This is a genomic window from Actinotignum stranguriae (assembly GCF_051265215.1).
Taxonomy (GTDB): Bacteria; Actinomycetota; Actinomycetes; order Actinomycetales; family Actinomycetaceae; genus Actinotignum; species Actinotignum schaalii_C.
The window spans coordinates 1-47265 of the sequence record NZ_JBOZCJ010000018.1 but is presented as its reverse complement, the minus strand read 5'-3'; the positions used below and the strand labels follow the sequence as shown (position 1 = coordinate 47265).

Here is a 47265-nt window from a genome sequence, read left to right as displayed (position 1 = left end):
GTTGGCCACGTTCGGGAGGGATAACCGCTGAAAGCATCTAAGCGGGAAGCCTGCTTCGAGATTAGTTCTCGTTCCACCTTTTGGGGTGGGTGAGGTCCCCGGTTGATGATCGGGTTGATAGGCCAGGGATGTAAGCATTGTGAGGTGTTTAGTTGACTGGTACTAATGGACCGATAACCAAAATCAACATTGACAGGTTGCTTTTGTTTGTTTTGCGTGAGATTATGTGTGTTTGCGTTCACTGTGCGATGACTGGCCACCATGTGGTTGGTTGGTGTTTGTTTGGTTGTGGCGGTGGTTATAGCGGCAAGGGTATACGCCCGGTCTCCTTTTCGAACCCGGTAGCTAAGGTTGTTTGCGCTGATGGTACTGCACTCGGTGGGGTGTGGGAGAGTAGGTCACTGCCGCCATATTTTCTTATGTGTGTGGGGTGTTAGTCCTGTTGTGGGGCTGGCACCCCACACACCCATTTAACCCGAAGAGCCGGCGAAGGGAATAGGTGAAACCTGACTTGGCTCATTTAGTGCGACTTTGGCAGTGACTCGATAAGCACGGCCACGTCCGCCGGCAGCGGGGTGCGAGCATGAACGACCTGCCCGCCGACCTCAAGCGTGAACGAGCGGTACTTCTTCAACGTCCGCACCAACCGTTTCAACGACACACCCGTGGACTGCTCAAGAACATGCCCGCACGCCATCGCTACCATCACAATCGTTAAATGCGCCTGGATCGAGTCTTCTTTACGGTGAAAGATCGGACGCGCCCGTAAATCCGACTTCGCCATCCGGAAAGCCTTCTCGATACGGAATAACTGGCGATAAAACCCGATCACCGCACCAGCATCCAAATCCAACCGATTCGTCTCATATCCCTTAATCCCAGCCAACGCAAGATGCTTATCCGCTAATGCCTGGTTCACGCGCTTATTGGGAGCTTGCAAGTCAACATACCGGTTACGCTTGACCGGTATTTTCCCTTCCACCGCACGCCTGGCCTTGTCTAACTGTTCTTTCACACCCCGCCGCGTGCGCCGAGCCCGATCCTTCGAGTACTGATAATAAACAACCGACTCCACCACACCCACACCCTGGCCAGCGGCTTTGCTAGCATGGTTTTCTTGGCGCCAGACCTGACCATCCACATAGTCTTTACCCGGATTCTCTTCACGCCACTTTGCGATAGGGACAGGGATATCACGTTCTTTCGTGCCCAGAATATAGCCCAGACCAGCCCCGATAATCTCTTGCTTGTTAGAAGCTGAGAACATTCCCGCATCAGCCACAACCGTGATATCGGTAAGCCGGTAGACACGCCTGAGGCGTTCAATCATGGGTAGCATCGTGTGGGTCTTGGCCCGGTTTCCTTCAAACCCACCAATCGCCAACGGCAACCCGCAGGCGTCGGTGAGCATCCCGACCGTGATCTGCGGGTCAATACGGCGTTCTTTCGAATAGCCAGGTTTACGTAACTCGTCTTCTTTATCCGTCTCGAAATATAAGGTTGTTACATCGTAAAGGACGAGAACGCCTGGCCCGATACCCGCATGCCTTGCTAGCGTGGCCGTGATTCTGTCACGGAATTCTTCTTCCGCGTAACGGGGCAGGTGGCGTTTAATCGTGGAATACGAAGCCGAGCCTGCCCCGACTTCGGCGAGAGTTTCGATGGAATCAAACTTGGAGCCCGGGTGGATAATCCTGGCGGCCACCAGATCGTAGAACACCGGGTCATGATTGGTTGGCGGGCCTAGTTCCAGGAAATCAAAAGCCCCACGGATCGCGTCGAGGAGGTAGCCGGCACGCGAGCTGGCCACGGTCAAGGGATTATCCACCGAACCACTAGCCACGCGCGTCGGCGCTGTCTCAACGCCCGTCTCCAGGTCTAAAGAGAGCTGGTCCCCGTCGATCAAGCGCTGGGCCTGGGCTTTTAAGAGCGCGAGTTCACCGGGCGTGTGGGCTGAACCAATGTGCTCGAGTACGGGCTTGCGATCCACGTAACGCCACACGACTTGTACCGCGGTAGCGCCCGACTTGGTTATCACGGTACGAATCCGGGGTCGTGGCATACCACATAGCCTACCCCCAACCCGTTAGTACGACATTTCACCCACGAACGAGACAAAACCCCAGGCCACAACGTCAATATGAAACCTATCACGCCAAAATGAGCCAAGTCAGGAAAAATAATGTGTGAGAGATTCTTTGCGTGAGATAGGTATGTTTGCGTTCACTGTGCGATGACTGGCCACCGCGGGTTGGTTGGTGTTTGTTTGGTTGTGGCGGTGGTTATAGCGGCAAGGGTATACGCCCGGTCTCCTTTTCGAACCCGGTAGCTAAGGTTGTTTGCGCTGATGGTACTGCACTCGGTGGGGTGTGGGAGAGTAGGTCACTGCCGCCATGTTTCTTGTGTGTGGGGTGTTAGTCCTGTTTGGGGCTGGCACCCCACACACCCATTTAACCCGAAGAGCCGGCGAAGGGAATAGGTGAAATGGTCTCAGCAAAGAAGCTGATCCAAAGCGTCACCAGCCGGAAAGGTGTGTACCCGGATCCGCTCACATAGCGACAGTTGGGCGGATGCGTCGCCAGGGCTCAACCTTGTCGTAAGGGTGTGGTACCGTCCGATACATGATCGGCGCGCCGCCTTCGGATAGCGACATGCACGCGGGTTGCTCGCGGGGGCTAGCTGCGCCGTCGTACCTTAGGTACACGCGAAATGGAGGTAAGAATGAAACGTTGGGGAGCGCTGTGCGCGGTGCTCGCACTCGCCCTGGGCGCCTGCGGAACCACCGGGAAAACCGAAGGGAATTCCCCGAAAGAAGGCGCCGCATCCGCACCGGCTGCTGAAGCGCAAGCATCCGCGCCCACCACCACCGCGGTAGCCGTGCCCGATCCGCGCAGCCTCACCGGAATGGTGAGCGTCGATCCACTCCCCGAACCGCATCCGGCGCAGCCCGCCGCCGTCAACCTCCCCGTCACCATCACGGACGCCAGTGGCGCGAAAGTGACCGTGACCGATGCGTCGCGCGTGGTGACCCTCGATATGTCCGCCGCGATTTCGCAAACGCTCCTCGCCCTCGGGCTGGGCACCACCATCGCGGGCCGCACCGTATCCGATACGGAGCCGAGCCTCGCGGACGTTCCGGTCGTCACCGAGAGCGGGCACAGCGTGAACGCCGAGGCAGTACTGCGCCTCGCCCCAACCCTGATCCTCACCGACGGCACGATCCGCGGGGCCGAAGGTGCCCTCGCGCAACTCGAAGCCTCCGGTATTCCGGTGGTGCGGCTTACGCGCGCAACAAAGTTCGACGACGCGCCCGCCCGCGCGGCGGAAGTCGCCCGCGCCGTGGGAGCCGGGCAGGCGGGCGAAGAACTGGCCGCCCAGATTTCCCAATCCATCGCGCAGGCGCGGATCGACGTCGCCCAGCTGGCCCCGGCCGACCCGCTGCGCATGGTCTTCCTCAATATTCGCCCCCAGGCCGGGCTGTTTATGCTGCTCGGGAGCGAATCGGGTGCCAGCGACGTGATTGACGCGGTGGGCGGGCGCGATATGGCCGGGGAAGCGGGAGTCACCAAGGCCCGGCCAGCCAGCCAGGAAGCGCTGCTCGTGGCCAACCCCGAAGTTATTATCGTGATGACCAATGGGCTGGGCGCACTCGGCGGGATCGAGGCGCTCGAAGGCCAACCCGGGATCTCGCAAACCGACGCCGGGAAGAAGCGGCGCGTGCTCGCCATCCCCGATAACCTTTCCCTCGGATTCGGTCCGCAAAGTGGCGATCTTATTCGCGCGATGGGCCAGGCGCTTTACACTGCCCAGTAGCGGCACAACGCCGGCAGCGGTGGGAACGCATAGCCGGCACGTAGTGGGAACACGCCACGCGGCGTGGGAAACGCGGGCGGGCAGGGTGCCCGCGGTAGCGCACCGCGAAGGGATAATACGAAAGGATAGTGAGAGGATGACCGTGGCCCAGCGCCCCAGCTCGCGCGAGGGACATCCGCATTCTTCGCCGGCCGGGCATGCCGCCCGGTCGACACAAGGCCCGAGCTCACGGCAGCGCCCTCGCTCACGCGGGGCGGATCCGATTTCCGCCCCCGGGCGCCGCGCCGCGCTCATCGCGGCCTGCCTGCGCCTGGCCACCATCGCGGCGATTATTGCCGGGTACGTGACGGCGGCTCACACCAGCGCGGCACCGCTGAGTACCGGCCACCTCTGGCTCGCGGCCGGCTTCTTCGCCCTGGCCGCCGCCTGCGCGCTAGCCGAACGAGTGGGCAGCACCGGGGCAGCCCGCGCGGAGGAACGCCGGCTGCGCGGCCGGCTCCTCGAACGCACCTTCGCGCTCGCCCGCACCGGCACCCCCACGCCCTATACTGCTGGGCGCCTCCTCCCGCTCCTCACCGATAGCGTCGAGCGCATCACCAATTACCGGCAGGGTTACGTGGGCACCACCATTGGTGCGTTGCTCGCCCCGTTCCTCACTCTCGCCTTTATCGGGATCGCCATTGACCCGGTGATCGGCTTCGGCGTGATGGCGGCCCTCCCGCTTATCCCCGCCGGCATCGGCCTCTTCTTCCGTTTCTTTCGCCGCGCGTCTACCGAATCGCGCCGCGCGCGCGACACCCTCGTGGATAGCTATCTCGACGCCATCCGCAATATGACCACCATCCGCCTCTTTAACGCCGGGGAACGCACCGAAGCCGACCTGGCCCGCCGCGGCGAAGCGAACCGCCGCGCCATTATGCGGATGCTGGCCGGCAACCAAATCGTCATTATCGTGATGGACGGCCTGGTCGGGCTCCTCCTCATCTGCCTGACCGCCGGGCTCACCACCGCCCGCGCCGCGCACCTCGCCCCGTGGGAAGCCCTCGCCGTGGCCCTCCTCGCGGTGGTTCTCCTTGAACCGCTCTCGCAGGTAGCGGGCTTCTTCTACATCGGGATGGGCGGGCGCGCCGCCCAAAAAGCCATCACCCGGTACCTCGCCATCGCTCCGCGTATAGTGCACGACGGCGCAGCTGCGGCTCCCAGCACCGTTGAGGATTCAGGTGCGGCTGAGAGTGACGGCGCCACCCCGCCCGCCAGCGCCGCCCCGCTGATCACCGTGACTAACGCGGCGGTGAATTACGGGCGTGAAGAGGTGCTGACCTCGGTGAATCTGCGCGTGGCGCGCGGGGAACGCCTCGCGATTGTGGGAGTGAGCGGAGCCGGGAAATCCACCCTGCTCGCGCTGCTGCGCGGAGCCCTGCGCCCGCAAGCCGGGAGTGTGCAGATTGGCGAGGTCCACGTGGATGCTGAGAGTGGTGACCTGGCGCAGTTGCGCGCGCGCAGCGCCGTCGTCGCCCAAACAACGTGGATGTTTACCGGAACTATTGCAGATAACCTGCGCCTGGCGCGCCCGGATGCCACCGCGGAACAGATGTGGGAGGCACTGCGGCGCGCGCAGGTGGACGAGGACGTGGCGCGGATGCCGGAGGGGCTCGATACCTACCTCGGGGAGGATTCCGCTTTGATTTCCGGCGGGCAGGCGCAGCGTATTTCGCTGGCGCGGGCGTTTTTGGCCGGGCGCACCCTGCTGCTGCTCGACGAGCCCACCGCGCAGGTAGACCTCGAATCCGAAGACCGGATTTGTGCGGCGCTGGCGGGGCTGGGGCCCGAGTATACGCTCGTCATGGTCACGCACCGTCCCGCCTTGGCGGCGCTGGCGGACCGGGTGGTGCGGGTCCGCGACGGAATTCTCGAGGAGGTCAGTGATGTCCACGCCGAGTAATAAAGCCGCGCTGCGCGGGAATGATGCGCGTGAGAATAACGGCGCCGTGCAGCGCAGGAATGGTGCGCGCGAGGATAACGGCGCCGTGCTGCGCGGGAATGGTGCGCGCGAGAATAACGGCGCCGTCCGCGTAACAAGCGGCGCCGCGCCGGGGTTGCGCACCGTGCTGCGCTGGTTGCTTTCCCTCACCCGCCCCGTCCACGGCCCGCTCGCCCTGTCCACCCTGTGCCGGGCCGCCGGCCAGGTGGCCGATATTGGGCTGTTCGCGGTGGCGACCTACGGGATGGTGGCGGCCGTGAGCAGCGGCGGGGGAGCGGGCTTCCTCTGGTTCGTGGCTCTCCTCGCGCTCCTCAAAGCCGCCCTGCGCTACCTCGAACAATTCACCGGGCACTACGTGGCCTTCCGGGCCCTCGAACTGCTGCGCACCCGCGTTTTTGCCGGCCTGTGGCCCAAGGCCCCCGGGATTATGGCGCGCTCGCGTTCGGGGGATATCGTTGCCTCCCTCACTCGCGATATTGACCGCATTGAAGTGGTCTACGCCCATACTGTGGCGCCGGTGGTCTGCGCCTACGTGCTCACCCCCGCGGCGCTGCTGGTGGGCGGCGCGCTACTCGGGTGGCACGCGATGGCGCTGCCGGCCGTGGCCGCGGCTCTAGCACTTGCGGTTATCCCTTACGTGGGTACCCGGCGCGCGATTGATGCGACGACGGCGCAACTCGCCGCCCGCGCCGATCTGGCCGCGCATGTGACCGATTCGCTCTACGGCCTCGAAGACGTGCTCGTCTTCGGCCGCACCGCCGACCGGATGGACGAAACAGCGGCCCTGGGTGCGAAAGTCGCCACCGGTGGATCTTTCCCGGCCTGGGTGGCCGGGCTGCGCCGCGGGGCCAATATTATTGCCGCCGGTATGAGCGCGGCGTGGATTATCGCGGTGGGAGTGAGTGACCCGAGTATCTCGTTGCCGCTCGCGGCGGCCGGCGCGGTGGCGGCGCTGCGGGTATGGGAAGGCCCCCAGGCTCTCGAAGATGCGGCGTCGTCCCTCGATGCCTCGCTCGCGGCCGCGCGGCGTATCTATGCCCTCGCGCACGCGCCCCAGCCGTGCCCGGACGGCCCCGGGATCCTCATGCCCGAACGCGGCCTCTCCGTGGAATTCGACGACGTCCACTACGCCTACCCGGAGCGCGAGCGCGAGGTGCTGCGCGGAGTGAGCCTGCGTATTCCCGCCGGTTCCCATACAGTGCTGGCCGGGCGTTCCGGCTCGGGTAAATCCACCCTGGTGCATCTGGTGGAACGCTACGATGACCCGACATCCGGGATGGTGCGCATCGGCGGGATTCCCACCACGGACCTCAAGGTCGCTTCGTTGCATGCCTGCGTGGTGGGGGTGTCTCAAAAAAGCCAGATTGTGGCCGGGACCATCGCCGATAATCTGCGGCTCGGGGTACCGAAGGCCACCGAAACTGAGCTGTGGCGCGCCCTCGGCGTGGCCGGGCTGGATAGCGATGTGCGGGCCATGCCGGACGGCTTGAATACCCGGGTGGGAGGCGGTACCTCGCACGGGCGGCCCACCGGATATGCGCTTTCGGGCGGGCAGGTGCAGCGCCTGTGCCTGGCCCGCGCGGTTCTCATGCACCCGGCCGTCCTCATCCTTGATGAATTCGCCGCGGCCCTCAATAGCGAACTTGAAGCGCGCATCCGCGCCAATCTGCGCGCCGCCCTGCCCGAGGCCACCATTATTGAAGTGAGCCACCGCCTCGATGCGGTGCGCGAAGCCGATACCGTGGCGGTGCTCTCCGGCGGGCGCCTGGTGCTGGCCGGCCCGCCCGCCGAGATCACCGAAGCGCGGGTGCGGGAAGCCGTGCGGGAGAACGGCGCAGCGGTGGAAGGGGCGGCGCACCGCGAGACGGCGGAGGATACTGCCGCGCAGCCGGAGACTACGGCAGAAAACGCGCCCCGGGCGCCGCGCCATTAGCGCTCCGTACAACATTAAGGCAAGATAGACAGGATGAGTGGACAGCGCGGCAACCAGGGGCACGCGGCCACCGCGCTCTCCGCGGTGCCCGGCGCGCCAGCTATGCCCGCGGAGCCGGGCACGCCGGGAGCACCCGGAGCGTCAGCCATGCCAGCGCTCCCCGCGGTGCCCGCCGGCATAAAAGCACGCCGCCACCGGCGCTTCTGGACGTTCCTCATCCTCACCGTGCTCCTCGCTTTGGGTATGCTCCTCTCCGCACACCTGGGCCAATTCCCCGTCACCGTGGGAGATGTAGGGCGCGGTATCGCCGCCCGCTTCGGGCTGGCCGCGCCCCCGGAAGATCCCCTCGTCATGGCGGCGCTCTGGAATATTCGCTTCCCCCGCATCTGCTTAGGCGTTTTGGTGGGCGGGGCGCTCGCGGTGGCCGGCGCCGTTATGCAGGCGGTCTTCTCCAACCCGTTGGCCGAACCGGGAATTATCGGGGTGTCCTCCGGATGTGCTTTCGGGGCCGCCCTCACCATGGTCTTTGTTCCCGGAGCCTTGGGCGGTTTCTCGGTACCGCTAGGAGCCTTCGCTGCCGGGCTCGTCACCTCCGCCACCGTCTACCTGCTGGCGCGCTCGCACGGGCGCGCTGAAACTCTCACCCTGGTGCTCACCGGCATCGCCGTGACCGCGGTGGCCTCCGCCCTCACCTCCATCGCCACCTACCTGGCCGATACCAATGCCCGCGAACAAATCGTGTTCTGGCAGATGGGATCGCTGGCTGGAGCCTCCTGGTTCCAGGTCGCCGTGGTGGGCGCGGTGGTTGGCATCGGTATCCTTGGCGCCCTCGCGCTGGCCGGCCGCCTCGACCTGCTCAGCCTGGGGGAGCGCGAAGCCGGGCACGTGGGCGTGAACGTCGCCGCCCTGCGCGCTTCCGCCATCGTGCTCACCGCCATCCTCACCGCCGCCGCCGTGTGCTTCGCCGGCGTGATCGGCTTCGTGGGCCTCATTGTCCCGCACGTGCTGCGCCTCCTCATGGGCCCCATGAATCGGATGCTCATCCCCGCCGCGCTCCTGGGCGGAGCGGTGCTCCTCACCTACGCCGACCTCGCGGCCCGCACCCTCGTGCCCTTCGCGGAACTCCCCATCGGAATCTTCACCGCGCTGGTGGGCGGCCCCACCTTCTTCATCCTGCTGCGCAAGAACCTGCGAGGTGCCCGTGGTTGATCTTTTCTCCGCGGTGGGTGGGCCGGCCGGGGAGCTTCGCGCCGAGCACCTCAATTTCGCCTACGGTACCCACCGGGTTCTCCACGACGTCAGCATTACCGCGCGCCCCGGGCGGGTCCTCGGGGTGCTCGGCCCCAATGGCACCGGAAAATCCACCCTGCTTTCCCTGCTCGCCGGCGACCTCAGCCCCACTTCCGGGCAGGTCCGTATCGGCACCACCGCGGTTACCTCTCTCTCTTGGCGGGAGCTGGCGCGCCTGCGCGCCGTCATGCCGCAAAACTCCACCTTCCCCTTCGCCTACCTGGTGCGCGACCTGGTGGCCATGGGCCTCGGATCCGGAAACGGCGCGGCACGGGGGAACGGGGCCGGGCGAGGCGGCGGCGCGGCACGGGGCAACGGCGCCGGGCGTGGAAACGGCGCGGCAGGTGCAAGCACCAGTACCCAGAACGGGGCCGGCACCGGCAGAGCCGCGGACGCCGCCATTATCGACGCCGCCCTGCGCGCCGCCGACGTCACCCACCTCCAGGACCGCGATGTCACCCGCCTCTCGGGCGGCGAACAGGCCCGCGTTACTTTCGCGCGGGTGCTCGCCCAGCGCGCCGGGGTGGTGCTCCTCGATGAGCCGACCGCCGCCCTCGATATTTCCCACCAGCAGCGCCTCCTCGAGCTGTGCCGGCGCCTGGCTGCAGGCGGGCACACCGTCGTCGCCGTGCTGCACGATATTCAACTGGCCGGCGCGCTCTGCGATGACGTGGTCCTCTTGCGCCACGGCCGGGTGGAAGCGGCCGGCACCCCGCGCCAGGTACTCACTTCTGAGCTACTCACCCGGGTATACGAATGGCCGATCCGAGTGGAGACGCTGCGGGATGGGACCATCGTCGTCGTTCCTACCACCGCGACCACCACCGCAACCACGTCCGAAAAGTGAGAAAGCAATTCTCACTACGTGGACACGGCTAGACTAAGGACCACGGCGGCACCGCCCGCCACCACAACACACGATACGAAGGGGAATAATGGCGCAGCTGCGATCGGCAACCTCAACAACAGGCCGGAATATGGCCGGGGCGCGGGCGCTCTGGCGCGCCACCGGGATGGGCTCGGAAGATTTCGGAAAACCGATTATTGCTATCGCTAATTCCTTCACCCAATTCGTTCCCGGGCACGTGCACCTGCGCAACGTCGGGAAAATCGTGGCGGACGTGATCCAGGCGAACGGCGGGGTGGCGCGCGAATTTAATACCATTGCCGTGGACGACGGCATCGCCATGGGCCACGAGGGCATGCTCTACTCGCTGCCCAGCCGCGAAATTATTGCCGACTCCATCGAATATATGTGCAATGCGCATACCGTGGACGCCCTCGTTTGCATTTCGAATTGCGATAAAATCACGCCCGGCATGCTCATCGCCGCCATGCGCCTGAATATTCCCACTATTTTTGTGTCCGGTGGGCCCATGGAGGCGGGCAAGCCGGTGGAAGGCGTCGTCGATCATAATATTGACCTCATCGACGCTATGGCCCTGGCCGTGGACGATTCCATCACGGACGATGAACTCGCGCGCGTGGAGGAAAACGCCTGTCCCACCTGCGGTTCCTGCTCGGGAATGTTCACCGCGAATTCCATGAATTGCCTAACCGAAGCGCTGGGCATGTCCCTGCCCGGCAACGGTTCCACCCTTGCCACCGCCACCCGGCGCCGCCGGCTTTTCGAAGAGGCCGGGAAACGTATCGTTGCGCTCACGAAACGTTTTTATAACGACGACGACGCCAGCGTGCTACCGCGCAATATTATGACGAAGGCGGCTTTTACCAATGCCATGTCCATGGATGTGGCCATGGGGGGCTCCACCAATACCGTGCTTCATATTTTGGCCATTGCCCAGGAAGGCCATGTGGATTTCACGCTTGCGGATATTGATGCGCTCTCGCGGCGAGTGCCCTGCATGGTTAAGCTTGCCCCAAATTCCACCGAATTCCATATTCAGGACTTCCACCGCGCCGGCGGGATTCCGGCGCTGCTCGGGGAAATGTACCGGGCGGGGATGCTCGATGATTCGGTGCACTCGGTGCATTCCGATGATCTGAAATCCTGGCTGGAAACCTGGGATATTCGCGGGGTGGCGCCCTCGGAGCAGGCCCGTGATCTTTTCAGCGCCGCGCCGGGGAATGTGCGCACTACCCGCGCATTTTCGCAGGACTCCACCTGGGAAAGCCCGGATGTGGACGGGGAACACGGGTGTATTCGCAGCGCAGATCACGCCTATACCGAGGATGGCGGGCTGTGCGTCCTGCGCGGGAACCTCGCGGAAGACGGTGCGGTTATTAAGACGGCCGGAATTAGCGAAGAGCTTTTCCATTTTGAAGGACGGGCCCGAGTGGTCGATTCCCAAGAGGCCGCCGTCGAACTTATTTTGTCCAAGGCGGTGGAACCGGGCGATATTGTGGTGATCCGCTACGAGGGCCCCAAGGGTGGGCCGGGAATGCAAGAAATGCTCTATCCCACCTCCTACCTCAAGGGCCTGGGGCTCGGGAAGGTCTGCGGGTTGATTACCGATGGGCGTTTTTCCGGGGGAACGTCAGGGCTGTCCATCGGGCACGTTTCCCCCGAGGCTGCCGCGGGCGGCAATATTGCGCTACTGCGCGAAGGGGATCGTATTATTATCGACGTTCCTACCCGGCTGCTCGCCATGGATGTATCCGAAGAAGAATTGGCTGAGCGGCGCGCCCAGATGGGGGAGCTGCCCTGGCGTCCCGAGAAGCGGGACCGGCATGTTTCCAAGGCGCTGCGGGCCTACGCCATGATGACCACCTCGGCGGATCGCGGGGCGGTGCGGGTGGTGGACGGCCGCGTGGACTAAGGCGCCACGGTGCGCGCCGGGCTGCGGGCCGGGCTGCGGCCGGTGGTCACGGCCCGGCACCTCCACGGTGCCGCGTTCACACGAGCCTCGGCGCGGTGTTCGTTACTATTCGTTACTCGTCGAAGGCCGGGCTGAGCTCGTGGGGCGGCTCCATAAGCCAGTGCCGGTCCGTGATCATGCGCGCGGCGGCCACCCCGGCACCCACCGCGCAAATCACCAGAACCACATTCGTGAGCGCGCCGGCGGCCTGGGCAATCTGCCCGGCATTAATGGCGTGCAGGCCGCGGAAAAATACCACTCCGGGAATCATGACGACGACAGCCGGGACGCTCAGCGAGACCCGGGAAAATCGGGTGCGGCGAGTGAGCAGATGGGCGAGTACCCCGGCGCCCAGGGCCGCGAGGAAAACCGCGGCCACATTATAGAAGCCGGCATCCTGGGCGCTGAGGCGCGCGGCGTTGACAATCGCGCCGATAGCGCCGGCCAGCAGCGCCGCGCCCTGCTCCGCGGTAAAGAGCATGGCGAAACCGTAGGAGGCCACGAAGGTTGCGGCGCCGCGCGCCAAGGCCAACCACGGTTCGGGGATCACGTAAGCGGCGTGCGGGGCAATATCGGTATCGAAGAGGACAGTGACCACCCACACCGCCATCCCGGCGGCCAGCATGAGCATGGTGACATAGGCTCCGCGGGTCAGGCCGGCGGAAAAATCAGCGCGAATAGTATCGAGCATTGCGGTGACCAGCGGGAAACCGGGAATAAGAAAAAGGAGTGCAGACACCACCCCGGCTTCGTGCACCACCGCGATATGCCACGCCGCTTCGGCCACCCCAACCGTGGCCAGATACAGTACCGCGGCTAGCGCTCCTACCAGGAACCAAATCCCGAAGTGGTTAACGAGGCGGCGGGCTAACCAGCCGCGCACCGCCTGCCCCGCGCTCGCCGCGAAGAAGACCGCGGAGCATTCCACCACCCCGCCCCGGTTGAGGAAACAGAAACAGGCGCAGGCCACCCCGGATACCAGGGCGAGCAACCATGCCGGGTAGGTGCGCGCTCGCGTGATCGCATCGTCGAGCGTGTTTGTCACCTGCGTGGGAGTCGAGCCATCCGGAAGGGTAGCAATGGCAGCAATAAGCGCGTCAATACGGGCGGCGTTCACCCCGAGGGCGCGCTGCTCTCCGGTGAGAGTGCACACATCCCCGTAGCCGTAGCAGGTGACTGTGATTTCGGTGAAGGATACCTGGGCGTGGGTGGTACGAATTCCCAGGGCGTGGGCGGTGCGTTCCATGGAATGTTTCACTCGGTAGGCGGAGGCGCCGCTGGCGAGCAGCAGGAGGCCGGCGCGCAGCACCGCGCGCGCGGCGTAGCGCAGGTGGCTAGGGTGCTGCGGCGCAGGAGGCCGGTGCGAAAACGTCACGCGTCCAGGGTACGCTTCCCGAAACACTCCGGAAAACTGTCCGAACAATGAAACCAAAATCCACGATGTGAGACAGATTGATCTTTTTAGTGTTTGTGGAGCCCGCTCCGGTAGTCTGAAGGGCATGGCTCAGATTCTTCTTATTATCGTAGTGAGGTAGCGCGCACCACCGGTTGCGCGCTCCCCTCACGTGAGGGGATTTTTTATGCGCCAACCGCCACAGCTTGCCACCCCGCTTGTTATTTGAGGAGAACAGGCCCGAAGAACCAGGTGAATCAGGTTGAAGGAGGAACCATGGCCGCATCCGAGATGAATGCATCCGCGATGGGCGCGTCGGCCGCGTCCCATCGGGACCATCCCGGTGAGATCCGCGAAAAAATGGACGGCGCCCGCGCCATCGTCCGCACCCTAGCGGAACTCGGTGTTGATATTGTCTTCGGGCTGCCCGGCGGAGCCATTTTGCCCACCTATGACCCGATGTACGATAGCAAGTCACCCCGTCATATCCTGGTGCGTCACGAACAGGGTGGGGGCCATGCGGCTGAAGGCTATGCGCTGGCCACGGGGCGCGTAGGTGTTGTTATGGCGACCTCCGGGCCGGGGGCAACGAACCTCGTCACCCCGCTGCTCGATGCCAATATGGATTCCGTCCCGCTGGTGGCGATCACCGGGCAGGTGGGGGCCGCGGCCATCGGAACCGATGCCTTCCAGGAAGCCGATATCGTGGGTGCCACCATGCCCATGGTCAAGCATTCTTTCCTTGTAACCGACGCCGATGATATTCCGGCACGCCTGGCCGAAGCCTTTTACCTCGCGGCGAGCGGACGCCCCGGCCCCGTCCTCGTGGACATCGCGAAATCCGCGCAGAACCAAGAAACAGAATTCGTGTGGCCCCCGCGCTTGGACCTGCCCGGATACCGCCCGGCCGGCGAGCCGGATCCCGCGGCGGTACGCGAGGCCGCCCAACTTATTGCCACTGCCAGCCGGCCCGTGCTCTACGTTGGGGGTGGGGCGGTGCGTGCCCGGGTTTCCCGCGAGGTCACGGAGCTGAGCGAGCTCACCGGTGCCCCGGTGGTCACCACCCTGCCCGCCCGCGGCACCGTACCTGATTCCCACCCCCACAACCTGGGGATGCCGGGTATGCACGGTACCGTTCCCGCGGTGGGGGCGCTCCAACGCAGCGATCTCATCGTGGCGCTGGGCGCGCGTTTCGATGATCGCGTAACCGGGGCGCTTGACGGTTTCGCGCCGCAGGCGAAAGTTATCCACCTTGATATCGACCCGGCGGAAGTGTCCAAGAATCGCACCGCGGACGTGGCGATTATCGGGGATTTGGCTCAATCTGTTCCCGCCCTCCTCGCGCAGGTGCGTGCAGCTCGCGAGCAGTACGGGGAAGCGAATCTGGAACCGTGGTGGGGCTACCTCAACCGCCTGCGGGAAACCTATCCGGCTGGCTACACCCCCACGGATGATGGCCTCGTCTCCCCGCAGTACGTCATCGAACGCCTGGGCGCGGTGGCGGGAAGTGAGGACACTATCTGGGTGACCGGGGTGGGGCAGCACCAAATGTGGGCCTCGCAATTCCTGCGTTTCGAGCATCCGCACCGCTGGCTTTCCTCCGGGGGCGCGGGCACCATGGGCTACGGCATTCCGGCAGGTATGGGCGCGAAAGTCGGCCAGCCCGAGCGCACCGTGTGGGTGATTGACGGCGACGGCTCCTTCCAGATGACCAATCAGGAATTGGCTACCTGCCGTCTCAATAACATCAATATCAAAGTGGCCGTTATTAATAACTCCTCGCTGGGGATGGTGCGCCAGTGGCAAACTCTGTTCTACGAAGGTCGCTATTCCTTCACCGATCTGGAAACCGGGAATAACACCCGTCGCGTTCCCGATTTCGTCAAACTTGCCGAGGCCTATGATTGCGCGGCCTGGCGCGTGGAGAAGAAGGACGACGTCGATACCGCCATTCGGCGCGCTATGGAGATAAATGACAGGCCCGTCGTTATCGACTTCATTACCTCTCCGGATGCGGAAGTGTGGCCGATGGTCGCCGCCGGGGTATCCAATGATGAGATTATGTACGCCAAGGGGCTGCGCCCCGAAGTGGATGAGAACTTCGCGTGAGTAGCGGATTACAGCCGCTCGAGCCGCCACGAAAGGAAGGATAACAATGCCGCAGCGCCACACGCTCTCCGTACTGGTGGAGAATAAACCCGGAGTGCTCACGCGGGTGGCCGGGCTCTTCGCCCGCCGCGCCTTTAATATTCATTCGCTTGCCGTGGGAGAAACGGAAAACCCGGCGCTCTCGCGTATTACCGTGGTGGTCGACGCCGCGGTACAACCCCTCGAACAGGTGGCCAAACAGCTCAATAAGCTGGTCAATGTCATCAAAATCGTGGAATTGGACAGTGAGGAAGCGGTACTGCGCCGCCTCGTCCTCATTAAAGTCGGCGCTGATGATACGACCCGCGCTCACGTGGTGCAGGCGGTGGACCTTTTCCGCGCCCATGTGGTGGACGTGGTGCCGGATGCTGTCACCATTGAAGCTACCGGGTCCGACCGCAAGATCGGAGCCCTGCTTGCCGCCCTGGAACCCTATGGGATTCGGGAAATTGTGCAGTCGGGAACCGTGGCGCTCGGGCGCGGGGCGCATTCGCTCTCCGAACGGGTTACCGCCGATATGGCGGGTGACCCGGGGGACTTCCCGGAAGCGCTCGCCCGCGGGCGCATCTAAGCCAGAGCGGCGCGCGGCCAGCTGGCGGCGTCGTCGTACTTAATACGGCCCTGCCCGCAACGCGGTGCCGTCACCGCAACGAAACCGAAACCGAAAAACCGTAACCGCGGGGCCTGACCCCGACCCAACAAAAAGGAGAAAAACATGGCAGAAATCTTCCATGATGCCGATGCCGATCTGTCCCTCATCCAATCGAAGAAGGTTGCCATTATTGGCTACGGTTCGCAGGGGCACGCCCACGCGCTCAACCTGCGCGACTCCGGTGTGGACGTGGTGGTGGGTCTGCGTGAAGGCTCGAGTTCCGTGGCGAAAGCGCAGGAGCAGGGCCTGACGGTGCGTTCCGTGGCCGATGCCACCAAGGATGCCGACGTCGTTATGATTCTGGTGCCGGACCAGACCCAGCGCGGGCTGTGGGCCGCGGAAATCGAACCGAATCTCAAGCCCGACGCCGCGGTGTTCTTCGCCCACGGTTTCAATATTCACTACGGTTATATCAAGCCGGCTGCCGGCCACGATGTGTGCATGGTGGCGCCGAAGGGCCCGGGGCATACGGTGCGCCGCCAGTACGAAGACGGTCGCGGGGTTCCGGTGCTCGTTTGCGTGGAACAGGATGCCTCCGGGCAGGCCTGGGATGTGGCGCTGTCCTACGCCGCGGCGATTGGCGGTACCCGCGCCGGCGCCATTAAGACCACGTTCAAGGAAGAGACCGAAACGGACCTCTTCGGTGAGCAGACCGTGCTGTGCGGCGGGGTTTCCCAACTCATCACCTACGGTTTCGAGACCCTGGTGGAAGCGGGATACCAGCCGGAAATGGCCTACTTCGAGGTGTGTCACGAACTCAAGCTCATCGTGGATCTCATTAACGAAGGCGGGTTGACCAAGCAGCGCTGGTCCTGCTCGGATACGGCCGAATACGGTGATTATGTATCCGGACCGCGCGTTATCACCCCGGACGTCAAGGAGCATATGAAGGAAGTGCTGGCCGATATCCAGAACGGTTCCTTCGCCAAGCGCTTCATCGACGACCAGGATGCCGGCGCCCCCGAATTCAAGAAGCTGCGCGCCGAACATGAAAGCCACCCGCTGGAGGCCACCGGGCGTGAGGTGCGGTCCATGTTCGCGTGGAATACCGATGTGGATGCCGATTACACCGACGGACAGACCGCCCGCTAAGCGCGGCTGTTGCCGTTCCCAGGTGGGGCGGCTAGGATGAGCGCCAGTTAACCGGCCCGCTCGCGGCAAGGTACCGCGGGTGGGCCGGTTTGTACGAGCTGAGTTCTACTGTGAGAAAGGCCGCAGATGCGTCGTCGTTCCGCTTTTGCTTTCCTCGGGGTACTGGCCTTCGGCCTTGCCGCCTGCACCGATACGTCCGATGCACCGGGGGTGAAACCTACCGTGGCCGCGACCACCGATAGTACGACGGCGCCCAGCGGGCCCACCGCCAGCGCGACTCCGAGCGCGAGTAAAGAGCCCGCTCATCTGGTTCCTATCCAACGCGGAGCCAATGTGGTCACGGAGAAAATTCCCGCGCCTCTTGATCAATGGGGTGGTATTTCTATCGGGTCTGATGGGGTGGCCGGAAGTGTCAATGAAGGCAAGCCGGTGGTGCGGGTGTATTCCGATTATTGGTGCCCCTGGTGCAATGACCTGGTACGCGACCACGGTGAAGAACTCATCCACATGGCGAAAGCCGGGAAAATCACCCTGGTCTACCACCCGAATATGCGCTTCGAAGAATCGCCCTACAGTGTCAAGGGTGAGCAGGCCGAAGTGTGGTTTGCGGTGAACGCCCCGGATAAATACCTCGATTTCCACGAGCTGCTCTACAAAGAAGGCTCGATCCCGGTGGTCAAGCACGTGGATCGGGCTGAACGCCAGCAACCTGACCCGGCTCTTATCGAAGAATTTGCTACCCGGGTGGGTCTGGATAACGCGCAGCTGGAGAGCTTGCGTGCCACGTTGGCCGGTGATGAGTACCTTCCCCTCCTCAAGCAACTGCGTGAACAATTCCTCGCTGACGGAATGAAGTACATTCCCGCCGTTGTTATTGATGAAAAGCTGGTGAGCGACCCGAATAACGGCAACTTGGACCAGTTCCTCGCGCCGCTAAAGTAGGTCGGCGATAGTGCAGGCTGCGGCGTGCGCAGGCCGAAGCGGGCGAAAAACTGTCGTAGCGGCGTGGCACAATAGAGGCCATGAAAGCCATTATGACTGTGACCGGCGTGGATCGCACCGGGATTATCGCGGCCGTCTCCGCTGAACTCGCTCGCCTCGGGGTGAATATCATCAACGTTACGCAGACCCTCATGGATGAGTACTTCACCATGATCCTCGAAGTGGCGCTCCCGGAGGGTAGCTCCATCACCCAGGTGCAGCAGGCCATGGCGGAGCTGGGTGCCGCTGAAGCACTCGAGATCCACGTGCAGGCGGATTCCATTTTCCGCGCCATGCATCGCGTATAGCCCGGTTCGGTGTATAGGCTGGCCCGGTGCGTATCACGCCGGCCGGCGCACAGGAACCGGCACGGCAACGTGCACGGGAACTACGCACAGAAGCGAGACTGCGTACAGGAACGGGAGAATACCTATGTATGCCAGCAGTGAGCCCACTGCCCAAAATATTCTGGAAACCCTCGCGATGATCCGCGAGGATCGCCTCGATATCCGTACTGTCACCATGGGGATTTCCCTGCTGGACTGTGCGGATTCGGATGGCGAGCGCGCGCGGAAACGGGCCCGCGCCCGCATTATGGAGCGGGCCGCGCGCCTGGTGCCCGTGGCGCAGGAAATTGAAGCTGAACTGGGTATCCCCATTATTAATAAGCGCATTTCCGTGACTCCGATTGCCCTGGTGGCCGCGGCAAGCGGGGAAAAGGACCTCACCCCGTGGGCGGTTATGCTCGATGAATGCGCCCGGGAAATTGGCGTGGATTTCGTGGGTGGGTTCTCCGCCCTGGTGGAAAAAGGCATGACACGCGCGGATGAGGCGCTTATCGATTCCATTCCCGCCGCGCTGGCCGCCACATCGGTGGTGTGCTCCTCCGTCAATATCGGAACCTCGCGCGCCGGAATTAATATGAGCGCGGTGGCGCGCATGGGGGAGACCATCTGTGAGCTCGCCGCCCGCACGGATAAAGGCTCCGGGGCTGCTCGGCTGGTCGTTTTTGCTAACTCGGTGGGGGATAACCCCTTTATGGCCGGGGCTTTCCACGGGGTAGAAATGCCCGATTGCGTGGTTTCCGTAGGGGTATCCGGGCCGGGTGTTATTACCCGGGCGATTACTGCCGCAGAGGGTGCATCCTTCGATGAACTCGCGGAAGAAATCAAGCGCAGCGCTTTTAAAATCACCCGTATGGGCGAATTGGTCGGTCAGCTTGCCGCGCAGCGCCTCGGGGTGCCTTTCGGGGTTGTTGATCTTTCTTTGGCTCCCACGCCGGAAGTGGGTGATTCGGTGGCACGCGCCCTGGAAGCCATGGGCCTGGAACGCGTGGGTGCCCACGGCACTACGGCGGCCCTCGCTCTTCTCAATGATGCGGTGAAGAAGGGTGGGCTCATGGCATGCTCGCACGTGGGTGGGCTCTCCGGTTCCTTCATCCCGGTCTCCGAAGACGAAGGCATGATCGAAGCCGCGCGGCTCGGCGCTATTAGCCTGGCTAAACTCGAAGCCATGACCGCCATTTGCTCGGTGGGCCTGGACATGATCGCGGTGCCCGGGGATACCCCGGCCGCCACCATCGCCGGCATGATCGCCGATGAAGCGGCTATCGGCATTATGAACTCCAAGACCACCGCTGTGCGGGTCATCCCCGCTACCGGCTTGAGCGAAGGAGATACCGTGGAATTCGGTGGTCTGCTCGGCAGCGCGCCGGTAATGCCGGTAAGCCCGTACTCCAGCGCGGCCTTCATCTCCCGCGGGGGTACCATCCCGGCGCCGGTGCACGCTTTCAAAAACTAGGCACCCGCGGTGGTACCCGGCGTAAGGGCAGGGGCCGGGCCGGGCGGGGCGGGCAGCGGTTAGCGGGCGCGAATAATCGCGGCGATGCCCTGCCCGCCGCCGATGCACAGCGTCACAAGCGAGTGCTCGATCCCGCGTTCGCGCTGATTGAGAAGGGCACGCAGAGAAATAATCGCTCCCGAAGCGCCCACCGGGTGGCCTAACGCAATCGCCCCGCCCAGCGGATTGACAATCTCCGGATCCAGCTCCGCGTCGCGAATTACCGCAATCGCCTGGGAAGCAAAAGCCTCATTGAGTTCCACCCAGCCAATATCCGCCCGGCTCAGGCCGGTGCGCTCGAGCACTTTCTCAATAGCCAAGCGCGGGGCATAACCCATATATTCCGGTTCCACCCCGACGGTCGCCACATCCACCAGCTCACCCAGAATATCTACACCCGCCGCAATCGCATCCTCTTCCCGCATGAGGACAAGCATGGCTGCGCCGTCGTTAATCCCGGAAGAATTACCGGCCGTCACGGTACCGTGCGCGGCAAAAACAGGAGAAAGGTGGCTGAGCGTTTCGACCGTCACCCCCGTGCGCGGATACTCTTCAGCAACGACGACGCGCTCAGTGGGCTCCCCGGCATCAATCGTGAAAGGAACCCGCTCCTTATCAAAAGTCCCGGCTGTGATGGCGGCCTGGGCACGGGCTTGGGACTGGGCCGCAAAAGCATCTTGCTCGGCGCGTGAAATACCGAATTTTTCCGCGACCCGCTCCGCGGTCCAGCCCATGGGCCGGCCTGAGAACGGATCAGAAATCAGTGAAAAAGTGCCGTCCACGTGCTTCGGCCCGTCGAGGTGACCGGCTCGCGAAAAATCCATCACCGGCTGGCGCGTCATATTTTCCGCACCGCCGGCCATAACGATGCGCGCGTCCCCGGAGCGCAGCGCGCTCGCCGCGCTGGCCAGAGCCTGCACCCCGGAGCCACACACCCGGTTGACGGTCAGGGCAGTGGAGGAGGCGCGTGCCCCGGCGGCCAGGGCGATACGGCGGGAAATATAGGCATCAGCACCGGTCTGGCCCACGCAGCCCACCACGAAATCATCCACATCCGCCATGGAGATACCCGCGCGCTCCGCGGCGGCGCGTGCTGCCGCCGCACCCAATTGATGCGCGGGAGTATTCGCGTAGTAGCCGCGGAACTTGCCCGTGGGAATGCGAGCACCGCCGACAATGACGATAGTGGAATCGAACGCCATAACCTTGCCTCCAGAGATTCAAGAATTCAATTCTACGAGGAGAGGAGCGCCGGCTCCAGGAGACGTACCTAACCTCCCGAAAGAGCGCATCTCCACGCTGTCACCCCACACGGGAATATCTCATATAGTGAGAGATTTGGTCTCACTAGCTGGACGACTCTCGTATACTCATCCATATGCGCGCCTCTATTAATCTTGCTGTTATTGCCGGAGATGGCATCGGTCCGGAAATCGTGCCCGAAGGACTAAAAGTGCTACGCGCTGCGCTGGTAGAAAGTGGCACGGAGCTGAGCGTGACCCCCTATAGTATCGGGGCGCAGCGCTACTTGGATACCGGGGAAACCCTGAGCGCTGCGGATCTGGAGGCGCTGGCCGGTCATGATGCCCTGCTGCTCGGCGCCATTGGGGATCCACGGGTGCCCGCCGGAATCCTCGAGAGGGAGATCCTGCTGCGGCTACGCTTCGCCTTTGACCACTACGTCAATTTACGACCCAGCGTGCTCTACCCCGGGGTTCCCACCCCGCTGGCGGAGCCGGGAAATATTGACCTAGTGGTGGTGCGCGAGGGAACCGAAGGCCTGTACTCGGGCAACGGAGGCAGTGTTCACCGCGGTATGCCCACCGAGGTGGCAACGGAAGTATCGGTAAACACCGCTCACGGAACTGAGCGTTTGGTGCGTTACGCCTTCGAGCTGGCCGCATCCCGGCCCCGCCGCCACCTCACTCTCGTCCATAAAACCAATGTGCTCGTGCACGCGGGTGGGCTGTGGCAGCGCACCGTGAACCGCCTGGCCGCGGAGTACCCGAGTGTAAACGTTGATTACTGCAATGTGGATGCTGCCACGATTTACCTGGTGACCGACCCGCAGCGTTTCGATGTCATCGTGACAGATAACCTCTTTGGCGATATTCTGACCGACGAAGCCGGGGCGGTAAGCGGGGGCGTGGGGCTTGCGGCGTCGGGAAATATTAACCCGGAAGGCGACTTCCCCTCCATGTTCGAACCGATCCACGGGTCAGCGCCGGATATTGCGGGGACCGGGAAAGCGGATCCGACGGCGACAATCGCCTCCGTGGCGCTCATGCTGCGCCACCTCGGGCTGGTGGGGCCGGCCGCGCGTATCGAGGCGGCTATCAGGGCGGATATGGAAGCGCGCGCCGCGGCCGCGGCCACCGGAGCGCCGTTGTACCGCACAACCACCCAGATCGGTGATGCTATTCTCGCCGCTATGGAAGATAACCGTTAAGGATCACCACCAAGAAAGAAGGACTCAGGTATGAGCGTTCCGAGCACTCCGGAAGAACTGGAAGCCGCCGCTACCACTCCCGCGCCCGCGGATAGCCTCGCGGGGCGGTTCGTTGTGCACCCGAATGAGCACCCGGCCAGCGAAGAAGAGGTGAGCCAGGTCCTGGCCAGCCCCGGTTTCGGCCGCTACTTCACCGATCACATGGCACGGGCAACATGGACCGCGGAAAAAGGCTGGCATAACCACGCCATCGTGCCCTACGGGCCGCTCAGCCTGGACCCAGCCGGCTCGGTGCTTCACTACGGCCAGGAAGTTTTTGAAGGCCTGAAAGCCTACCGGCACGCGGACGGATCGCTGTGGCTGTTCCGGCCCAGCTACAACGGGGCGCGTCTGAACTTCTCCGGGCATCGGCTCGCTATTCCGGAGCTGCCGGTAGATGATTTCGTGGCCTCGCTGGTGGATCTGGTGCGCCAGGATCGGCGCTGGGTTCCGGGAGCGGAGGGCGAATCTCTCTACCTGCGACCCTTCATTTTTGCTTCGGAAGCTTTCCTCGGGGTGCGGGCGGCCGCGGCCTACGAATACATCGTACTTGCTTCGCCGGCGGGGGCGTATTTCCCCAACGGTTTCCAGCCCATCAAGGTGTGGGTAGAGCCTGATTACCACCGCGCCGGCCCCGGGGGTATGGGCGCGGCGAAAACCGGCGGGAACTACGCCGCCTCGCTGCTGCCCAAGGTCACCGCGAGCGCGGCCGGCTACGATGAGGTTCTTTTCCTCGACGCCGCAACCGCCACGAACCTCGATGAGCTGGGCGGGATGAACGTCTTTGTGGTCTATGCCGACGGTAGCGTGGCCACCCCGAAACTTACCGGCAATATCCTGCCCGGTAATACCCGCTCGTGCATTATGCAGCTGCTGCGCCGCTCCGGAGTTGAGGTACGCGAAGATACTCTCGCTTTGCGCGATGTGGTGAGCGGTATTCAGGACGGGAGCGTGGCGGAAATGTTCGCCTGCGGGACTGCCGCCGTAGTGACTGCCATCGGCCAGCTCACCGGGGAAGATTTCAGCGTTGAGCTGCCTACCCACACCGTTGCCCAGCGGATTTACGAAGAGCTCACCGGCATCCACAACGGTACTCGCGAAGATCCCTTCGGGTGGATGTATCGGATCGCTTAGCGGGGTTGGGCGGCGTTACGCGCGGCGCTGGGGTGAGCGACGCCCGCGGGGTTGGGCTAGTTCGTTTTGTGCTTCTGGGCTCGATACTGGCGCGGCGGCGGGACGAGGAAACAACCGGCACCAGCGGCCACCGTCACGGTGAGCGGAGTGGGGAAGAGGTCTTCGCCATCGACCGCCGGAATAAGGTCGGGCATCTCCAGGCGAACACTGTTTACCTGGATTTGAGTGACGATATCTTGCAGTTTGGAGAAATTTCCGGTGTAGATATTGCGGAGGTTGCGAGCCGCGGTGCGGCGCGATACCGGGCCGACGACGGTAAGTGCCAGCTTGCCGTCACGCGGATCCGCGTGCGAGCACATTCGGATCCCGCCTCCGTAACTGCGGGTATTGCCAACCGCGCACAGGGTAGCTTCTAGGGTGAAGGGTTCGCCGCCGTCGATGCTCAAGGTGAGTGGGGTGGTGCGCATGGCTGCGACTTCGGCAAGAACCGCGAGGAAATAGGCGGCCGAACCTCCCGGCCACCGAATCTCCTTCGCCCGCGCGTTAATGCGGGTATCGATACCCGCGGCGAGGATTGAGGCGAAATAGCGGCGCTCGGGTTGGGAAACACCGTTTACTTCGCGGGTGGCCAGGCCAAGGTCGGTCATCAGTGTATATCCGGATGCGATGACCCGGGCCGCTGCGCGCACATCGAGGGGAATGCCCAGGCCGCGCGCAATATCGTTCCCGGTTCCGCCCGCGACTAAGCCGAGCGGCTTGCCGGTGCCGGCCTGCTCCTGCACGATGAGATTCGCCAGCCCGTCCCCGCCGCAGGCCACCAGGGCGTCAATGCCGGGATCGGCCAGTGCTGCCCTGGCGTTCTTACGAGTTTCCGCGACGGTGGTGGCGTAGTTTCCTACCACATCAACGCCATGTTTGAGCAGTTCGGCTGTGATATGGGCAGCTAGAGAAGTGGCGCGGCCCTTTCCCGCGGTCGGGTTGGTGAGGAGGACGACGCGGCGGATCTGGCGCTGCCCCTCCGGATAGCCGTTGTGCTGGTGCTGCTGCGCCGCAGAATCTGACATAGTGGCAAGCCCTCTTTCCCTCGGTGGTGGTGGCGCGCTCCGAGCCTCATGATTCCCTGCCGGGGCCGCGCCCGAAAACACCGCTCACAGGTGAGCACTGTTCCCTTATCGTAACCGAGCTACGGAACGCGCGCGCTCGGTGTCCGCTAGGCTGGCGGTATGACAATGACGTATCGCCCGGTAGGGAAGTCCGGCCTGATGGTATCCGCCGTCGGCATCGGTGGTAATAATTTTGGCCGCGCCCACACACGAACCGAAACACAAGAAGGCACGAATGCCGTCGTGCGGGCCGCCCTTGAAGAAGGAATCACCACCTTTGACCTTGCCGATGTGTACGGCAAAGAACCTGGACTTTCGGAATTAATGTTCGGGAGGGCGCTGCGGGAAGCGGGTGAGCGGGCCCGCGACGTCGTCGTGATAACAAAATTTGGTATGGATATGCGGGGGCGCAACGGCGCGGATTACGGGGCGCGCGGTTCGCGACGCTACGTGACGCGGGCTTTGGAGGCATCCTTGCGCCGGCTCGGCGTGGAGGCGATTGACCTGTATTTTTATCACACGCCGGATGGTGTGACGCCGCCCGAGGAGACGCTCGAGGCGCTGTCGGATGCGGTGCGGGCGGGAAAGATTCGGTATTACGCGACGTCGAACCACGCCGGCTGGCAGCTTGCTGACGCTTCGCACCTGGCGGCTGCTCGGGGGCTTGTGGGCCCGATTGCTACAGAGTCGCATTACAACTTGATTGATCGGCGCGCAGAACTCGAGGTGGTTCCGGCGGCGCAGCGGTTCGGCCTGGGAATTTTCCCGTATTTCCCGCTGGCAAACGGGTTGCTGACGGGTAAGTATCGGCGCGGTGCGGCTCCGGAAGGCTCGCGGATTGCGCACTCGAAGGCGGCACTGCTGGAGTCCACGGACTGGGATCAGATCGAGGCTTTTGTTGCGTTCGCGCAGGGGCGCGGCTTGACGCCGGTGCAGGTGGCGATGTCGTGGTTGGCCGCGCGTCCGTGCGTGGCCTCCGTTATTGCCGGTGCGACGACGCCGCAGCAAGTCCGCCAGAATGCAGCCTCCCTGGTGTGGGAGCCGAGCAGTGCGGACCTAACTGAGCTCGACGCGATTTTCCCGCCGCCGGAGAAAATCGCGCTCTTTTAGGGCTTGTGGGGGTGGCCGTCGGGCTTGGAAGATTGGCAGAAGTTCTCATGTGTGTTGGTTTTCCAGGTTCGCCTCCATCGACTAGGCTCGTAGCGAGCGGTTTTCCACGCCAAGGCGTGGGTATTTCAGGGTCTAGTGTCTTGCTTAGGCAGGCCGCTTTTCCCCGCGTGAGCGGGGGTAACAGTACCTCTTTTGCGTCATTGTTCTTGTGTTTAGCTTCGCATTAGCGGAAGGGTTTATTATTTGAACGGGTCAAGGGTATTGGTACTGTACTTTCTTTCTGGTAGTCTCGTTTCATCTCAACGAAAAGGGAGTGTGGGAAAGTGAGCTGACCGAGGGTTTCTTCCTTTTGAGTAGATAAGGACATCTGGATTATGCCGAAGAAATTTGATCAGGAAGCTAAGGATCGTGTTATCCGCCTTGTTGAGAAGCGGATCCTCGCCGAGAGCATATCCTTACAAGATGCTTGCAAGGCTGTGGCACCCAAATTTGATGTTTCGTGGCACACAGCCCGCCGATGGGTTCAGCAAGCCCGTAAGGACGGGCCGGTCAGGTGGGTGGAAGAAGACGTGCTCGCGGAGAACATGCGTCTACGCCGGGAGAACCAAGAACTACGCGACGTCAACGAACTCCTGAAAGCCGCTTCGGCTTTTTTCGCGTGCCAGGCAGGGCACCCGCATCAGAAATAATCACGGCCATTGGCAAGTAGGCGGTTGACGGTGTGGTTGTGAATTAATCATAGGTGTGCTGTTTGGGGAGTTTCCATGACAATCACGGCACACTGGTTAAACCTGTTTCACTCTCGAAATCCACGAGAAATTGCTTTGGAATACGCTTGCCTGAAACATGGTTATATAAGCGCTTACGCTATCAGTTTCTGACTTAGTAGTCACCAGATGCGCTTGCATCAGTCATTCCGGTTTAACGCGTTCTTGATAATTTCCCGCTTGCGCGGGGAAGGGTTACTGTCGCTTGCGTGAGGTGGCGCGGGCCACTGCATGAGCGCGGCGAGGTCATCAGCGACGCCGGGCGGGATAGGATCACTTCCGGATTCCCAGGCGCGCAGGGTGCGGGGTGAGACGTCGAGGGCCGCGGCGCATTGCTTTACTGATAGGTGCAGGCGGCGCCGGCTAGCGGCGAAAATGTCTTTATCCATGGTTCAATGCTACTTATATACGGTGATAGGGCACCGTAGCGCCCTATCAATGGAATTTCCCCCGCTCGCGCAGGGAACAGACCACGCCCAAGCGTGGCTACGTGTCATGGGTGGAATTACCCCCGCTCGCGCGGGGAAGAGATTCGGTACCCTGCCGGAGACCAATCTTTCTGGGAATTACCCCCGCTCGCGCGGGGAAGAGCGCATTGCGCCTGTAACGGTATTCTCTTATGCCAGAATTACCCCCGCTCGCGCGGGGAAGAGGGCCGCGATACTCCGAATTCCGGCAGATGCCAGGAATTACCCCCGCTCGCGCGGGGAAGAGGCCGACCAGGTGGAGCAGCGGAATCGCGAGATGGAATTACCCCCGCTCGCGCGGGGAAGAGTCGTCCATAGGTCGCTAAAGAATCCCTTAACGGGAATTACCCCCGCTCGCGCGGGGAAGAGTAAGCCTGCTCATCATGAAGTGACATCTTCACGGAATTACCCCCGCTCGCGCGGGGAAGAGCGCGCGGCGCCCGCATCGCCGTGCAAGGCGTAGGAATTACCCCCGCTCGCGCGGGGAAGAGAATTGTTGTTGCCGTAGTAGGCGTCGCCCACGGGAATTACCCCCGCTCGCGCGGGGAAGAGTGAACCGGATCCGTTCCTGTTGTGCTTCAATCGGAATTACCCCCGCTCGCGCGGGGAAGAGGGTATCGTCCCGGACGGCTTCAACGTGATCGTGGAATTACCCCCGCTCGCGCGGGGAAGAGAGATCGCCGAAGAGCTCGCCATTAACACCGACGGAATTACCCCCGCTCGCGCGGGGAAGAGCGCTTGCGCCATCCGCAGAGATAGGGCAGCGTGGAATTACCCCCGCTCGCGCGGGGAAGAGTATTCACGCTCAAATTGAACGGCGGGCATTTGGGAATTACCCCCGCTCGCGCGGGGAAGAGCTAACCCCCTCACCTGGATTACCCTTGCAATTAGAATTACCCCCGCTCGCGCGGGGAAGAGAGGCATTGCCGCGCTGCGCCATGCTCGAAACAGGAATTACCCCCGCTCGCGCGGGGAAGAGCTCGGGTGGAAATATCCGCGGCCGGAGCGGCGGGAATTACCCCCGCTCGCGCGGGGAAGAGTCCGCCTGACCTGGTTGTTTATCTGCGGCGGACCCGGAAATCGCAATGGAACAGAGTTCCAGATTTGCGGCTCGCCGGGAGATGCGCCGGTGTGCTGGGCACAGCAACCACGTCAGTTCCCACCCCTCAAATTTAGCTTATTTCGCCCTACCTATCTTTATCGGACACAGGATCGTGCTCTCGATGATCCCGTTTGACTATAGTGACCGTGCGCTTGCGAACCCGGCTTCTCCGTTCGCGATGAATCGGTGCAGCGCTAACCGAATCAGGAGAGCTGAGCGAAGCACCTGGTAGATCGACGTCAACTGCTTCCGTAGCAACTGCATCCTCCGCACCCGTCCCGATAAGTAGCATGCCGTCCAGATCAAGGACTGGGCGACTGCCGGTTCCCGTACTGCGCAGCACGAAGCCTTGCTCACGGGCGGCGTCGTTATAAATAAGAGTGAGGCTGCCGGAACCAGCGGCGGATACGGCACGTTCCCACAAATTGTCCCGCACTCGCGCGGAAACAACTCCCACGTATAATCCGGTGGTAACCTCGGAAAGAAACCTGCTCAAGTATCCGCGCAGGTGATCTGGGATGGCGACCGCATTAACAACAACGAACAACACAGCCTCCTTATCCGTACTGGATGTGGCCGGCGACTTCGACGTTATTACCGGAGATGAGTCGGTCGTCGTCACGTGCGGGGAGGAAAGGCTGGAGGATGTCCATGATGGTGGCGAGCATATCGGGAAGAATTCGGTGCTCCACGATAGCTCTGCGCACCGCTTTGCGGACCGCCGTCATGGGGTCGTCTTCGCGCGCCGCCGCGAACACCAGAGGGATCGTCACGCTCGGTTTGTACAGATCCGCGAGATCAAAAAGTAAGGAGCGCGCATCACCGCGGTGAATAATCCCCAGCGCCGGGTTGATCCCCAGCGCCGCACACACGGAAGCTGCGCACCCGTAGAGTATTGAATTCGCCAAGTTCAGGCCGGCATTGACCGGGTCGTCCGAGGAAGTATCACGTGCGAAGCTCCCGGTTCCATATTTTGCTGCCATCGTGCGGTAAGTATTGCGCATGAGCTGCCCCTCCAGCCCGCGCATCGTTGCAATAGAACTACCAGGCGCATTCTCCACCCCCAGCTGCTTTTTGTAGAGCACCAGCGCGGCTTCGCGCTGCCGGGCTTCATTACTCGCCAGCCGGGCTTGTGCAATGGCCCATCGTGCGCTCGAGGTGAGCGGCGTGGCGTGGGTATACAGGGGCACGCCTCCTCCGCCGGTGATAAGAACGGTGGTTCCCGCACGGGCACAGGAGGTCAGCGCTGCGCTAGAAATTGAGGTTCCGGGGCCCAAGGTAAGCACTGCTAACCCGGCTACCGGGAGTTGGATCGCCCGGGCACGGGTGCCTTCCAAGGATCCATTCTTCCCTTCCCGGCCGGCATCGTAGGCCACCACGCCCGTGCGCGATTGGCGGATTTGCACGTATTCGAGGTAGAGGAAGGAGACCCGGTCCTCAAGGCGCACCTGCTCGCTCGCCTTGATAGTGCGGAAGGCCAGAGCCTCATCTGAGTAAGCCATGTTTACTCCTTCCCGGTGGCGGACTGTGCCGGTGCGCCCGAGCAGTGGGGATCCGGAATGCTACCCGGCACAACGAGCCCGATGAGCGGATCGTAATGAGCTGCGCCGTCGTTTAAAACGTGGTAGCGGCAGAGTAGCGACGGCGCATTTTCAAGCGATGTCGCATCCGTAAACAGTGTTTTCGCACGACCCGTAACCGTGACCGGAACGGACGCACGCAAAGCGCTGCGTATGCCTTCACGGTCACTGCCGCGCAGCTTCCCCAAATCTTCAGGGGCACCGGTCCACGCGCCGGGGATAATATCCGGATCACCGCATACAATCAGGCGGGTGGTTTCTACTTCGATGAGTCTGGTTGAGCGCTCGTCCCCGAGGTTTTTATCACGCTGCGTCATGGCAGCGAAGGATTTCACCTGGGAACTTTCGCTCAGGCACTCCTTCATATCGTACGTAGCGTTCCGAGCGCGGATTGCCGCCAGCGATTTCTTCGCGAATTCATTGAGTTCATCGGGTTTATCTTCCTCAATATCCGCCAGCAGCAGGGTGCCAGTATCTACAAATTCCTGGCAATCCTCCGGGATTCGGATGTTGTTGTGTTCTTTGAGCCATTTCTCCACGCGCGCAAGTTCGCTGGCTAGGTACGGTAGCTGTTGCCCCTCGCTGCCATTAATAGCGACGACGGACACTCGCGGCCCGCTCAGTCCCGGCACTCGGGTGGCGCGGTTCGGATCGGCGGAACGCCACAGGCGCCCGGCACGCTGAATGAGGGATGCGGCCGGGCATAGCTCGGTGCGAAGCAGGTCGAGGTCAATATCTAGGGAGGCTTCGATTGCCTGGGTTCCGATAACCGTGAGCGCCGCGCCCGTGCTACCCGAACCGATTTCGTGTTCGAGGAGTTCAGCGTTACGACGGCGATGCTCAGCTGTCATGCGGGAATGGAGGATAACAACGTTGCCCTCGGCGGCGAGCGCTCGGGTGAGTTCCTGGGCACGCGCAACTGTATTGCACATGACTCCGATGCGGGCCTGGGGGTAACGCCGCCGCTGGTCACGCACCCAATCGCGGTGCGAACTAACGAGCTTGCAATACTTTTCGGCACTGCGGTCAATAGTGAGGGTACGGGGCGGGCCGTCGGGGCGAATACTCCGCAGCTGGGTTCCGGTGGTATCCAGGTTTTCCAGGAGGGGGAAGTGCGCTTCGCCTTGCGGGGGTTGGCCCGTATACGCCTCGAGGTAGGTGGCGCGTTGAGCGGAGGCGAGGGTGGCGGAAAGGAAGGTGACCCGGGTGTTCGTGGCGCGCAGCCAGAGCAGAAGGTTGCTGAGGAGACCGCTCTGGTACTGATCGAGGGTATGGACTTCGTCCACAACAACGTGGGCATTGGCCAGGGCGAGGAGCCGCAGGTGTGTCCATTTTGCTGGTAGGGCGCCCAGAAGTGCCTGGTCCACTGTGCCGACGCAGACGGGTGCCAGGAGGCGGGAGCTTCCGGAGCGAACGAAGTCGGTGGGGAAAAGACCGGCTGTGCTAGTGCCGTGCCCCGCGGAGGTGATGCTGGCTTTGCCCGGGGCTTCGCTGCGGTCATTCCCCATGGTGACCGGTTGATTATAAAAATCTTCGGTGGAGGCGAGGGAATGCGCGAGCGAAGCCACATTTGGTGTGCCTGCATAGTAACGCTGGATACGCCGCATGAGCGCATTCGAGGTAGCTTGGGTGGGAAGCAGGAAAATAAGGCGTTCGTTCGCGGTGGCGTGTCGGAGTAGAGCCGCTTCGGTTTTGCCGACGCCGGTGGGGGCCATGACATTCCAGAGTCCGCAGCCTACTCGGGTGGCTTCTTTCTGGAGCGGGCGCGGGGTGCGCTTTCCGAGGATTGCCCGCTGGCTTTGCTCTGTGGATTCCCAGCCGTGATACACCCCAACGGTTTCTTCGACGCGGGCACGGGCGCGGGCGCGGCATGCGGTGATCCACCCGGTTGGGTCATCAAGGGTGAGTTTCCCGGCCGCGAGGAATTCCTGCTGGGCGGCCACCCATTCGGTTCCCGAGGCAATGCGGTCGGCTAGCACGGTGAGGCCGGAGAGTAAGATTGTTGCGGTGGGCGAGAGTTCAGCCTGGGTTATGCCAATGCCTTCTTCCAAGCAGGAGATAAGATCATCGGCGAGGGCAAACCAGCCGGTTTCTTCCATGTCTTCGAAAAGGTAGTTGGTCTCTTCACTGTTCCAGGATGGGGTCTCGAAATGGCCATGATGGCCGAGTGCTGGGATGTATTTCCACGACGGTACTGCATATGCATCGGGAATGATCGCCTTCCGATGCAGTAGCAGCGCTGACATTTTCTGATGGTGGCGGATATCAGGAGCGTAATCCTCACAGAAGTTTCGAGACCACTCGGAAATGTCACCAAGTTGAGGTTCGTTAGTACGGAGCGCGGTCCGAATCTCATCCCACTGCGGCCCCTTCTGGGTTTGCTGGTATTGGAATACCGGACAGGCTTTTCCTAGGTCATGAGACCCGGCCACCCATTCCACCACTTCCCGTTTTCCCGCAGGTCCGAGAACTGTGCGCAGACCGGGCCTCAGCCAAGTTTCGTAGAGGACTCCGGCAGTAGTTGCGGTATCCAGCAAGTGGGCGAGAAGTGGGTAGGACGTTTCCGTACCGCGCTGCTTTGCCCATACGTTGGGGTGCGTGCGCATCACGATAGTGCCTGTATGGAGAGAAGCCCGCAACCGTAGCTTTTCGCACGTCCAACCCCGTTGGTTTGGGCGGTGAGTAGTGCTTCGCTATCTCCCACGGTGGCAACTCCGTTGATCGTATCGATCTGGACGGCGCGTTTGTTTTTTCCCGAACCGGTGGTGAGAATTTCGCGCCGCGCGTCAATGATCTCTGTATTCGTGAGGGCGGGGGCTAGTTTTGCGCTCAGCCATTCAGAGAGGCTTGGGACCCCAGGTTCAGATTCCTCACCGTCAAGCGGAATTGACCGAGTTCCCCCGGTTCCAATGCGTTGAATCGCATTGATTGCGATGCGGAACGAAACTGGAGTTCCAGCCGGGAGTTCCTTGAGTTCAACCTCTTTCATCGCGGCCTCGTGGGGGAGGTTGAGTTGCGGAACCGGCTCGCGGGATTGGATAAGGAAGAATGGGGCATCTCCGGGAACGTGATCCAAGCGGAAAAGAATCCCCATCTCCGCCCGGGGGTGTTCCGCGCCGGTCTGTGGGAAGAGTGCCATGATCGCGCGGTGGCGTACTTGCGGATCCTTCAGTGTCCATCCGCGCTCTGGCTTGTGCAGGGCCACGCGTGAGAGAAGGGTATGCACCGGTACTTTTGTTAAGAAGATCGGTTGAGGTTCCGATGTGTGTTGATCTGCCATATTCGTCTCCGTCGACTAGGCTCTTAGCGAGCGGTTTCCACGTCTAGCGTGGGTATTTCAGGGTCTAATGGATTGCCTAGATAGGCCGCTTTCCCCGCGTGAGCGGGGGTAACAGCGTTTTCGAGGCTGGATTTCTCCCTTATCTTGAGTTTCATATTAGCGGAGAGAACCGTAAATGTAAAGACGGGTCAAATGGATTGACAACGCCTTCTTCTCTTGTTAGTCTCGTTTCATCTCAAAGGAGAGGAAGCATGGAAAAAATCAATGCTTTGACGGACATTCCGTTACTGGTTACGCTACGCGGACGATTATCGGTTCGTGATGCGCTTCTCGATGCTCATATTCTAAAAGGGTCCTCCGACAAAAAAATGGGCCGCGAACCGGTGGTCCTGGATAAAACTGTCCCGGGCTATGTGTATGGTGCAGAGTTGCGACTGTTAGCGGCGGTCGTTGCCGTGGTTTTAAGGCAATCTAATCATGCTCATGGGGATCCATTCCGGATCGACTGGGAACGCATTCTTTCGGAGGGTCTTGAACCCGAGGCGATTGACAAAGCTATTGAAATACTCGCACCGGGGTCTTTGTTATTCGATGACCGGCAGCCGTTTATGCAACGGCCCGTTGAGCCGATGCGTAATGCGAAAGATAATGAGCGCAAACTCGGAAAAGGGGAGCTGCGGCTCAAGAAGTTGTTACCTTCCATGATCTCCGACCAAGGTGAAGAATTCTGGAGTCTGCTGACACAGCGTGACACTCTTTCCCTGGAAGATGCCGCGCTTTATCTTCTCGCCTATCACTGCTATTCGCCGGCTGGAAATAACTCTTATGCTGGTCAAAAAGCTGAAATGGGAAGTCCTGGTTTCCATTTTGTCGGCGTAGGCATGACGGCTACCGAACTGATCTGGGAAGGCTCGTCGCTTCTTCATACGCTTTTAGCGATGATCCCACGCTCGTGGGTAGAAGGCGACGGTTTACCAGCATGGGCAGATCGAACCGGATCTCGGGGTGGGACTGATCATCCACTATGGCGGGCTACCTGGTCATCCAATAGTGCTGCCTGTTACTGGGAGGATAACGAGCTCGCCGGTGTGCGCATCGGTGGCGTTCCACCGGCGTGGGTGCCCCCAGAAGCGGGAGCAACGAAAGAGAGCCGAAAAGCTTATTGGGTTGAGCGCGATCAGAGCGATCCCTTCTACCTGTATTTGCCTAATAAGTCCGGCGAGTTAAAGGCTCAGCGGATGGACGTAGGGAGGGATGCGACGGATCTTGCGGTGGAATGGGCCGCACGCGGCAGACTGGCACAAGTGGCCGAAGCACATGATCGCATTGTTTCCTCCTCTGACTGTCGGTTGATATTCATCCGCCATTACATCGAAGGGACCGCTTCTTCTCCAGTTATCCGTTCCTCGCGGGTTGATGTGGCAGATCCGCAGCTATGGGCTTTCGGGCTATCTGATCGAGCACAGGGCCAAGTACGGCGCCATGCAGAGTTCATCCAGGCTCTGCACTATTGCGTGGTCCAACCTTTCCGACGCGCACGCGGGGCAGCCTCCGTTGCCTCTAATGGAATGCCCACCGTTCTTGACTCGCTTGAAAACTATCGGGATTCGGCATCGGATATTTTCTGGCGTGCGATCACCCGCTCCTATGAAGATTTTCTTTCTCAAGTGACAACCGCTGAGCGGCGTCCTGAAGAAATCCGTGCGGCTCGCGGCGGGGCTGCTCAGGTTGCGCTCGGAGCTTTCAATGAAGCTATTGCACCCTATCGGGGGCAAGATCCGGCGCTCTTCGCGGCAGTTTATTCGAATGTTGCTCGTCATATTCGGGCTGTCACAAAACAATTTGATGTTCCCACGGCTTATGAGGAGAAATAACAATGACGCAGATAGATACCCCGCAACGGGAGCCTTGGAAAGCGTTGCTGCTTGAAGTTACAAAATGGGCTAAAGAGAAAAAGACTAATCCTAGATCTCGTGCTGCGTGCGCTGTGATTCGGCAAGGGGCAACGCCGTTCACTCAAATGCGTGCTTATCCCTATGTCCTACCCGCGGTGCCCGAAGATGCACGCCCCGAGCAACGTAATGCCTTGCTGCGGGTGGCAGCCCTGGCCGCGGAATATGACCGGGTGCCTCATTCCAGTGAGGGTAAGCGCCGCAACAGTTTGGGGCGGTGGGCATATCGCGTGGCAACCGCTGAGAACAAAAACGGACGCGCACAATCAGTTTCACCAGATAATCCAGGAATGATTGCCGCGCGCCTAGCGTACCTACATACCCAAGATATGGAAGAAGCAGCCCGATCCATCAAACGAATTTTTGATGTGGCATCAACGATTCCGGGTCCGGTTCCTCCTGTCAATTATTTCGATATTGCCGATACGTTGATGCGCTGGGGGAACGGCCTGTCACCTCAATCTCAGCACATTCGAATGCGAGTAATAGAGGAATTCTATTCCGCACCTCAACTTGCGGTTTCGGATCAACCTGAAACCGTTCCTGCCAAAGCTTCTGAAAACTAAAACCATAACCGAGAGGACCAATCATGTACCGTCACCTAACCCTGCATTTCCTTACTCCGATCAGCTACTCGAATCTCAACCGTGACGATTCAGGAACCCCCAAGCGCCTCATGGAAGGCGGCGTTCTCCGCGCCATGCATTCCTCGCAGGCCATCAAACGCGGTGCACGCGTTGCTTACGAAAAGGCCAGCCTTGACGTTTCAGTGCGTTCTGGCAAGCTTGAGGAAGTTATTCGCGACGCCGCACTCAAGCTTTCCCCCGATCTGGACCCGAAGAAAACCCTGACAAAGGCTCGCGCTCTCGTCGGTCAATTCACCAAGAAGCAGGCGAAAGCCGATGCTGATGATGGTGCGGGAGCTGCTGAAGCGGATCGTTCGATCTGGTTGAGTGGGGAAGAGATCCAGGTTGCGGCGCAGGTCGTGGCCGGCGAAGTCGATCCTGATACGGAGTTCGTGCTTAACGGATGCACCGGTTCCCTCGCCATTGCCGCTTTTGGGCGTATGTTTGCGGCGAAACCTGAGAAAGGTACAGAAGCGGCACTGAGCGTATCACCTGCGGTGACCACCCACGCTGCCACCATTGGCACTGACTATTTCTCGACTGTTGACGATATCCGTGAGCAGAATAAGTTCACCGGGGAAGAATCCCGCAGCGGGGCTACCTACCTAGGGATCAGCCAATTTACCAGCGGTATTTTCTACCGCACGGTGACCATTGATCGCGAACAGCTCCAAGCTAGCTGGACTGCTTTCGGCAAACCGGAGGCAGAGGAAAACCTACGTCAGATGATTACCGCTCTTATTTACGGTCAGCCGCGCGGTAAGGAGCATTCCACGGCACCGTACACGCAGCCCGTCGTCGTTCTTGCTGAAGAGCAGCGCTACCGCTGCGCCTACAGTTTTGAAACACCGGTGAAGGCTAACGATTCCCAGGGTGGATTCCTGGAACCGTCTGTCCGGGCTCTCGGAGACCAATTCCATGCTGCTCGTCGCTTCGATCCCGATAACTTCGGGAGTGCACTGGCCCTTAGTGGAACGTTCCCCCAGCTAGAAGAGCTGTTTGGGGTGGAACCCACGTCAAAGAACGGCCTTGTTGACACGGTCGTAGCGTGGATCTTGGGTGGCCAGAATGAGTAATCCAACATTCCTGCGTCTAGCGAGTCCCGTGCAATCTTGGGCGGGGCCGCGAGTGACGGGGAACGTGGTCAACTCGGAGCCTCGGCCTACACGGTCCGGTCTCCTTGGGCTCCTCGCGGGCGCTTTAGGTGCTCCGCGCGAACAATGGCCAGAGTGGCTGGAGGGAGCTGATTTTACGGTACGGGTTGATCGTCCCGGCTGTTTCATCAATGAATTCCAGACCATTAATCCCCGTGCTACTAAAAGCGGCCTCCGCAACGACGAGCTCGAGTTCCGAACACGCCAGTTGTGGATCCGGAAACAAAGTGATTCCGATAAAAACCTGGCTTTCACCCCGGATCAGCAAAACTCGAACGCGGTCATCCGCCGCACCTACCTGGCCGGAGCCGAGTTCCTCGTGCGAGTCACCTGCCCGGGGCATCAGGAGGAGGTGGATGCCGCGTTGCGCAGTCCTGCTTTCGTGACCTACTTGGGGAAGAAAGCCTTTGCGCCGTCGTTCCCGTTCTATCTGGGACGCGGCGAGGATGACATGCTCAACCGGATCCCGGTGTGTGACCCGTCTTTTGAGAAAGCGAAAAAACAGGTGTGGACCTATTCGCGGGCCCCACATATGCCCGATAGTGGGCCGGGGGCATTGCCCGGCACCGCGAGCATGGTGGACGTGGTGACCGAACGGAAAGAATGGCTCAATCGGGTAGCTGAGCTGCTGGAACGCTAGGTTCCGTTGCGTCACGGCGCGAAGTGGTCGCGAATGCCAGCATGTCGCGACTGTGAACCCGCCCGCGCGCCACAGTGTGACTTCGCCCCACAGAAAAGCCCCGGAAAGATCACCCATATGAGTGGTCCTTCCGGGGCGTTCTGTGCCTATCTATGCGCAGGCCAGTAGCGGGTAACTTAGGCGGTTCGCCGCGAGGATGCTACTTCGCAGCCTTCTCAATAAGCGGCGTCAGCTTATCCAAGGCCCACAGCTGCGCGGCCGGGGTGCCCAGGGAGAACGCATTGGACAGGTCACCGTCCACCACGAAGGCATGACCGGCGGCAACCGCCGGAACCTTCTGCCAGGTGGCGTCGTCGGTAATCTGCGCGGTATCAATGAAAATCGGGAACGCGGCAATCAGATCCGCGTCAATCGCATCGAGCTGCTCGGCGGAGAGCTGCACGGCAAAACCGCTATCGGCAGTGGCCAGCTCCTGAACCTTCGGGTTCTGCACGAAGCCCAGCTTCGTCATGAACTCCAGGCGAGTATCACCCTTCAGGTAGGCGCCCCAACCCTCAGAAGTCTTGGTTGCTACCGTCACCGACTTACCCTTCCAATCAGGGTGCGCGGCCGTGACCTCAGCGAACTTCTTCTCCACCGCATCCAGCTGCGCCGCGGCAGCCTTCGGCTTACCCAGCGCCGCACCAATCATGGTGACCTGGTCCTTCGTGGAGGTAAGCCAATTATCCGCGCCCTCCGGCAGCGAGACCGTCGTTGCAATCTGGGAAAGCTTATCGTGGCGTTCCTTATCGCCCGACGTCTTCACATCGAGAATAAGATCCGGCTTGAGCGCCGCGATCTTCTCATAGGAAAGCTCCATGGTGCCCAGAATCTCCGGGGCTTTCTCATAGGATTCGCTCACCCAGGGGCCAACGCCATTACCACCGAAAGCCAGCCAGTCGGCCGCGCCCACCGGCTGCACGCCCAGCGAGAGCGCCACTTCGGCATCGCCCCAGCCCAGAGCGACCACGCGCTGCGGGGCTTCCTTGACGGTAACGGGACCGAACTTCGTGTCAATCGTCGCGGGGAACACGGCCTCGGTTGCGGCGCTCCCGTCTGCTGCGGAGCTTGCCGCCGCGGAGGAGGAGGCAGGGGACGCCGAGGAATTGGCAGAATCATTACTCTTCTGAGAACCGCATCCGGCAAAAGCCAGGCAAGCCACCAGGACGGTGCCTGCCCACGCGGTCAGGGACTTCTTCATAACTTCCTTTCGTGGATGCCGCACTCGCGGCCGAACACACCTGCGGCTGCGGTGGTCGTGTGGTTGTCACTGAAACCACAGATGCCCTATTAGGATACGCTGACGTTGTTTAATTGGGGTAGCCTGTTCTCGTTATGAACAGCACTGTCCACCACCGTTTTTCGGTACGACGCCGCGCCTGTCCCGCCCCCGCGCATTCCGAAGACAACCGGAACCCGGACCGGGCCCCCGCGGCCCCCGGCCGTACCATTGCGCGCCGGCGCTCCGCGGCTCTTATCGCCGGAGTGATCGCTGTTCTTGTACTGGCAATTCTCTCCATCTGCATCGGCGCCCGCCCCATCTCCCCGGGAACACTGTTTACTATTCTTTCCGGCGCAGACCGCGATTCCATGGACGCGCAAGCAGTGCTTACTTTGCGCCCGCCGCGCACCATCGCAGCTATTGCCATCGGCGCAGCCCTCGGGGTTGCGGGCGCTCTTATCCAGGCAATTTCGCGCAATCCGCTGGCGGAGCCGGGAATCCTCGGGGTTTCGGCCGGCGCCGGTTTTGCGGTCACCCTCGCCATCGCGCTCGGGGGCATCAGCCGGCCGAGCATGTACATGTGGTGGGCGGTGGTAGGTGCACTCGCGGCTACCGCAGCGGTTCTCCTTATCGGATCGCACCGTGGGGGTCGTGCGGAACCGGTTCGTCTCATCCTGGCCGGGGTGGCGCTTTCTGCTGTGCTCAACGGCACCGTGGGGGTGCTACGCCTCGCTGACCCGCGCACCTTCAACGAAATCCTCGTCTGGACGGCCGGCACGTTGGAAAACCGCCCCTGGGAGGTGATTCTGCCGGTCCTCCCGCTTCTCGCTCTCGGGCTCATCGTGGCCGCCGCACTCACCCCGGCTCTCAATATCATCGCCCTCGGTGACGATACCGCCCGCGCCCTCGGCGCGAACGTCACCGCGATTCGCCTGGCCGGTATTGCGGCGATGACGCTCCTCACCGGCGGGGCGGTTGCTATTGCCGGCCCCATCTCTTTCATCGGGCTCATGGCACCGCACGCCATCCGTTCCTTTGCTGGCGCGGATCAACGATGGGTCGTGGGACTGTCCGCGATCTGGGCGCCAGCCCTGCTCCTGGCCTCGGATATCCTCGCGCGCATTATCCTCCCCAGCGGTGAACTTCCCGTCTCCGTGGTGAGCGCTTTCCTGGGTGCCCCGGTTCTTATCTCCCTCGTCCGCCGGCGAAAGGCTTTCGCGCTATGAGTATGTTGCCGCAGCCTGCGGCGCCCAAGTCCACAGCCGCGTATTCCGCCGCGCCGTATACGAGTGCCGCGCCCCAGTCCGCTCCCGAAGCGCCAGTAACCGCCCGGTCCAGGCGTTCTCGCTACTCCGCTATACGACGCCGCCGCCGTTCCCGCCTGGTTGCGGCTGTGGTGAGTCTCGCCCTGCTGGTCGGCGGCTTCGGCGCCCTGCTCCTCGGGGACTTACCCCTGAGCCTGGGCGAGGTGGCCGCCTGCTTCACCCCGGATTCGATACGCGCGGTTGCCGCAGGTGAGGGGAATTTTGCGGCCCAGGTGGTTCTGACGTGGCGCCTGCCACGGATCCTCGCCGCCGTGGTTTTCGGGGCAGCGCTCGGACTGTCGGGTGCACTCTTCCAAATTCTGACCCGTAACCCGCTCGGTTCGCCGGATATTATCGGCTTCAATGCTGGTGCCTATACCGGCGTTATTCTCACCCGGACATTCCTCGTGGGCGGAGCCCTTGCCGTGAGTGTGGGCGCGTTGGCAGGTGGCGTCGTCGTCGGAATAATTATTTATGTGCTGGCCTACCGGCATGGCGTGTCCGGATTCCGTCTCATTATTGTGGGGATTGGTATGACGGCGATGCTCAGCGCGGCGAATACCTGGCTGCTGTTGCGGGCTTCGGATGAGGTGGCGCTGAGCCTTGCGGTGTGGGGCGCGGGAACGCTCGGGCAGGCCTCGTGGGCGAATGTGGGGCCGGCGGTGGTGATTCTTGGGTGCCTGGTGCCGTTGGTGGTCTGTTGCGTGCGGCCGTTGCGGCAACTGGAATTGGGCGACGACGCCGCAGCTGCGCACGGCTTGCCGGTCGAGAGGGCTCGCCGGGGGATCATCGCGGTCGGTATCGCTTTGACGTGTGTGGTGACGGCGGCGGCCGGACCTATTGCTTTTGTGGCCTTGGCTGCTCCGCAGGTGGGGCGGGTGACGGCCGGGCGACGCGGAATTTCGCTCGTGCATAGCGCGTTGGCGGGTGCCTCGATTTTGTTCCTGGCTGATCTGTTTGCCCAATTTGCGCTAGCTCGGCCGGTTCCGGTGGGTGCGATTACCACGGTGGTCGGTGGCCTCTACGTGCTGGTTGTGGTGATATCGCAACGGAAGGGGCGATAAATATGCGCGAGAACGTAAATGTGTATGTCGGTGCTTCTGCCGGTGTGGCGCGGCTGCGCGGGGAGAATCTGTGTCTCGGTTACGGCGATGTGGCGGTGGCGCGGGATCTGAATGTGGTGATTCCGGATGGTTCGTTCACGGTTATTGTGGGGGCGAACGGGTGCGGGAAGTCCACGCTGCTGCGCGGTTTGGCGCGGTTGCTTTCGCCGGCGCGCGGCCGGGTGCTGCTGGATGGACGGGATATCGCGGCCTTGGGTTCGCGGGATTTCGCGCGGGAACTGGCGTTGTTGCCGCAGTCGCCGCATATTCCGGAGGGGATTACGGTTGCCGAGCTGGTGGGCCGGGGGCGTTATCCGCACCAGGGTTTGTTTGCGCGGCCTTCGGCGCGTGATGAGGAGGCGGTTGCTCGGGCTTTGGCTGCTACGGGCACTGCGGATTTCGCCGACGCGCTGCTGGGGGAGCTCTCGGGTGGGGAGCGCCAGCGAGTGTGGGTGGCGATGGTTCTGGCTCAAGATACACCGATTATTTTTTTGGATGAGCCGACGACGTATTTAGATATCGCCTACCAGATTGAGCTTCTGGACTTGTGTGCTCGCCTGAATCGGGAGGGGCGGACTTTGGTTGCGGTTCTGCATGATTTGAATCAGGCGGCGCGTTATGCCACCCATGTCATCGCGATGAAGGATGGGCGTATTGCCTTTTCGGGTTCTGCTGCTGAGGTTTTCACTCCCGAAAATATTGCGGAGATTTATGGGCTGACCGCTGTGGTTATCCCGGATCCGGTGACGGGCACCCCGATGGTTGTGCCGGTTTCGGCAGGGATTTAGGCTGCGGGCCGGGGTCCGAAGATGGCGCTGCCGACGCGGACTTGGGTGGAACCTTCAGCCACGGCGATACCCATATCGTGGGTCATGCCCATGGAGAGTTCCCGCACGGTGGGGTGCTCGCCTTGGAGCTTGTCCCGAAGATCGCGCACGAGGGCGAAAGAGTGGGCGATGTCCCGCACATCAGTGGTATTGGCTCCGATCGTCATGAGACCGTCTACCCGCAGATGGGGGAGCTGCGCAATCTGGCCCACAAGTTCTTCTACCCGCTCCGGGTCGGCCCCGTATTGGCTGGTCGCTCCGGAGGAATTGACTTGCACGTAAATAGAGAAGGGACCGCGGGCGTGGCCTTCTTCGCGCAGGCGGCCCTGGAGTCGGTTGAGGCGCTGGGCTAATTTGAGACTGTCCACCGTTTCGATGCAATCGGCCAGTTCGAGGGCCCGCCCGGCTTTATTGGATTGCACGTGGCCGATGACATGGGTCCAGTGGGGCGGGTTTCCGGCACTGGACGGGGCGGTACCGCTGCCTTCCCAGGTGCTGGCGTCGTGGATGAGGCGTGCCGATGATTCCACATCCGTTCCGGGTATTGCGAGTTGGGCTTCTACCTCCTGGAGTTGTTGGATGAAATTCTGGCCCATGAGGCGGGAGCCGGCGGCGAGTGCGGCGCGGATGGCGGTGATGGGCTGGTGTTTCACCACGATTTGGAGCCGAGCGGTGCCCAGCGGTATTCCTGCAGCTTCTTCCGCTCCACGCAGGGCGTCACGCACCAGGTTGATGCGCCCGGGGATCTCCTCCGCGGTCGGGGTAACGCCGGAAAGTTCAGCAAGGCGAGCAAGCTTGTCATGCTCCGTATATGTCATGGTTTGTGTCAACTCCACAGGTATCGGGTATCCGCCGTTGTTTATAGTAGGTCTCTGTGCCGCGAACTGGTGACATGGTCTCAGAACTGGTGGCATGGTTTCAGAACTGGCGCATTGTTCACCGAATTCGCATATATCCTCATTACCGGGGTAGCGGTGGCAGGTGCAGTAGCTGCCTCATAGTTCTCCCACGCTAATAATGTCGAGGATGGCGTGCCCGGCTTCATCGCTTGCCTCAAGGTCCACGACTGCCCAGAATCCCCAGGAGTTGTCACCTGCGCCGTCGTCAAAAACTTGACGCACTAACCAGGCGCGCAGGCGCCCGGTTGCAGAAGTCAGGTTGTCCATCACGCTATCCACGTGTTCCGCAGGGACGCCGGCGGTGATGAAGTCGGCTCGGTCGGGGTGTTCCAGCATGGTGACGAGTTGGGCGGAACGCGCTTCGGGCCCGATGCCGATTTCCTGGTAGGAATCGAAATAGGCGTCGGTAGCATCCATCCAGGTGTCGCCATCCCAGACCGGCCCGCCCACCCAGAGCGGGATGCCATCCCCGCGGGCCACTCCGGCTCCGTCATCCAGGGCCGCGCGATCAAGCCAGTCGAGATTTTCGTGCGCCACGGCTTCCACGAAGCGGAAAAGCGCATTGCGGATGGAGACCCGCAGTGCGTGTGGGCTGCGCGAGAGCGTGACCTTGCCATCCTCATCCGCCCCGAAAGCGCGCTCGCGGGCGCCACCTGCGCTGCTGTCAAGATTGGCGATCTCCGTGGCGGTGATACGGCCATCGCGCAGGGCTTCCCATTCGTCCAGCAAACTGGAATCCACCGAGCGCACCAGGCTTCCCAGCCAGTTGGTCATGTCTTCAAGATCCGGGGTGCGGGCTTCCAGGGGAACGGTTTGGCGCAGCGCTTTGTAGGTATCTGTTAGGTAACGCAGCAGGGTTCCTTCGGAACGGGCCAGGTCATAGCGGGAAATAAACTCAGAGAAGGTGATCGCGTTTTCGATCATTTCCCGCACGATGGACTTGGGGGAGAGCTGGAAATCATCCACCCAGGGGTTGGTCTGCCGGTAGATTTGAAGCGCCGCGCCAAGTTCTTCCGCGAGCGGTTGCGGCCAGGTTATTTTATCTGCTTCGGCCATGCGTTCGTCATAGCCGATGCCCGCGGCTTTCATGCGCCCGATGGCGCGCCCACGCGCTGCGCGTTCCTGCGCGTACAGAACCTGCATGGGGTTATCCTGAACCGCCTCGATAACCGAAATAACATCGAGGGCGTACTCCGGACTATCCGGATCAAGGATATCCAGCGCGGCCAGCGCGAAGGGTGCCAGCGGCTGGTTCAAGGAGAAATCATAGGGAACTTCACGCGTGTATTCGATGGGGGAGTGCCCCGGATGCTCGGCCATCCATTGCGGAGTGTGGTGGATGATCACCCCGGCGCGCTCCAGAGACATATAAATGCGGGTGGCTTGGCGAATCAATTGATTCGACGCTGTGCGCGGTTCGTGATTATCCGTGAGTAACTTGGTGACGGCCGCCACGTTATCCCCCGGGCGCTGGAACAAATTGAGCATGAGCGAGTGGGAGACCCGCATCTGGGACGTAAGAGTTTCCGGAGCGGCACCCTTGAGATACTCAAAAGTTTTTTCCGACCACAGCACCGTATTTTCCGGGGGTTTCTTCTTTTGAATGCGACGCTGCTTGACCGGATCATCCCCGGCGCGGGCCACCAGCCGCGCATTTTCAATTTCAAATTCGGGTGCTTGCACGATCACATCACCCTTAGTATCGAATCCGGCCCGCCCGGCCCGTCCCGCGATCTGGTGGAATTCACGCGCGCTCAGGTGGCGACTGCGTTGGCCATCAAATTTAGCCAGCCCGGTCATCACAACAGTGCGAATAGGCACGTTAATGCCGACCCCGAGGGTATCTGTACCGGAAATAACCGGAAGCAGGCCCGCCTGCGCTAGTTTTTCCACGAGCCGCCGATAGCGGGGGAGGAGGCCCGCGTGGTGCACGCCAATACCGGAACGGAGCAGCTTAGAGAGAATTTTCCCGAAACCGGGACCGAAGGAAAAATCCCCGAGGGCTTCGTGGATGCGGGCTTTCTGTTCCTTGGAAACGAGCGCGTGGGTGAGGAGAGCTTGGGCCTGCGCCACCGCTTCCCGCTGCGAAAAATGCACCACATATACAGGCGCCCGATGCGTGGAGGTGAGTTCCAGGAGGAGTTCGCCGAGCGGCTGATAGGAATAGGAGAAGGACAGTGGTACCGGCCGTTCCGCGTTACTCATAAGTTCGACGGCGCGCCCGGTGCGCTTCTCAAGATCCTCTGCCAGCCAGGTGGTATCCCCCAGGGTCGCGGAGAGGAGTACTTGCTGTGTGTGGGTGAGTTCCAGAAGCGGAACTTGCCAGGCCCAACCGCGCTGCGGATCGGAGTAGTAGTGGAATTCATCCTGGACCAGCACGCCGATATCCGCCGCAGCACCATCACGCAAACTGAGGTTCGCCACGATTTCCGCGGTGGCGCACACCACGGGAGCGCCGGCATTAATGGTGGAATCCCCGGTCACCATCCCCACGTTATCGGCACCGAAAACATTGATGAGCTCGAAAAACTTTTCCGACACTAAAGCCTTGAGAGGCGCGGTGTAATACGCGGTTTTTCCGCGCGCGAGCCCGCAGAAAATGGCGGTGAGTGCGATGAGTGATTTCCCCGAGCCGGTGGGTGTGGAAACAATCATATGAGCATCATCAATAGCGGCGAGCAGCGCTTCTTCCTGATGGGGGTAAAGCGGCCGCCCGGTGCTTTCCGCCCATTGGGTGAAAGCCTCATAAAGCGCATCATCAGGCGGGTTGAGCCCATACTTATCCTCCAGAAGGTCCAGGGCAACATTGAGTTGCGGACGAGGGCGCAGCGCCGCGGCCCCGGGCTGATCTGACTGTTGTGAACTCATGACTTAAGGGTGCCACACTCCTACGACATAAAAATTTGCCGGAACTGATGGCGAGGTGTGCGTCCAGTAAATTCTGGGGAAAGATAGCAATGTGACCGCGTTGGATCTTTCCTGTGCAGACGGGACTCGCGCGCTGTATCTACTGCGGGTACCGGCAGTCTCACTCTTATGTACGACGACGCCGCCCGCGAGCAGAGCTTTTCCCTGCACAGTACGGGTACCGGCAGTCGCCTTGTTTTTGATTTGGATGGCATGCTGGTTATTGGGATGGGTGTGAAGGATGCGGCTGACAAGGAAACGGATGCTGCCACTCCGCTAGGGAGGTCGGCAGGTTCTATCGATTCGCTCCTCACCTCGCCGATTCATCGTGAATGGAGGAGTCGGGTTAACAAGCCTACTGTCACTATCATCAAACACGCTAATCGCGAGAGCGGCCCTGTGTGCGATGAAGATGGATGAGGTGAAATAAGCTAGATTTGAGACGTGGGAACTGGTGTGGTTGTAGTATCCGGCGTACCGGCACATTTCCCGGAGAGCCGCAAATCTGGAACTCTGTTCCATTGCGATTTCCGGGCCCGCAACCGATAAACAACCAGGTCAGCCAGTCTCTTCCCCGCACAAGCGGGGGTAATTCCCAGTACCGGCCCGCACATCCGCCTCGTGAATGCTCTTCCCCGCACAAGCGGGGGTAATTCCTTCGGTTATGTAATCCGGTTTCTTAGAATCCGCTCTTCCCCGCACAAGCGGGGGTAATTCCTATTATCGGGGGCCGCAATATACAGCCACCGCCTCTTCCCCGCACAAGCGGGGGTAATTCCTTTTTCCCAAAGCTCCGTTAGGTCGTTAGTCCCTCTTCCCCGCACAAGCGGGGGTAATTCCAAATCGCCGGTTAAGTTCATCGGGAATAATAACTCTTCCCCGCACAAGCGGGGGTAATTCTCACCACATCAGACACCACCATCTGACCCATCGCTCTTCCCCGCACAAGCGGGGGTAATTCCGCGGCCATTAAGGTAGCGCAGGGCATCATGACCTCTTCCCCGCACAAGCGGGGGTAATTCTAAGCTCCGGCAGTCGCGGCTCGCGCTGCTTGGCTCTTCCCCGCACAAGCGGGGGTAATTCTATATTAAGGCCGCGGCGAATGGTGACCCGCGCCTCTTCCCCGCACAAGCGGGGGTAATTCCCACAGCGGCCGCACTCACAGTAAACGGCCTTACTCTTCCCCGCACAAGCGGGGGTAATTCCTGTCAGGTTAGCTACCCGCGCCGGGCGGGTAGCTCTTCCCCGCACAAGCGGGGGTAATTCCTCCTCACCCGCTCCGATACCGCCGGCGATGATCTCTTCCCCGCACAAGCGGGGGTAATTCTAGCCCGGAAGGGAAAAAGAAGCTTAATAAAATCTCTTCCCCGCACAAGCGGGGGTAATTCCGCTTGGAGTCGGCAGTTTAATGATGCTGCTGCCTCTTCCCCGCACAAGCGGGGGTAATTCTTTTTCCTTTTGTTTTGAGCCGACCCCTTGAGGCTCTTCCCCGCACAAGCGGGGGTAATTCCCGTTCCAGAGTGGATTAGCAATGCTATCGAAACTCTTCCCCGCACGAGCGGGGGTAATTCTGAGCTAATCAAAGAGCCGCCCGCTATTGTGCGCTCTTCCCCGCACGAG

At 61.6% G+C, this 47265-nt stretch carries 37 protein-coding genes, 3 rRNA genes and 2 CRISPR repeat arrays; of the genes, 27 read left to right on the top strand and 13 right to left on the bottom strand.

What is annotated here, in order from left to right; translation table 11 throughout:
* Positions 1–187 (top strand): 23S ribosomal RNA (locus ACRQEG_RS07055); the annotation flags it as partial.
* A 103-nt stretch (positions 188–290) separates the two neighbouring features.
* A 5S ribosomal RNA gene (gene rrf, locus ACRQEG_RS07050) occupies positions 291–410 on the top strand.
* A 110-nt stretch (positions 411–520) separates the two neighbouring features.
* Here the strand turns inward: rrf (ACRQEG_RS07050) and ACRQEG_RS07045 are convergent.
* Positions 521–2062, bottom strand: a complete 1542-nt coding sequence (locus ACRQEG_RS07045) for an IS1634 family transposase (protein ID WP_286049047.1) — start codon at positions 2060–2062, stop codon at positions 521–523.
* 212 nt (positions 2063–2274) lie between these two features.
* Here ACRQEG_RS07045 and rrf (ACRQEG_RS07040) point away from each other — a divergent pair.
* The 7 genes from rrf (ACRQEG_RS07040) (at position 2275) to ilvD (ending at position 11797) form a co-directional block, all read left to right on the top strand.
* Positions 2275–2394, top strand: a 5S ribosomal RNA gene (gene rrf / locus ACRQEG_RS07040).
* Between the two features lie 327 nt (positions 2395–2721).
* A complete protein-coding gene (locus ACRQEG_RS07035) occupies positions 2722–3813 on the top strand; it encodes a heme/hemin ABC transporter substrate-binding protein (protein WP_159455034.1) in 1092 nt (363 codons plus the stop codon).
* 136 nt (positions 3814–3949) lie between these two features.
* Positions 3950–5755, top strand: coding sequence for an ATP-binding cassette domain-containing protein (locus tag ACRQEG_RS07030; protein WP_087071106.1), 1806 nt, complete (start codon positions 3950–3952; stop codon positions 5753–5755).
* Positions 5739–7727, top strand: coding sequence for an amino acid ABC transporter ATP-binding/permease protein (locus ACRQEG_RS07025; RefSeq protein ID WP_087071105.1), 1989 nt, complete (start codon positions 5739–5741; stop codon positions 7725–7727). Before ACRQEG_RS07030 ends, ACRQEG_RS07025 begins: the two co-directional genes overlap by 17 nt.
* Positions 7728–7760: 33 nt before the next feature.
* The gene (locus ACRQEG_RS07020; protein WP_219619178.1) at positions 7761–8936 is read left to right on the top strand and encodes a FecCD family ABC transporter permease; all 1176 of its coding nucleotides are present in this window, start codon (positions 7761–7763) and stop codon (positions 8934–8936) included.
* Positions 8929–9864 (top strand): ABC transporter ATP-binding protein, encoded by a 936-nt coding sequence (locus ACRQEG_RS07015; RefSeq protein ID WP_101595208.1) that lies wholly within the window; start codon positions 8929–8931, stop codon positions 9862–9864. Before ACRQEG_RS07020 ends, ACRQEG_RS07015 begins: the two co-directional genes overlap by 8 nt.
* A gap of 88 nt (positions 9865–9952) precedes the next feature.
* The gene (gene ilvD / locus ACRQEG_RS07010) at positions 9953–11797 is read left to right on the top strand and encodes a dihydroxy-acid dehydratase (RefSeq protein ID WP_435717950.1); all 1845 of its coding nucleotides are present in this window, start codon (positions 9953–9955) and stop codon (positions 11795–11797) included.
* 112 nt (positions 11798–11909) lie between these two features.
* On the opposite strand, the gene ACRQEG_RS07005 is transcribed toward ilvD, so the two are convergent.
* Complete coding sequence (locus tag ACRQEG_RS07005) at positions 11910–13211, bottom strand: threonine/serine exporter family protein (protein ID WP_320757882.1); 1302 nt, start codon at positions 13209–13211, stop codon at positions 11910–11912.
* A gap of 324 nt (positions 13212–13535) precedes the next feature.
* Here ACRQEG_RS07005 and ACRQEG_RS07000 point away from each other — a divergent pair, with 324 nt between their 5' ends.
* Both ACRQEG_RS07000 and ilvN read left to right on the top strand, forming a co-directional pair.
* The gene (locus ACRQEG_RS07000; RefSeq protein WP_320757884.1) at positions 13536–15338 is read left to right on the top strand and encodes an acetolactate synthase large subunit; all 1803 of its coding nucleotides are present in this window, start codon (positions 13536–13538) and stop codon (positions 15336–15338) included.
* Positions 15339–15384: 46 nt separating this feature from the next.
* Positions 15385–15948, top strand: coding sequence for an acetolactate synthase small subunit (gene ilvN / locus ACRQEG_RS06995; RefSeq protein ID WP_284901101.1), 564 nt, complete (start codon positions 15385–15387; stop codon positions 15946–15948).
* On the opposite strand, the gene ACRQEG_RS06990 is transcribed toward ilvN, so the two are convergent.
* Complete coding sequence (locus ACRQEG_RS06990) at positions 15945–16094, bottom strand: hypothetical protein (protein WP_320757881.1); 150 nt, start codon at positions 16092–16094, stop codon at positions 15945–15947. The genes ilvN and ACRQEG_RS06990 overlap by 4 nt on opposite strands.
* On the opposite strand from ACRQEG_RS06990, the gene ilvC reads away from it, so the two are divergent.
* The 4 genes from ilvC (at position 16093) to ACRQEG_RS06970 (ending at position 19902) form a co-directional block, all read left to right on the top strand.
* Positions 16093–17121 carry a ketol-acid reductoisomerase gene (gene ilvC, locus ACRQEG_RS06985; protein WP_320757880.1) on the top strand — a complete coding sequence of 343 codons (1029 nt, stop codon included), beginning with the start codon at positions 16093–16095 and terminating at the stop codon, positions 17119–17121. The two genes, ACRQEG_RS06990 and ilvC, sit on opposite strands and share 2 nt — an antisense overlap.
* A gap of 126 nt (positions 17122–17247) precedes the next feature.
* A complete protein-coding gene (locus ACRQEG_RS06980) occupies positions 17248–18063 on the top strand; it encodes a DsbA family protein (protein WP_320757879.1) in 816 nt (271 codons plus the stop codon).
* A gap of 80 nt (positions 18064–18143) precedes the next feature.
* A complete protein-coding gene (locus ACRQEG_RS06975; RefSeq protein WP_087071100.1) occupies positions 18144–18410 on the top strand; it encodes an ACT domain-containing protein in 267 nt (88 codons plus the stop codon).
* Positions 18411–18534: 124 nt separating this feature from the next.
* A complete protein-coding gene (locus tag ACRQEG_RS06970; protein ID WP_284901107.1) occupies positions 18535–19902 on the top strand; it encodes a PFL family protein in 1368 nt (455 codons plus the stop codon).
* A 59-nt stretch (positions 19903–19961) separates the two neighbouring features.
* Here the strand turns inward: ACRQEG_RS06970 and ACRQEG_RS06965 are convergent, their stop codons facing one another.
* Positions 19962–21143, bottom strand: coding sequence for a thiolase family protein (locus ACRQEG_RS06965; RefSeq protein WP_320757878.1), 1182 nt, complete (start codon positions 21141–21143; stop codon positions 19962–19964).
* A 176-nt stretch (positions 21144–21319) separates the two neighbouring features.
* On the opposite strand from ACRQEG_RS06965, the gene ACRQEG_RS06960 reads away from it, so the two are divergent.
* Positions 21320–22390, top strand: a complete 1071-nt coding sequence (locus ACRQEG_RS06960; protein ID WP_320757877.1) for a 3-isopropylmalate dehydrogenase — start codon at positions 21320–21322, stop codon at positions 22388–22390.
* A 30-nt stretch (positions 22391–22420) separates the two neighbouring features.
* Positions 22421–23563, top strand: a complete 1143-nt coding sequence (locus ACRQEG_RS06955) for a branched-chain amino acid aminotransferase (protein WP_320757876.1) — start codon at positions 22421–22423, stop codon at positions 23561–23563.
* Positions 23564–23619: 56 nt separating this feature from the next.
* Here ACRQEG_RS06955 and ACRQEG_RS06950 read toward each other — a convergent pair whose 3' ends face one another.
* The gene (locus ACRQEG_RS06950; RefSeq protein ID WP_320757875.1) at positions 23620–24627 is read right to left on the bottom strand and encodes a diacylglycerol/lipid kinase family protein; all 1008 of its coding nucleotides are present in this window, start codon (positions 24625–24627) and stop codon (positions 23620–23622) included.
* Between the two features lie 159 nt (positions 24628–24786).
* Between ACRQEG_RS06950 and ACRQEG_RS06945 the strand changes: the two genes are divergently transcribed.
* Both ACRQEG_RS06945 and ACRQEG_RS06940 read left to right on the top strand, forming a co-directional pair.
* Entirely contained in the window at positions 24787–25776 is a 990-nt protein-coding gene (locus tag ACRQEG_RS06945) for an aldo/keto reductase (RefSeq protein WP_320757874.1), read from the top strand.
* 374 nt (positions 25777–26150) lie between these two features.
* Positions 26151–26465: a hypothetical protein gene (locus ACRQEG_RS06940; RefSeq protein WP_284901116.1), complete on the top strand. Its 315-nt coding sequence runs from the start codon at positions 26151–26153 to the stop codon at positions 26463–26465.
* 218 nt (positions 26466–26683) lie between these two features.
* Here the strand turns inward: ACRQEG_RS06940 and ACRQEG_RS06935 are convergent, their stop codons facing one another.
* The 5 genes from ACRQEG_RS06935 to cas6e form a co-directional block, all read right to left on the bottom strand.
* Positions 26684–26932: an Aca2/YdiL-like domain-containing protein gene (locus ACRQEG_RS06935; protein WP_435733827.1), complete on the bottom strand. Its 249-nt coding sequence runs from the start codon at positions 26930–26932 to the stop codon at positions 26684–26686.
* 51 nt (positions 26933–26983) lie between these two features.
* Positions 26984–28050: a CRISPR direct-repeat array (repeat unit 29 nt; unit sequence GGAATTACCCCCGCTCGCGCGGGGAAGAG).
* A gap of 147 nt (positions 28051–28197) precedes the next feature.
* Complete coding sequence (gene cas2e, locus ACRQEG_RS06930) at positions 28198–28662, bottom strand: type I-E CRISPR-associated endoribonuclease Cas2e (RefSeq protein ID WP_320757873.1); 465 nt, start codon at positions 28660–28662, stop codon at positions 28198–28200.
* A gap of 7 nt (positions 28663–28669) precedes the next feature.
* Positions 28670–29614, bottom strand: coding sequence for a type I-E CRISPR-associated endonuclease Cas1e (gene cas1e, locus ACRQEG_RS06925; RefSeq protein ID WP_320757872.1), 945 nt, complete (start codon positions 29612–29614; stop codon positions 28670–28672).
* A gap of 2 nt (positions 29615–29616) precedes the next feature.
* Positions 29617–32298 carry a CRISPR-associated helicase Cas3' gene (cas3, locus tag ACRQEG_RS06920; protein ID WP_320757883.1) on the bottom strand — a complete coding sequence of 894 codons (2682 nt, stop codon included), beginning with the start codon at positions 32296–32298 and terminating at the stop codon, positions 29617–29619.
* On the bottom strand, positions 32298–32972 hold the full coding sequence (gene cas6e, locus ACRQEG_RS06915; RefSeq protein WP_320757871.1) for a type I-E CRISPR-associated protein Cas6/Cse3/CasE: 675 nt from the start codon (positions 32970–32972) through the stop codon (positions 32298–32300). Before cas6e ends, cas3 begins: the two co-directional genes overlap by 1 nt.
* Before the next feature lie 251 nt (positions 32973–33223).
* Between cas6e and ACRQEG_RS06910 the strand changes: the two genes are divergently transcribed.
* From ACRQEG_RS06910 to cas5e, 4 genes are read left to right on the top strand one after another with little or no spacing between them, the layout of a single operon-like run.
* A complete protein-coding gene (locus ACRQEG_RS06910; protein WP_320757870.1) occupies positions 33224–34846 on the top strand; it encodes a type I-E CRISPR-associated protein Cse1/CasA in 1623 nt (540 codons plus the stop codon).
* Between the two features lie 2 nt (positions 34847–34848).
* Positions 34849–35490, top strand: coding sequence for a type I-E CRISPR-associated protein Cse2/CasB (casB, locus tag ACRQEG_RS06905; RefSeq protein ID WP_320757869.1), 642 nt, complete (start codon positions 34849–34851; stop codon positions 35488–35490).
* 23 nt (positions 35491–35513) lie between these two features.
* Positions 35514–36626: a type I-E CRISPR-associated protein Cas7/Cse4/CasC gene (locus ACRQEG_RS06900; protein WP_320757868.1), complete on the top strand. Its 1113-nt coding sequence runs from the start codon at positions 35514–35516 to the stop codon at positions 36624–36626.
* Entirely contained in the window at positions 36619–37344 is a 726-nt protein-coding gene (cas5e, locus tag ACRQEG_RS06895) for a type I-E CRISPR-associated protein Cas5/CasD (protein WP_320757867.1), read from the top strand. Before ACRQEG_RS06900 ends, cas5e begins: the two co-directional genes overlap by 8 nt.
* A 199-nt stretch (positions 37345–37543) precedes the next feature.
* Here the strand turns inward: cas5e and ACRQEG_RS06890 are convergent, their stop codons facing one another.
* Positions 37544–38584: an iron-siderophore ABC transporter substrate-binding protein gene (locus ACRQEG_RS06890; protein WP_320757866.1), complete on the bottom strand. Its 1041-nt coding sequence runs from the start codon at positions 38582–38584 to the stop codon at positions 37544–37546.
* A 134-nt stretch (positions 38585–38718) separates the two neighbouring features.
* Here ACRQEG_RS06890 and ACRQEG_RS06885 point away from each other — a divergent pair, with 134 nt between their 5' ends.
* The 3 genes from ACRQEG_RS06885 to ACRQEG_RS06875 are packed head-to-tail and all read left to right on the top strand — an operon-like array spanning position 38719 to position 41800.
* Positions 38719–39831, top strand: coding sequence for a FecCD family ABC transporter permease (locus tag ACRQEG_RS06885; RefSeq protein WP_320757865.1), 1113 nt, complete (start codon positions 38719–38721; stop codon positions 39829–39831).
* Positions 39828–40973 (top strand): FecCD family ABC transporter permease, encoded by a 1146-nt coding sequence (locus ACRQEG_RS06880; protein WP_320757864.1) that lies wholly within the window; start codon positions 39828–39830, stop codon positions 40971–40973. Before ACRQEG_RS06885 ends, ACRQEG_RS06880 begins: the two co-directional genes overlap by 4 nt.
* Positions 40974–40975: 2 nt before the next feature.
* Positions 40976–41800: an ABC transporter ATP-binding protein gene (locus tag ACRQEG_RS06875; protein ID WP_320757863.1), complete on the top strand. Its 825-nt coding sequence runs from the start codon at positions 40976–40978 to the stop codon at positions 41798–41800.
* On the opposite strand, the gene ACRQEG_RS06870 is transcribed toward ACRQEG_RS06875, so the two are convergent.
* A complete protein-coding gene (locus ACRQEG_RS06870) occupies positions 41797–42657 on the bottom strand; it encodes a YggS family pyridoxal phosphate-dependent enzyme (protein WP_435730938.1) in 861 nt (286 codons plus the stop codon). The two genes, ACRQEG_RS06875 and ACRQEG_RS06870, sit on opposite strands and share 4 nt — an antisense overlap.
* Before the next feature lie 177 nt (positions 42658–42834).
* Positions 42835–45606, bottom strand: coding sequence for a DEAD/DEAH box helicase (locus ACRQEG_RS06865; RefSeq protein WP_320757861.1), 2772 nt, complete (start codon positions 45604–45606; stop codon positions 42835–42837).
* A 168-nt stretch (positions 45607–45774) separates the two neighbouring features.
* Here ACRQEG_RS06865 and ACRQEG_RS06860 point away from each other — a divergent pair, with 168 nt between their 5' ends.
* Positions 45775–46065, top strand: a complete 291-nt coding sequence (locus ACRQEG_RS06860) for a hypothetical protein (RefSeq protein WP_320757860.1) — start codon at positions 45775–45777, stop codon at positions 46063–46065.
* A gap of 147 nt (positions 46066–46212) precedes the next feature.
* A CRISPR array of direct repeats spans positions 46213–47216; the repeat unit is 28 nt; unit sequence CTCTTCCCCGCACAAGCGGGGGTAATTC.
* Positions 47217–47265 lie beyond the last annotated feature (49 nt).

Bases quoted from the DNA above. Each gene is read 5' to 3' on its own strand.
- ACRQEG_RS06975 (WP_087071100.1), top strand. From the start codon at position 18,144: ATGAAAGCCATTATGACTGTGACCGGCGTGGATCGCACCGGGATTATC.
- ACRQEG_RS07020 (WP_219619178.1), top strand. From the start codon at position 7,761: ATGAGTGGACAGCGCGGCAACCAGGGGCACGCGGCCACCGCGCTCTCC.
- ACRQEG_RS06960 (WP_320757877.1), top strand. From the start codon at position 21,320: ATGCGCGCCTCTATTAATCTTGCTGTTATTGCCGGAGATGGCATCGGT.
- ACRQEG_RS06880 (WP_320757864.1), top strand. From the start codon at position 39,828: ATGAGTATGTTGCCGCAGCCTGCGGCGCCCAAGTCCACAGCCGCGTAT.
- ACRQEG_RS06955 (WP_320757876.1), top strand. From the start codon at position 22,421: ATGAGCGTTCCGAGCACTCCGGAAGAACTGGAAGCCGCCGCTACCACT.
- ACRQEG_RS06980 (WP_320757879.1), top strand. From the start codon at position 17,248: ATGCGTCGTCGTTCCGCTTTTGCTTTCCTCGGGGTACTGGCCTTCGGC.
- ACRQEG_RS06885 (WP_320757865.1), top strand. From the start codon at position 38,719: ATGAACAGCACTGTCCACCACCGTTTTTCGGTACGACGCCGCGCCTGT.
- ACRQEG_RS06945 (WP_320757874.1), top strand. From the start codon at position 24,787: ATGACAATGACGTATCGCCCGGTAGGGAAGTCCGGCCTGATGGTATCC.
- cas6e (WP_320757871.1), bottom strand. From the start codon at position 32,972: ATGGCAGATCAACACACATCGGAACCTCAACCGATCTTCTTAACAAAA.
- ilvC (WP_320757880.1), top strand. From the start codon at position 16,093: ATGGCAGAAATCTTCCATGATGCCGATGCCGATCTGTCCCTCATCCAA.
- ilvN (WP_284901101.1), top strand. From the start codon at position 15,385: ATGCCGCAGCGCCACACGCTCTCCGTACTGGTGGAGAATAAACCCGGA.
- ACRQEG_RS07000 (WP_320757884.1), top strand. From the start codon at position 13,536: ATGGGCGCGTCGGCCGCGTCCCATCGGGACCATCCCGGTGAGATCCGC.
- ilvD (WP_435717950.1), top strand. From the start codon at position 9,953: ATGGCGCAGCTGCGATCGGCAACCTCAACAACAGGCCGGAATATGGCC.
- ACRQEG_RS06965 (WP_320757878.1), bottom strand. From the start codon at position 21,143: ATGGCGTTCGATTCCACTATCGTCATTGTCGGCGGTGCTCGCATTCCC.
- ACRQEG_RS07030 (WP_087071106.1), top strand. From the start codon at position 3,950: ATGACCGTGGCCCAGCGCCCCAGCTCGCGCGAGGGACATCCGCATTCT.
- cas1e (WP_320757872.1), bottom strand. From the start codon at position 29,614: ATGGCTTACTCAGATGAGGCTCTGGCCTTCCGCACTATCAAGGCGAGC.
- ACRQEG_RS06875 (WP_320757863.1), top strand. From the start codon at position 40,976: ATGCGCGAGAACGTAAATGTGTATGTCGGTGCTTCTGCCGGTGTGGCG.
- ACRQEG_RS07025 (WP_087071105.1), top strand. From the start codon at position 5,739: ATGTCCACGCCGAGTAATAAAGCCGCGCTGCGCGGGAATGATGCGCGT.
- ACRQEG_RS06860 (WP_320757860.1), top strand. From the start codon at position 45,775: ATGTACGACGACGCCGCCCGCGAGCAGAGCTTTTCCCTGCACAGTACG.
- ACRQEG_RS07045 (WP_286049047.1), bottom strand. From the start codon at position 2,062: ATGCCACGACCCCGGATTCGTACCGTGATAACCAAGTCGGGCGCTACC.
- cas5e (WP_320757867.1), top strand. From the start codon at position 36,619: ATGAGTAATCCAACATTCCTGCGTCTAGCGAGTCCCGTGCAATCTTGG.
- ACRQEG_RS06970 (WP_284901107.1), top strand. From the start codon at position 18,535: ATGTATGCCAGCAGTGAGCCCACTGCCCAAAATATTCTGGAAACCCTC.
- ACRQEG_RS06890 (WP_320757866.1), bottom strand. From the start codon at position 38,584: ATGAAGAAGTCCCTGACCGCGTGGGCAGGCACCGTCCTGGTGGCTTGC.
- ACRQEG_RS06935 (WP_435733827.1), bottom strand. From the start codon at position 26,932: ATGGATAAAGACATTTTCGCCGCTAGCCGGCGCCGCCTGCACCTATCA.
- ACRQEG_RS06910 (WP_320757870.1), top strand. From the start codon at position 33,224: ATGGAAAAAATCAATGCTTTGACGGACATTCCGTTACTGGTTACGCTA.
- casB (WP_320757869.1), top strand. From the start codon at position 34,849: ATGACGCAGATAGATACCCCGCAACGGGAGCCTTGGAAAGCGTTGCTG.
- cas3 (WP_320757883.1), bottom strand. From the start codon at position 32,298: ATGCGCACGCACCCCAACGTATGGGCAAAGCAGCGCGGTACGGAAACG.
- ACRQEG_RS06990 (WP_320757881.1), bottom strand. From the start codon at position 16,094: ATGTTTTTCTCCTTTTTGTTGGGTCGGGGTCAGGCCCCGCGGTTACGG.
- ACRQEG_RS06950 (WP_320757875.1), bottom strand. From the start codon at position 24,627: ATGTCAGATTCTGCGGCGCAGCAGCACCAGCACAACGGCTATCCGGAG.
- ACRQEG_RS06865 (WP_320757861.1), bottom strand. From the start codon at position 45,606: ATGAGTTCACAACAGTCAGATCAGCCCGGGGCCGCGGCGCTGCGCCCT.
- ACRQEG_RS06940 (WP_284901116.1), top strand. From the start codon at position 26,151: ATGCCGAAGAAATTTGATCAGGAAGCTAAGGATCGTGTTATCCGCCTT.
- ACRQEG_RS06870 (WP_435730938.1), bottom strand. From the start codon at position 42,657: ATGACATATACGGAGCATGACAAGCTTGCTCGCCTTGCTGAACTTTCC.
- ACRQEG_RS06900 (WP_320757868.1), top strand. From the start codon at position 35,514: ATGTACCGTCACCTAACCCTGCATTTCCTTACTCCGATCAGCTACTCG.
- ACRQEG_RS07035 (WP_159455034.1), top strand. From the start codon at position 2,722: ATGAAACGTTGGGGAGCGCTGTGCGCGGTGCTCGCACTCGCCCTGGGC.